Source organism: Streptosporangium sp. NPDC005286, from assembly GCF_040607515.1.
Lineage (GTDB): Bacteria > Actinomycetota > Actinomycetes > Streptosporangiales > Streptosporangiaceae > Streptosporangium.
On the sequence record NZ_JBEXGU010000015.1, the window covers coordinates 1 to 56,930 of the forward strand.

General features: G+C 71.1%; 51 protein-coding genes (1 of these 51 running past the window's edge). 25 read left to right on the top strand and 26 right to left on the bottom strand.

The features are described 5' to 3' along the window. Positions 1–148: 148 nt before the first annotated feature. Entirely contained in the window at positions 149–1,024 is an 876-nt protein-coding gene (locus ABZU75_RS08335) for an ABC transporter permease (RefSeq protein ID WP_350922819.1), read from the top strand. After that, the gene (locus tag ABZU75_RS08340; RefSeq protein ID WP_350922821.1) at positions 1,021–1,830 is read left to right on the top strand and encodes an ABC transporter permease; all 810 of its coding nucleotides are present in this window, start codon (positions 1,021–1,023) and stop codon (positions 1,828–1,830) included. Before ABZU75_RS08335 ends, ABZU75_RS08340 begins: the two co-directional genes overlap by 4 nt. An 11-nt stretch (positions 1,831–1,841) precedes the next feature. Here ABZU75_RS08340 and ppk2 read toward each other — a convergent pair whose 3' ends face one another. Then, positions 1,842–2,789, bottom strand: coding sequence for a polyphosphate kinase 2 (gene ppk2 / locus ABZU75_RS08345; protein ID WP_355550842.1), 948 nt, complete (start codon positions 2,787–2,789; stop codon positions 1,842–1,844). A gap of 334 nt (positions 2,790–3,123) precedes the next feature. Here ppk2 and ABZU75_RS08350 point away from each other — a divergent pair, with 334 nt between their 5' ends. From ABZU75_RS08350 to ABZU75_RS08365, 4 genes are read left to right on the top strand one after another with little or no spacing between them, the layout of a single operon-like run. Then, entirely contained in the window at positions 3,124–4,173 is a 1,050-nt protein-coding gene (locus ABZU75_RS08350; RefSeq protein ID WP_355550844.1) for an amino acid ABC transporter permease, read from the top strand. Continuing rightward, positions 4,170–4,934, top strand: a complete 765-nt coding sequence (locus ABZU75_RS08355) for an amino acid ABC transporter ATP-binding protein (RefSeq protein ID WP_355550846.1) — start codon at positions 4,170–4,172, stop codon at positions 4,932–4,934. The genes ABZU75_RS08350 and ABZU75_RS08355 overlap by 4 nt, the downstream gene beginning before the upstream one ends. A 27-nt stretch (positions 4,935–4,961) precedes the next feature. Then, positions 4,962–5,957: an ABC transporter substrate-binding protein gene (locus tag ABZU75_RS08360; protein ID WP_355550848.1), complete on the top strand. Its 996-nt coding sequence runs from the start codon at positions 4,962–4,964 to the stop codon at positions 5,955–5,957. After that, entirely contained in the window at positions 5,954–6,511 is a 558-nt protein-coding gene (locus ABZU75_RS08365; RefSeq protein WP_355550850.1) for a GNAT family N-acetyltransferase, read from the top strand. Before ABZU75_RS08360 ends, ABZU75_RS08365 begins: the two co-directional genes overlap by 4 nt. Before the next feature lie 65 nt (positions 6,512–6,576). Here the strand turns inward: ABZU75_RS08365 and ABZU75_RS08370 are convergent, their stop codons facing one another. Together ABZU75_RS08370 and ABZU75_RS08375 are read right to left on the bottom strand one after the other, a co-directional pair. Then, positions 6,577–8,349: an ABC transporter ATP-binding protein gene (locus tag ABZU75_RS08370; protein WP_355550852.1), complete on the bottom strand. Its 1,773-nt coding sequence runs from the start codon at positions 8,347–8,349 to the stop codon at positions 6,577–6,579. Further along, the gene (locus tag ABZU75_RS08375) at positions 8,346–10,151 is read right to left on the bottom strand and encodes an ABC transporter ATP-binding protein (RefSeq protein WP_355550967.1); all 1,806 of its coding nucleotides are present in this window, start codon (positions 10,149–10,151) and stop codon (positions 8,346–8,348) included. Before ABZU75_RS08375 ends, ABZU75_RS08370 begins: the two co-directional genes overlap by 4 nt. Before the next feature lie 168 nt (positions 10,152–10,319). Between ABZU75_RS08375 and ABZU75_RS08380 the strand changes: the two genes are divergently transcribed. From ABZU75_RS08380 to ABZU75_RS08395, 4 genes are all read left to right on the top strand, one after another. Beyond that, positions 10,320–10,952, top strand: coding sequence for a TIGR03085 family metal-binding protein (locus ABZU75_RS08380; RefSeq protein WP_355550854.1), 633 nt, complete (start codon positions 10,320–10,322; stop codon positions 10,950–10,952). A 435-nt stretch (positions 10,953–11,387) separates the two neighbouring features. Next, positions 11,388–11,549: a hypothetical protein gene (locus ABZU75_RS08385; protein ID WP_169750203.1), complete on the top strand. Its 162-nt coding sequence runs from the start codon at positions 11,388–11,390 to the stop codon at positions 11,547–11,549. Positions 11,550–11,864: 315 nt separating this feature from the next. After that, positions 11,865–12,443 (top strand): hypothetical protein, encoded by a 579-nt coding sequence (locus ABZU75_RS08390; protein WP_355550857.1) that lies wholly within the window; start codon positions 11,865–11,867, stop codon positions 12,441–12,443. A gap of 111 nt (positions 12,444–12,554) precedes the next feature. Then, positions 12,555–13,961: a glutamine synthetase family protein gene (locus ABZU75_RS08395; protein ID WP_355550859.1), complete on the top strand. Its 1,407-nt coding sequence runs from the start codon at positions 12,555–12,557 to the stop codon at positions 13,959–13,961. A gap of 18 nt (positions 13,962–13,979) precedes the next feature. On the opposite strand, the gene ABZU75_RS08400 is transcribed toward ABZU75_RS08395, so the two are convergent. Continuing rightward, positions 13,980–15,173 (bottom strand): hypothetical protein, encoded by a 1,194-nt coding sequence (locus ABZU75_RS08400; RefSeq protein ID WP_355550861.1) that lies wholly within the window; start codon positions 15,171–15,173, stop codon positions 13,980–13,982. Continuing rightward, a complete protein-coding gene (locus tag ABZU75_RS08405) occupies positions 15,170–15,703 on the bottom strand; it encodes a SigE family RNA polymerase sigma factor (protein ID WP_355550863.1) in 534 nt (177 codons plus the stop codon). The genes ABZU75_RS08400 and ABZU75_RS08405 overlap by 4 nt, the downstream gene beginning before the upstream one ends. A 235-nt stretch (positions 15,704–15,938) precedes the next feature. Between ABZU75_RS08405 and ABZU75_RS08410 the strand changes: the two genes are divergently transcribed. Further along, positions 15,939–16,250 (top strand): hypothetical protein, encoded by a 312-nt coding sequence (locus ABZU75_RS08410; RefSeq protein ID WP_355550865.1) that lies wholly within the window; start codon positions 15,939–15,941, stop codon positions 16,248–16,250. 27 nt (positions 16,251–16,277) lie between these two features. Here the strand turns inward: ABZU75_RS08410 and ABZU75_RS08415 are convergent, their stop codons facing one another. Further along, complete coding sequence (locus tag ABZU75_RS08415; RefSeq protein WP_355550867.1) at positions 16,278–16,904, bottom strand: tyrosine-type recombinase/integrase; 627 nt, start codon at positions 16,902–16,904, stop codon at positions 16,278–16,280. Between the two features lie 121 nt (positions 16,905–17,025). Beyond that, the gene (locus tag ABZU75_RS08420; protein ID WP_355550869.1) at positions 17,026–20,256 is read right to left on the bottom strand and encodes a BTAD domain-containing putative transcriptional regulator; all 3,231 of its coding nucleotides are present in this window, start codon (positions 20,254–20,256) and stop codon (positions 17,026–17,028) included. A 101-nt stretch (positions 20,257–20,357) separates the two neighbouring features. Here ABZU75_RS08420 and ABZU75_RS08425 point away from each other — a divergent pair, with 101 nt between their 5' ends. Genes ABZU75_RS08425 through ABZU75_RS08435 form a run of 3 tightly spaced genes read left to right on the top strand, consistent with a single transcriptional unit; the run spans position 20,358 to position 22,206 of the window. Further along, positions 20,358–20,996: a hemerythrin domain-containing protein gene (locus tag ABZU75_RS08425; RefSeq protein ID WP_355550871.1), complete on the top strand. Its 639-nt coding sequence runs from the start codon at positions 20,358–20,360 to the stop codon at positions 20,994–20,996. Between the two features lie 35 nt (positions 20,997–21,031). Further along, positions 21,032–21,451 (top strand): DUF4267 domain-containing protein, encoded by a 420-nt coding sequence (locus tag ABZU75_RS08430; protein ID WP_355550873.1) that lies wholly within the window; start codon positions 21,032–21,034, stop codon positions 21,449–21,451. A gap of 20 nt (positions 21,452–21,471) precedes the next feature. Further along, a complete protein-coding gene (locus tag ABZU75_RS08435) occupies positions 21,472–22,206 on the top strand; it encodes a hypothetical protein (RefSeq protein ID WP_355550875.1) in 735 nt (244 codons plus the stop codon). A 203-nt stretch (positions 22,207–22,409) separates the two neighbouring features. Here the strand turns inward: ABZU75_RS08435 and ABZU75_RS08440 are convergent, their stop codons facing one another. The 10 genes from ABZU75_RS08440 to hisD form a co-directional block, all read right to left on the bottom strand. Beyond that, positions 22,410–22,631: a 2Fe-2S iron-sulfur cluster-binding protein gene (locus ABZU75_RS08440; protein WP_355550969.1), complete on the bottom strand. Its 222-nt coding sequence runs from the start codon at positions 22,629–22,631 to the stop codon at positions 22,410–22,412. Positions 22,632–22,671: 40 nt separating this feature from the next. Continuing rightward, entirely contained in the window at positions 22,672–22,887 is a 216-nt protein-coding gene (locus ABZU75_RS08445) for a hypothetical protein (RefSeq protein ID WP_355550877.1), read from the bottom strand. Positions 22,888–23,262: 375 nt separating this feature from the next. After that, a complete protein-coding gene (gene hisF, locus ABZU75_RS08450; protein ID WP_350922857.1) occupies positions 23,263–24,033 on the bottom strand; it encodes an imidazole glycerol phosphate synthase subunit HisF in 771 nt (256 codons plus the stop codon). 10 nt (positions 24,034–24,043) lie between these two features. Beyond that, a complete protein-coding gene (gene priA, locus ABZU75_RS08455; RefSeq protein WP_355550879.1) occupies positions 24,044–24,766 on the bottom strand; it encodes a bifunctional 1-(5-phosphoribosyl)-5-((5-phosphoribosylamino)methylideneamino)imidazole-4-carboxamide isomerase/phosphoribosylanthranilate isomerase PriA in 723 nt (240 codons plus the stop codon). A 4-nt stretch (positions 24,767–24,770) separates the two neighbouring features. After that, on the bottom strand, positions 24,771–25,112 hold the full coding sequence (locus ABZU75_RS08460; RefSeq protein WP_355550881.1) for a hypothetical protein: 342 nt from the start codon (positions 25,110–25,112) through the stop codon (positions 24,771–24,773). Positions 25,113–25,130: 18 nt separating this feature from the next. Next, on the bottom strand, positions 25,131–25,766 hold the full coding sequence (gene hisH, locus ABZU75_RS08465) for an imidazole glycerol phosphate synthase subunit HisH (protein ID WP_350922862.1): 636 nt from the start codon (positions 25,764–25,766) through the stop codon (positions 25,131–25,133). Beyond that, on the bottom strand, positions 25,760–25,915 hold the full coding sequence (locus ABZU75_RS08470) for a hypothetical protein (RefSeq protein ID WP_355550884.1): 156 nt from the start codon (positions 25,913–25,915) through the stop codon (positions 25,760–25,762). The genes hisH and ABZU75_RS08470 overlap by 7 nt, the downstream gene beginning before the upstream one ends. 28 nt (positions 25,916–25,943) lie before the next feature. Then, the gene (gene hisB / locus ABZU75_RS08475) at positions 25,944–26,564 is read right to left on the bottom strand and encodes an imidazoleglycerol-phosphate dehydratase HisB (RefSeq protein WP_030919489.1); all 621 of its coding nucleotides are present in this window, start codon (positions 26,562–26,564) and stop codon (positions 25,944–25,946) included. Further along, positions 26,561–27,631 (bottom strand): histidinol-phosphate transaminase, encoded by a 1,071-nt coding sequence (locus ABZU75_RS08480; RefSeq protein ID WP_355550886.1) that lies wholly within the window; start codon positions 27,629–27,631, stop codon positions 26,561–26,563. The genes hisB and ABZU75_RS08480 overlap by 4 nt, the downstream gene beginning before the upstream one ends. A 38-nt stretch (positions 27,632–27,669) precedes the next feature. Beyond that, the gene (gene hisD, locus ABZU75_RS08485) at positions 27,670–28,977 is read right to left on the bottom strand and encodes a histidinol dehydrogenase (RefSeq protein WP_355550888.1); all 1,308 of its coding nucleotides are present in this window, start codon (positions 28,975–28,977) and stop codon (positions 27,670–27,672) included. Between the two features lie 99 nt (positions 28,978–29,076). On the opposite strand from hisD, the gene ybaK reads away from it, so the two are divergent. Together ybaK and ABZU75_RS08495 are read left to right on the top strand one after the other, a co-directional pair. Then, positions 29,077–29,577 carry a Cys-tRNA(Pro) deacylase gene (gene ybaK / locus ABZU75_RS08490; protein WP_030919497.1) on the top strand — a complete coding sequence of 167 codons (501 nt, stop codon included), beginning with the start codon at positions 29,077–29,079 and terminating at the stop codon, positions 29,575–29,577. Between the two features lie 88 nt (positions 29,578–29,665). Then, entirely contained in the window at positions 29,666–31,123 is a 1,458-nt protein-coding gene (locus ABZU75_RS08495) for an amidase (RefSeq protein ID WP_355550891.1), read from the top strand. A 15-nt stretch (positions 31,124–31,138) separates the two neighbouring features. On the opposite strand, the gene ABZU75_RS08500 is transcribed toward ABZU75_RS08495, so the two are convergent. Further along, entirely contained in the window at positions 31,139–31,693 is a 555-nt protein-coding gene (locus ABZU75_RS08500) for a hypothetical protein (protein WP_355550893.1), read from the bottom strand. A 98-nt stretch (positions 31,694–31,791) separates the two neighbouring features. On the opposite strand from ABZU75_RS08500, the gene murA reads away from it, so the two are divergent. Then, positions 31,792–33,108 carry a UDP-N-acetylglucosamine 1-carboxyvinyltransferase gene (murA, locus tag ABZU75_RS08505; protein ID WP_355550895.1) on the top strand — a complete coding sequence of 439 codons (1,317 nt, stop codon included), beginning with the start codon at positions 31,792–31,794 and terminating at the stop codon, positions 33,106–33,108. 70 nt (positions 33,109–33,178) lie between these two features. Beyond that, on the top strand, positions 33,179–35,461 hold the full coding sequence (locus tag ABZU75_RS08510) for a transglycosylase domain-containing protein (protein ID WP_355550897.1): 2,283 nt from the start codon (positions 33,179–33,181) through the stop codon (positions 35,459–35,461). On the opposite strand, the gene ABZU75_RS08515 is transcribed toward ABZU75_RS08510, so the two are convergent. From ABZU75_RS08515 to ABZU75_RS08525, 3 genes are all read right to left on the bottom strand, one after another. Further along, complete coding sequence (locus ABZU75_RS08515; RefSeq protein WP_355550899.1) at positions 35,413–35,850, bottom strand: discoidin domain-containing protein; 438 nt, start codon at positions 35,848–35,850, stop codon at positions 35,413–35,415. The genes ABZU75_RS08510 and ABZU75_RS08515 overlap by 49 nt on opposite strands. Then, positions 35,847–39,368 carry a DNA polymerase III subunit alpha gene (gene dnaE / locus ABZU75_RS08520; protein WP_355550901.1) on the bottom strand — a complete coding sequence of 1,174 codons (3,522 nt, stop codon included), beginning with the start codon at positions 39,366–39,368 and terminating at the stop codon, positions 35,847–35,849. The genes ABZU75_RS08515 and dnaE overlap by 4 nt, the downstream gene beginning before the upstream one ends. Before the next feature lie 97 nt (positions 39,369–39,465). After that, entirely contained in the window at positions 39,466–40,398 is a 933-nt protein-coding gene (locus ABZU75_RS08525) for a chorismate mutase (RefSeq protein ID WP_355550903.1), read from the bottom strand. A gap of 461 nt (positions 40,399–40,859) precedes the next feature. Between ABZU75_RS08525 and ABZU75_RS08530 the strand changes: the two genes are divergently transcribed. The 6 genes from ABZU75_RS08530 to ABZU75_RS08555 are packed head-to-tail and all read left to right on the top strand — an operon-like array spanning position 40,860 to position 48,479. Beyond that, entirely contained in the window at positions 40,860–43,151 is a 2,292-nt protein-coding gene (locus ABZU75_RS08530; protein WP_355550905.1) for a protein kinase, read from the top strand. A 51-nt stretch (positions 43,152–43,202) separates the two neighbouring features. Beyond that, a complete protein-coding gene (locus tag ABZU75_RS08535) occupies positions 43,203–45,080 on the top strand; it encodes a protein kinase (RefSeq protein ID WP_355550907.1) in 1,878 nt (625 codons plus the stop codon). Then, on the top strand, positions 45,077–45,910 hold the full coding sequence (locus tag ABZU75_RS08540; protein ID WP_355550909.1) for an AraC family transcriptional regulator: 834 nt from the start codon (positions 45,077–45,079) through the stop codon (positions 45,908–45,910). Before ABZU75_RS08535 ends, ABZU75_RS08540 begins: the two co-directional genes overlap by 4 nt. Before the next feature lie 23 nt (positions 45,911–45,933). Next, positions 45,934–46,614: an AzlC family ABC transporter permease gene (locus ABZU75_RS08545; protein ID WP_355550911.1), complete on the top strand. Its 681-nt coding sequence runs from the start codon at positions 45,934–45,936 to the stop codon at positions 46,612–46,614. Continuing rightward, positions 46,611–46,922 carry an AzlD domain-containing protein gene (locus ABZU75_RS08550; protein ID WP_350924554.1) on the top strand — a complete coding sequence of 104 codons (312 nt, stop codon included), beginning with the start codon at positions 46,611–46,613 and terminating at the stop codon, positions 46,920–46,922. Before ABZU75_RS08545 ends, ABZU75_RS08550 begins: the two co-directional genes overlap by 4 nt. Before the next feature lie 60 nt (positions 46,923–46,982). After that, positions 46,983–48,479 carry a protein kinase gene (locus tag ABZU75_RS08555; protein WP_355550914.1) on the top strand — a complete coding sequence of 499 codons (1,497 nt, stop codon included), beginning with the start codon at positions 46,983–46,985 and terminating at the stop codon, positions 48,477–48,479. 95 nt (positions 48,480–48,574) lie between these two features. Here ABZU75_RS08555 and ABZU75_RS08560 read toward each other — a convergent pair whose 3' ends face one another. Genes ABZU75_RS08560 through ABZU75_RS08570 form a run of 3 tightly spaced genes read right to left on the bottom strand, consistent with a single transcriptional unit; the run spans position 48,575 to position 50,506 of the window. After that, entirely contained in the window at positions 48,575–49,504 is a 930-nt protein-coding gene (locus ABZU75_RS08560; RefSeq protein ID WP_350924550.1) for an RluA family pseudouridine synthase, read from the bottom strand. Further along, positions 49,497–50,123, bottom strand: a complete 627-nt coding sequence (locus ABZU75_RS08565; RefSeq protein ID WP_355550916.1) for a signal peptidase II — start codon at positions 50,121–50,123, stop codon at positions 49,497–49,499. The genes ABZU75_RS08560 and ABZU75_RS08565 overlap by 8 nt, the downstream gene beginning before the upstream one ends. Continuing rightward, on the bottom strand, positions 50,087–50,506 hold the full coding sequence (locus ABZU75_RS08570; protein ID WP_343980722.1) for a TraR/DksA C4-type zinc finger protein: 420 nt from the start codon (positions 50,504–50,506) through the stop codon (positions 50,087–50,089). Before ABZU75_RS08570 ends, ABZU75_RS08565 begins: the two co-directional genes overlap by 37 nt. A gap of 457 nt (positions 50,507–50,963) precedes the next feature. Here ABZU75_RS08570 and ileS point away from each other — a divergent pair, with 457 nt between their 5' ends. Continuing rightward, positions 50,964–54,122, top strand: a complete 3,159-nt coding sequence (ileS, locus tag ABZU75_RS08575) for an isoleucine--tRNA ligase (protein ID WP_355550919.1) — start codon at positions 50,964–50,966, stop codon at positions 54,120–54,122. Between the two features lie 296 nt (positions 54,123–54,418). Here the strand turns inward: ileS and ABZU75_RS08580 are convergent, their stop codons facing one another. Together ABZU75_RS08580 and ABZU75_RS08585 are read right to left on the bottom strand one after the other, a co-directional pair. After that, positions 54,419–56,230 carry a hypothetical protein gene (locus ABZU75_RS08580; protein WP_355550921.1) on the bottom strand — a complete coding sequence of 604 codons (1,812 nt, stop codon included), beginning with the start codon at positions 56,228–56,230 and terminating at the stop codon, positions 54,419–54,421. A 43-nt stretch (positions 56,231–56,273) separates the two neighbouring features. Next, on the bottom strand, positions 56,274–56,930 hold the 3' portion of the coding sequence (locus tag ABZU75_RS08585) for a DivIVA domain-containing protein (protein ID WP_343980728.1). 201 nt of this gene lie beyond the right edge of the window; only the last 657 of its 858 coding nucleotides appear in the window; its start codon lies beyond the right edge, outside the window; the stop codon is at positions 56,274–56,276.

Below are 56,930 nucleotides of genomic sequence, written 5' to 3' on the forward strand. Positions count from 1 at the left end.
GCGTGCTGGTCATCGGCCTGCTCAAGCGGCCTTTCGCCTACGTCGCGGGAAGCCTGGTCCAGGTGCCCGCCGCACCCGCCCCGCGAGAAGGGCCGGAAGCCCGCCTCGCCCGGGGAGAGAACCGACGTTGACCGGGAAGGAGCCGACGTTGAACATCGCGGCACCGGCGAGACCCACACCGCCCCGCACCCCTCGACGCAGGCTCGCGGCCTTCCTGCACCGGCACGCGGGCGTGCGGCTCTCGCTGCTGCTGTCGGCCCCCGCGCTCTGGCTCGGCCTCGCCTATCTCGGCGCGCTGGCCGCCCTGTTCGTGACGGCCTTCTGGAGCACCGACACCTTCACCGGCGACCTGGTCAGGGTGCCGACCTGGGGGAACTTCCAGGACCTGCTCACCGCCGACGTCTACCGTACGATCGCGCTGCGCTCGGTGGGCGTGGCGGTCGCGGTGACGCTGATCGACCTGCTGATCGCCTTCCCGATGGCGTTCGCGATGGCCAAGCTGGCCTCGCCGCGCGCCCAGCGCTGGCTGGTGATCGCCGTGCTCACCCCGCTCTGGGCCTCCTACCTGGTCAAGGCGTACGCCTGGCGGGTGATGCTCGGCTCCGAGGGCCTTCTCGGCTGGGGGTACGGGCTGACCGCCACCGTCCTCACCCTGTCCTACCTGTGGTTGCCGTACATGATCCTGCCGATTTACGCGGGGCTGGAGCGGCTGCCGGACTCGCTGCTGGACGCCGCCGGAGACCTCGGGGCGCGTGGCTGGCGGACGTTTCGCACCGTGGTGTGGCCGCTCGCCCTCCCCGCCGTGCTCGCGGGCTCGGTCTTCACGTTCTCGCTGTCGCTCGGCGACTACATCACCGTGAAGATCGTGGGCGGCACCTCGCAGCTGATCGGCAACGTCGTCTACGACAACATCGGCGCGGCCAACAACCTCCCCTTCGCCGCCGCGGTCGCCACCGTCCCCGTGATGATCATGCTGGTCTACCTCGCCGCGGTCCGCCGCACCGGCGCCCTGGAGAACCTGTGAACCTGTCCCGTACGGCGCGCACGGCGCTGTGGGCCATGCTGGCCGCCGGGCTCGGCGTCGTCTACGTTCCGCTGCTGATCGTGGTGCTCAACTCCTTCAACACCGACCGGACGTTCGCCTGGCCGCCCAGCGGGTTCACCGTGCGGTGGTGGGAGGCGGCGTGGAACTCCACCGGCGTGCGCGACGCGCTGTGGACCTCGGTCCAGGCGGGGGCGGGCGCCACGGTGATCGCCCTGGTGCTCGGCACGATGGTGGCCTTCGCGATCCAGCGCTACGACTTCTTCGGCAAGAACGCGGTCTCGCTGCTGGTCCTGCTGCCGATCGCGCTGCCCGGCATCGTCACCGGCATCGCGCTCAACAACGCCTTTCGTGCGGTGCTGAGCCCGTTCGGGGTGAGTCTGGGGCTGTTCACCGTGATCGTCGGGCACGCCACCTTCTGTGTGGTGACCGTCTACAACAACGTGCTGGCCAGGCTGCGGCGTACGGGCACCTCCCTGGAGGAGGCCTCGGCCGATCTGGGCGCCGACACCTTCACCACGTTCCGGCTGGTCACCTTCCCGATGATGCGCTCGGCACTGCTCGCGGGCGGGCTGCTGGCCTTCGCCCTGTCCTTCGACGAGATCATCGTGACCACGTTCACCGCCGGGGCCGGGGTCAGGACCCTGCCTCTGTGGATCTTCGAGAACCTGTTCCGCCCCAACCAGGCGCCCGTGGTCAACGTGGTCGCCGCGGCTCTCATCGTCGCCTCGGTCGTCCCGATCTATCTTGCCCAGCGCCTGTCGGGCGGTGACGCGGGAGTCCGCTGAGCGGGGACGGCTCAGCGGGCGCGGTCGTCGTCGAGCACGTCGGCGGCGTGGACGACGATCCTGGGGTCGGGGGTGCCGACGACCTCGTGGTCCTTGTTCTCGTATTCGAAAAGGCTCAGGACGTGGCGCATGGCCTCGACCCTGGCCCGCTTCTTGTCATTGCTCTTGATCACCGTCCACGGGGCCTCCTCGGTGTCGGTGTGGACGAACATGTCCTCCTTGGCGGCGGTGTACTCCTCCCATTTGTCGAGCGACTGCAGGTCCATCGGCGACAGCTTCCACTGCCGTACCGGATCGACCTGGCGGATCACGAACCGGGTGCGCTGCTCGGAACGCGAGACCGAGAACCAGAACTTCACCAGGTGGATGCCGTCGCGGACGAGCATCCGCTCGAACTCGGGCGCCTGTTCCAGGAACTCCAGGTACTCCCCGGGAGTGCAGAAGCCCATCACCCGCTCGACCCCGGCGCGGTTGTACCAGGAACGGTCGAAGAAGACCATCTCTCCGGCGGACGGCAGGTGGTAGACGTAGCGCTGGAAGTACCACTGGGTGTTCTCGCGCTCGCTCGGCTTCTCCAGCGCCACCACGTTCGCCCCACGGGGGTTGAGGTGCTCCATGAACCGCTTGATCGTGCCGCCCTTGCCCGCCGCGTCGCGCCCCTCGAAGAGGACGACCAGGCGTCCCCCGGTGTCCTTGATCCAGTACTGGAGCTTGAGCAGCTCGATCTGGAGCAGCCGCTTGAGCCGGTCGTACTCGGTCCGGTTCATCCGTTCCCCGTAGGGATACTTCTCCCGCCAGGTGTCGACGGGGGTGCCGTCCAGGCGGATCAGAACGGGGTCGTCGTCGTCATCGTCGTCGACCCGCAGGTTGGACAGGTCATCGAGCAGGTCCCCGCGGGCCAGCGCCGAACGGAGGTCCAGAACGGGGAACCGCTCCTCCGCGGGCTCCGCCTCTGCCATCGTTCCCTTCCCCTCGGGCGGACATGGGATCCGCCCTCGTCCTGCCCCCTACCTCGCTTTGAGCAGGCTAATCATCGGCGGGCGGTCCGGTTTGCACCGATCTCGTTCGGCGCCGTATAAAACCTACTAAACAAGTAGGTCTTGACGGGATTATGAGCGTGTGTTGAAGTGATGTCATGCGCCCAGAGCTCCGGCCGACGGTCCGCGGGCACATCGACCCGCGCCCCCTCCGCCTCCCCTCGTGTCACCGCTGACCTTCTGACGATTCGCCGGCGACGCCCCCCTCGCGCCCGTCCCCCTCCTCCTGGACGAACCAGCCAGAAAGGCCTCAACCATGCCCGTCGAATTCTCAGGCACCGACGGCGGTGACACGCACGGAGCCGCCGCGAAGGCGGCGAAGGCACCGCCCCCCGCCCCGGCGGCGGGCGCCCGGGTGCGCACCCACCGCGGGTACGGGGGGAACCGGGTGCTGCTCGCCTCCACCACCGCCCGGACCGCCACCCTCCCGGCGGGCGGAGCACCGGGCGACAGGGGAGACGCGAGAGAGACAGGGACCGGCGAGCCTCCGCCGAAGGTGGTCACCACCCGTCACCCCTGGCGGTGGGTGGCGGCCGCGGGCATCGCGGTGCTGCTGGCCATGGTGGCCAGCGCGCTGATCACCAACCCGGCCTGGGAGTGGGAGGTGGTCGGGGAATACCTGTTCGCCCCCTCCGTGCTGCGGGCCGTCGTCTTCACGCTGGAGCTGACCGCGCTGGGGATCGTCTTCGGCTTCCTGCTCGGCACCGTCCTGGCGCTCATGCGGTTGTCGAGGAACCCGCTGCTCAACTCGGTCGCCTGGGGCTACATCGCCCTGTTCCGGTCGGTCCCGCTGATCCTGCAGCTGCTGTTCTGGTACAACCTGGCCCTGCTGTATCCGAGAATCTCCTTCGGCGTGCCGTTCGGCCCGGCGTTCTTCGACATCGGCACGATGGACCTGATCGGCCCGGTCACCGCCGCCGCGCTCGGCCTCGCGCTGCACCAGGCCGCCTACGCCGCGGAGATCGTCCGGGCGGGGCTGCTCTCGGTGGACCACGGCCAGCGGGAGGCCGCCGCCGCACTGGGCATCCCCAGGACCAGGCAGCTGTTCCGGATCGTCCTGCCGCAGGCCATGCGGTCGATCGTGCCGACCGCGGGTAACGAGATCATCGGCCTGGTCAAGGGCACCTCGGTCGTCTACATCATGGCCCTGCCCGAGCTCTTCTACCAGGTACAGGTCATCTACAACCGCAACGGCCGGGTCATCGCCCTGCTGCTGGTCGCGACCATCTGGTACCTCGTCATGACCTCGGTGATGTCCGTCGCGCAGCACTACATCGAGCGGTACTACGGCAGGGGCCGCGCATGAGCACCGCGATGGTCGAACTGCGGGGCGTGCACAAGAGTTTCGGGTCGCTTGAAGTGCTGCGCGGGGTGGACCTGCGGGTCGACCCCGGCGAGGTCACGGTGATCCTGGGCCCGTCGGGGTCGGGCAAGTCGACGCTACTGCGCACCGTCAACCACCTGGAGAAGGTGGACAGCGGGTCGATCAGCGTCGACGGCGAGCTGGTCGGCTACCGCAGGGTCGGCGACCGGCTGTACGAACTGCCCGAGCGCGAGATCCTCCGGCAGCGAACCAAGATCGGTTTCGTCTTCCAGAACTTCAACCTCTTCCCGCACCTGACCGTGCACCAGAACGTCACCGAGGCGCCCCTTTCGGCCCAGCGCAGGCCGAAGGCGGAGGTGAACGCGCTGGCGACCCGGCTGCTTGAGCGCGTCGGGCTCGCCGACAAGGCCCACTCCTACCCCGGCAGGCTCTCCGGCGGCCAGCAGCAGCGGGTGGCCATCGCCCGCGCCCTGGCCCTGGAGCCCAAGGTCATCCTCTTCGACGAGCCGACGTCCGCGCTGGACCCCGAACTCGTCGGTGAGGTGCTCGACACGGTGAAGGACCTCGCCGGGAGCGGCACCACCATGATCGTCGTCACCCACGAGGTCGGCTTCGCCCGCGAGGTCGCCGACACGGTGGTCTTCATGGACGAGGGCCGGATCGTCGAGCAGGGCCCTCCCGCCGAGGTGCTGGACGCCCCCAGGCACGAGCGAACCCGTCTTTTTCTCAGCAAGGTCCTCTGACCCCGCCCAACCTGAACAAGGATCGACATGTCGTTCATATCGAGGCTCGCCCCCGCCGCCATCGCCCTGCCTCTCCTCCTCGCCGCCGCCTGCGGCACCGCCGAGCCCTCCGCCGGCACCACCGACAGTGCCGCGGTCCCATCCGCCGCCCCGTCCACGGCCGGCGGAGTCAGGATCAACACCTCGCCGGAGCAGAACCGGATCCGCGCCGACAAGGTGGACGCGATCGCCGCCAAGGTCCCCGAGGCGATCCGGTCCAAGGGCGAGCTCATCGTGGGCTTCAACGGCGAGGGCGCGCCGCCCCTGGTGTCCCTGGCCGACGACGACACCACCCTGATCGGGGTGGAGACCGATATCGCCCATCTGATCGCCGACGTGCTGGGCCTGAAGGTGCGGGAGGAGAACACCTCCTGGGAGAACCTGTTCCTGGCCGTCAAGTCCGGCAAGTACCACGCGGTGCTCAACAATGTCACGGTGACCGAGGAGCGCAAGGACATCTACGACTTCGCCACCTACCGGGTGGACCAGCTCGCCTGGCAGGTGGGCGCCTCCAGCCCGATCACCAAGATCGAGAAGCCCGCCGACATCGCCGGGCTGAACGTGTCGGTCGGATCGGGCACCAACCAGGAGAAGATCCTGCTGGAGTGGGACGCGCAGAACCAGAAGGCCGGGCTCAAGGCCGCGCAGATCCAGTACTACCAGAAGTACGGCGACGTCCTGCTCGCCCTGAAATCCGGCCGCATCCAGGCCTACCTGGGCCCGAACCCGCCCATCGCCTACCAGGTCGCCGTCGGCGGCGACAGCAGGATCGTCGGGACGCTCTCGGGCGGCGGGTCGGTCGAGGGCCTGATCGCGGTCATGACCCTGAAGGGCAACGGCCTGGTCCAGCCGGTCAACGAGGCGATCAACACGCTGATCGAGAACGGCAGGTATCTTGAGGTGCTCAAGCGCTGGGGCCTGGAGAACGAGGCGCTGCCCAAGTCGCTGATCAACCCGCCCGGCCTGCCGAGGCAGCCCAAGTGACGGTCGACTCCACCAGGCCCGCCCCCGGAGCCGAGAACATCCTCCGGACGACACCCCTGCCACGACGGACCGGCACAACCGTCGAGGTGCACCACGTGGCCGTCCGCGACCCGCGGGTCAGGCCGCTCCTTGAGGACCTGCACGCCGAGTACAACAGCCGGTACGGCCCCAACGAGGAGATCAACCGCTACCCCGACGAGCGGTTCGCCCCTGAGCAGGGGGGTGCGTTCCTCATTCTCGCCGAGGACGGACAGACCGTCGCCGGGGGCGCGTTCTTCCGCCGCGACGAGGAGACCGCCGAGCTCAAGCGGATCTGGACCCACCCGGACCACCGGCGGCGCGGCCTGGGCGTCGCCGTCGTCCGGGAGCTGGAGCGGGAGGCCGCACGGCAGGGCTACCGCAGGATCTACCTGACCACCGGTCCCCGCCAGCCCGAGGCCGCCGGGCTGTATCTCGCGACCGGATACACCCCGCTCTACGACCAGGACGCCGATCCCGAGACGATCGGCCCCCACCCCTTCGAGAAGACCATCCGGGAAGCGCGGACCGGCTGACCGTGCCACCGCCCGCCGGGGAGCGCCGGAGAGGACGTCTGCCGGACACCGACCGCCCCGACTTCCTAGGAACGGGCCGACGAGACCCAGGAGGCGTACAGGTCGGCGTAGACGCCCGGCTGCCGTACCAGCTCGGCGTGCGGGCCGCGCTGCACGATCCGGCCCCGGTCGAAGACGAACACCTCGTCGGCCGCCTCGGCGGTGGAGAGCCGGTGGGCGATGGAGACGGCGGTGCGGCCCCGGGTGACCCCCTCCAGGGCGCGGGCCAGCCGTACCTCCGTCGCCGGGTCCACCGCGGAGGTGGCCTCGTCCAGCAGCAGCAGGTCGGGATCCGCCAGGTAGGCGCGGGCGAGCGCGACGAGCTGGCGCTCGCCGGCCGACAGCGACTCGCCGCGCTGGCCCACCCTGGTCGACAGGTCGGCGGGCAGCCCCTCCAGCCAGTCGGCGAGCCCCAGCTCGGTCATGGCCAGCCGGATCTCCTCCTCGGTCGCCGAGGGGCGGCCGAAGGCGATGTTCTCGGCCAGGGTGCCGTCGAACAGGAACCCGTCCTGCGGGACCATGACGATGCGCCGGCGCAGCGAGGAGAACCTGACGGTCCGCAGGTCGTGGCCGTCCACCGTGATCCGTCCCGAGACGGGGTCCATCAGGCGGGTGAGCAGCTTGGCGAAGGTGGTCTTGCCGGAACCGGTCTCCCCCACCACGGCGATCCGCGAGCGGGGCGGGATGTCCGCCGAGACCTCGTGCAGCACCGGCACCCCGCCGGGATAGGCGAACCCGACGTTCTCGAAGGAGACCGAGATGGGGCCGCGCGGCAGCTCGACGCCCTCCGGGCCGGGGTCGGCGACGTCGGGCGGGGTGTCGAGCACGCCGAGGATGCGCCGCCATCCTGCGACGGCGTTCTGCGCCTCGTTGAGCACCTCGGTGGCGATCTGCATCGGCGAGACGAAGAGCGTGATGAGGAACAGGAAGGCGACCAGGCTCCCCACGCTGATCTCGCCGGCCAGGCCGAGCCGCACCCCGACCAGCACCACGGCGGCCAGGGCCACCGAGGCGACGATCTCGGTCAGCGGGAACACCGTCGCGACGATCCGCTGGGTGCGGGCCTGCGCCGCCTTGTTGGCGTCGATCGCGACGTCGAGCCTTTCCGCCGTACGGGCCTCGGAGCCGTGGGCCCTGATCACCGCGGCGCCCACCACCGACTCGCTGACCGCCGAGAGCATGTCGCCGGTGCGCTCGCGGACCCGGGTGTAGGCGCCGGAGAGCCACCGCTGGAAGCGCGGCAGCACGACCATGAGCGGCAGGAAGCAGGCCCACACCACCAGGGTGAGCTGCCAGGAGTAGACGAACATCAGCACGGTGGCGACCAGGAGCTGCCCCGGGGTGATGATGATCATCAGCCCGCCCCACTGCATGAACGTGCTGATCTGGTCGACATCGCCGGTGACCCGGGAGACGAGGGCGCCGCGCCGCTCGGAGTTCTGGGTGAGCACCGACAGGTCGTGCACGTGCCGGAATCCGCGCACCCTGAGCGCGGCCAGGGAGGACTCGGTGGCCCGGTAGAGGCGGACGTTCATCAGGTATCCACACAGCGCGGTGAGCGCCACGGCGGCGGCGCACAGCAGCACCGCGGTGCGCACGTAGGCCAGGTCGGGGGTCGCTCCGCCGAGCCCGGTGTCGATGGTCTGCTGGACCGCGATCGGTACGATGATCTTGCCGACCGTGGCGACCACGGCCAGCACGAGCGTTCCGGCCAGCCCCTTGCGGAACTCCGGCGTGAGTGACAGCCCGTGTCTGACGGTGGCCACCCCGGAACGCTCGACCCCCTGAAGCGAGCTCAAGCGCTGACCTCTTCCTCTTGCTCGGCGTCGAGCGCCTCGCGCTCGGCTTCCTGACGTTCGTAGGCGGTGACCAGATTGCGGTAGCCCGCGCAGCGGGCGAGCAGCTCCGCGTGGCCGCCCCGGTCGACGACCCGGCCGTGCTCCAGGTAGACGACCTCGTCGGCCAGGGCGATGGTGGCCATCCGGTAGGCGATGACGACCACCGTGGAGGCCTGGGCCGCGTCCCTCAGCCCGTACAGGATCCTGGCCTCGACCTGCGGGTCGACGCTGGAGGTGGCGTCGTCCAGGACGAGCAGCCGGGGGCGGCGCACCAGCGCGCGGGCCAGCGCGATCCGCTGGCGCTGGCCACCGGAGAGGCTGGTGCCGCGCTCGCCGACCTTGGTGTCCAGCCCCGAGGGAAGGGCGCTGACGAACCCCTCGGCCTGGGCCAGGCGCAGCGCCGCCCAGACGTCCTCGTCGCCGACCGGCAGGCCGAGGGTGACGTTGCCCCGTACGGTGTCGTCGAACAGGAACGTCTGCTGCGGCACCAACGCCACCGCGTCGCTGACCCCGCCCCTGGTGACCTCGCGCAGGTCCGTGCCGTCCAGCAGGACGGTGCCCCGCGCCGGATCGACCAGGCGGACGAAGGTCTGGGCGAGCGTGGACTTGCCGGACCCGGTGGGGCCGACCAGGGCGACGGTGCGGCCGGGGGCGACCTCCAGGCTCACGTCGTGCAGGACGGGGAAGTCATCGTCACCGTCACCGTCACCGCCGCCGTAGGCGTAACCGAGGTCGCGGACCTCCAGCCTGGCGGGGTCGGCGCCGGTCAGCTCGACGGCGCCGTGCTCCATGGAGCCGGTCGCGTCGAGCACCGCCCTGATCCGCCCGTAGCCGACGACGGCCCGGGGCAGCTCGGCGAGCACCCAGCCCAGCGCGCGGATCGGGAAGGCCAGCAGGGTGAACAGGTAGGCGACCTGGACGAGCACGCCGGAGCCGATCGCGCCGCTCTCCAGCCGCATCACGCCGATCAGCAGCACGGCGAGCACGCCCAGGGTGGGCAGCGCCTCAAGCACCGGGTCGAACAGGCCGCGGACCCGGCCGACGGCGATGTTGGCGTCGCGCAGCTCATGGGCCTTGGCCAGGAACCTGGCGGTCTCCTCGTCCTCGCGGCCGAGGGTCTTGACGACCAGGGCGCCGTCGAAGCTCTCGTGGGCGATCTCGCTGACCTCGGCGCGCAGCTGCTGAGCGCGGGTGGCCAGCGGGTTGAGCCTTCGCTGGTAGACCAGGTTGAGCACGGCGATCGCGGGAAAGACCAGGAAACCGACGAGGGCGAGGATCGGGTCGGTGATCACCATTGCGACGGCCGCGGTGACCAGCATCACCACGACGCCGACCGCCATCGGCAGCGGCGCGAGCGGCGCCCAGGCGGCCTCGACGTCGGAGCCGGCGTTCGACAGCAGCTGCCCGGTCGGGTGCCTGTGGTGCCAGGCCAGCGGGAGCCTCAGATACTGCCGGGTGACGTCCCGGCGGGAGCGGGCCTGCATCCGGTACTGCATGACACCGGCGAAATACCGCCGTCCCGCCACGCCCAGCGCCTTGAGTAGGGAGACCCCAAGGATGAGGAGCGCGCCGAAGGCCAGCGCGCCGGTCGTGATCCGCCCGTTCTCGAAGGCGGGCAGCACGACATGGTCGGTCGCCCAGCCGAGCGCCCACGCCGCGGCGACGGTCATCAGGCCGTACAGGGCGCTGGACAACACCGCGGCAGCGAAGATCGGCTTTTCAGCCCGGATCGCCACCCCGAGGACACCGAGCCCCTGTCGCATGACTGCGGTGGTCACCTTGCTCGCCACGCGGGAGGTGTCCTTTCGACGGGAAACATTGCTACCTAAGTCCCTATCAACCTGGATCATGCGGTTATTCCCGAACCACCTCCGACAAGATCGCACCCACACCTCTGGTTGCTCACACAACGACCTTGTTAGGATCATCAAATGAATCACGCCCGTGCCGAACGCGCCGCGCTCAGCGACCTGTTCGCCCAGCTCGGCCCGGATGCCCCTACGCTCTGCGAGGGCTGGACCGCCTTCGACCTCGCCGCCCACCTCGTCCTGCGCGAGCGCCGCGCCGACGCGCTCGGAGGCATCCTCCTCAAGCCGCTGGCCGGATACACCGACCGGGTGCAGGAGTCGTTGAAGACCAGAAAGGGCTACCCGGGCCTCGTCGAGCTCGTGCGCTCGGGGCCGTCCGGGCTCTACCGCCTTCCCGGCCTCGACCAGACCGTCAACACGGCGGAGTTCTTCATCCACCACGAGGACGTGCGGCGCGCACAGCGGGTCTGGGAGCCGCGCGAGCTGCCCGCCGACCTTGAGGAGAGGTTCTGGAAACAGATCCGCGCCGGCATCCGGGTGTTCCTCCGCCGCTCCCCCGTCCGGGTGGTCCTGCACCGCATCGGCGGAGGCGTCGCCATCGGCGGTTCCAAGGACGCCACGCAGCAGGTCGAGGTGACGGGCCGGGCCGGGGAACTGCTGCTGTTCTGCTTCGGCCGCCAGGCCCACGCCAAGGTCGACCTGAGCGGCGACGACGAGGCGGTGGCCAGGCTGATGGACGCCCCCCTGGGCGTCTGAGCGGCCCCATCCCGGCGGCTGTGCGCCCGACCGGCTCGCTCACGGCCCGTGCGAGATCGTGACCGAGCCGGGACACGTACACGCCAGGCGTCGCGCGATCGGCCCGCGGTCTCACCCGGGGCCCGGGGCGACCGGATGCCACCAGACACCAAGCCCCCTTGGTTTTTTCGGCAGGGGTCACCGCACACCGGTATTCGCGATCCCACCGCCTCCCCCTAGCCCTAGCGGTATACCTGGCTGTGAGGATTGGACAGGAGCGCCCCGGCCACCGCACGATGGCTGGTGTGACCTATGCCAAACTCACGACCAGACCATGGTTCGCCCCCGTGGGATGGGTATGATCATCAAAATCCGGGAGCCACCCGGGCCGCAGATGCCAAAGATCGATAAAATTCGGGTATATACGGCTGGGATTGGAACTGCCAGGAGGCCCCCATGCAGGTCAAGAAGGTCCTCACCTACCTCGGGGTAGCGTTCGTGGTCTTCTATCTGTTCACCAAGCCCGCCGAGGCGGCGGGCGCGGTCAACGGAGTCTTCGACGGGATCGTTAGGGGAGCAGACCAGTTGGCTCTGTTCGTGACACGAGTACTTAGCTGACCGACCGGCGGGAAGCACCCGCCCCGAACCATGTCATCCGCGCTCCTGACCGATCCACGGGGGAGCGCCACACTCCCCCGACACCAGACCGCCGCACCGTCTGCTTCGCCGATCCCGAGAGCGCATCACAAGGATCGCCGTAGGCCGCCACCCCCTGCCCGTGAGCCCCCGACGAAACCCCACCCGCCGCCCAGAGCCGCGCGGCGAACGCCCTGACCCGATCATGGATGACCACGGGAAACATCACGGCACTCCCTTGATGATCTTTCCGGCACCTTGAGGGGAAGGTCCGTTTTTCGTACGGGGGGATCGTTCATGCGGGGCACTCGGGGTTTCTCCCTGGTCGGGTCGCTCATCGCCGGAGCCGTCACGTTCGGCCTACCGGTGACCTCACAGGTCGCCTTCGCGACCCCTGCATCCGTCCAGACACCGTCCCCCGCCCCGTCACCGGCCTCCACCCCGGCGTCCGGCTTCAAGGGCCCGGCAACGGTGGGGACGGCGGCCGGTGACGGGACCGAACGGCCCGTCGGGCGGGGCGCCGTTCCCTCGCCGCCCTCCGCCCACCCGTTCCTCGGCCACTTCGGCGCCCCCGTCGACCGGCCGCTGAAGGGCAGGATCACCCTGGCCAACCCGACCGGCGCGACGCTCGGTTTCAGGGTGGCCGACCCCACCCTGCTGCCCACCGGGATCACGCTCGACGCCGACGGCCTGCTCGGCGGCGCCTCCCGGGTGCCCGGCATCTGGACGGTCCCGGTCGAGGCGTGCACTCCCTCCGGCGCCTGCGCCACCGGCGCGGTGACGATCACCATCACCTGCCGCTGCGCCCGCCCGCTCCCCTCAGCCCCGGTCTCTTTCCCTCCGGCTGCCCCCGCGACGCCGAACACCCTGCGGTAGCAGGGTTCCACCACATAACAACAGGTCAAAGACCGCTGGAACCCCCCGAACCGATCCGAGGGAAACACCAAGGTGCTTCCACTCTCCCCGGAGACGTGTTACGCAGAAAGCGTGGGAGATCATCACGACGCCGGCGGAGCCGACACGCTCGACTCCGCGACACGACGCGTCATCGAACGTGTCACCGAACGCGTCAACACCGACGGCATCAAACTGATCCGCTTCCTGTACGCCGACCACGGCGGCGTGATCAGGGGTAAGGCCACCTCCCACTCCCTGCTGGCCGAACGGCTCCGTACCGGCATCGGGCACACCGTCGCGATGATGGCGATGAACATGCTCGACGAACTCCAGGACGTCAAGGGGCTCGGCCCGGTCGGCGAGGTCCGTCTCGTCCCCGACCCGACCACCTTCGTCCAGTTGCCCTACGCCCCCGGCTCGGCCGCCATGCTGTCGGATCTGCGCCAGGTCGACGGCTCCCCCTGGCCCGCCTGCCCGCGCACCTTCCTGCGCGAGGCCGTGGCCGCCCTGGCCGACGAGGGCCGTGTCCTCGTCGCCGCCTTCGAACCCGAGTTCACCCTCGGCCGCCGCGAACCCGACCCCGAGGGCGGCCTGGACCGCCTGGTCCCCGCCGACGACAGCCTCTGCTACTCGACGACCGGCTTCAACCAGGCCCACGACTACGCGACGACTTTGGTCCACGCCCTGGAGAGCCAGGGCCTGCGGGTCGAGCACTACCACCCGGAACTGGGCCACGGCCAGCAGGAGCTGTCGATCCGCCACGCCTCCGCCCTGCACGCCGCCGACAACCACCTGATCTACCGCGAGACCGTCAGGGGCGTCGCCACCCGCATGTCGATGTGGGCCTCCCTCGCCCCCAAACCCCTTGCCGACCAGGCGGGCAACGGCACCCACCTGCACCTGTCCCTCTGGGACCCCGCCCTGCGCACCAACATCTTCGCCGACCCCTCCGACCGGTACGGCCTGTCGGTCACGGCCTACCACTTCATCGGCGGCCTGATCGCCCACCTGCCCGCGCTCACCGCGCTGACCTGCGGCTCGGTGAACAGCTTCCGGCGTCTCACCCCGAGGGCATGGTCGAGCGCGTACGCCTGCTACGGAATGGACAACCGCGAGGCCGCGGTGCGCATCTGCTCCCCCACCGGCCGGGACGCCGCGGCGTCCACCAACCTGGAGCTGAAACCCTCCGACTCCTCGGCCAACCCCTACCTGTCGCTCGGCGCCGTCATCCACGCCGGCCTGGACGGCATCCGCCGCCGGCTCGACCCCGGTGCCCCCGTCGGCGTCGACCCCGCCACCCTCCCCGCCGGCCAGGTCCCCCGCCTTCCGGCCTCCCTGGACGAGGCCCTGGACGCCCTGGAGGCCGACGAACTCCTCATGCACGCCCTCGGCCCGCTGCGCGCCTCCGCCTACCTCGCCGTCAAACGCTCCGAGGCCCGCTCCTTCGCGGCCCACAACACCGCCTACGAGCTGTTCCACCACTTCCGGGTCTTCTAATCGAAGGCCCGGATGCCGTCAGAGCGTCCCCTCGTGACCCGGCAGGACCAGGCCGAAGAAGTCCTGCGCCGTGTAGCCGCCGATTCGCCGCGCCTTGCCGGTTCCGACGTTCAGCGCGTAGGCGGTGACGGTCACATAGGGCGGATCGGTCGTCGTGGCCGGGGCGTCATCCGCCGCGGGAAGCCGTTTGCCCATGCACACCGGGTTGGGAATGGCGATGACGGTGATCTCCCTGGGGTTCAGCCAGGCGCGCAGGGAGACGTTGTGGGTCTTCGTGGGCAGGCCGCTCACCGTGACCTTCCGGCGCACCTTGCCGGTCCTCGCGTCCAGGTGTGCGAGGGCACCCGTCAGGCACGGCTTGGAGCTACTGGTCATACGGTTCTCCAGTCCGACGACCGTTTCGCCGTCGGGAGCCAGCGCGCCGAACTTGTAGGCCCGCGGGAGGGTGACCGCGGCCTGGTTTCCGGCCGTGGACGTCGTCCACAGGTGGGACATCATCTGCAGGCGGGACTTGGGCGAATACTCCGCCAGCATCACGGTGTCGCCGTCCTTGGAGATGCCGATGGGATTCCCCCCGTTCGGCAGCGGCCGGGTCATCCGCTCGCGCATGTCGATCAGCATGGCCGGGTCCTTCAGGGGAGGACGCTTGGTGAACGCCAGGAAGCGGCCGTCGTCGGACATCAGGAGGTGGGAGACGGAGCCGAGCCACGCTGTGGGGATCTTGACGGGAGCCGCCAGTTCGTCGCCGCTGTCCAGCTCACGGACCTTGAAGGTGCTCTCCTTGACGGCGTAGTAGGCGATCCTGCGCCCGTCCTGGCTGATCGCCAGCGGGCTGCTGAAGCCGGTCAGCGCGTCGGGAACGTGGTAGGTCCTTCCCGCGCGGGTGACCACCCGCCAGGCGCCGTCCCTGCAGTCCGGAGGGGCCGCGCCTTCGGACGGGTTGCAGAAGGTCTTGTACGCGTGGCTCAGCGGGCCCACTCCCCGGTCCGGCAGATCGGCGACTCCGCCGGTCCCGGAGGAGTCCTGCCGTTCCGTGGGCAGCAGCCGCACCCCGGCCGTCGCGCCGAGCACGATGACGGTGACCGTGACGGCCGCGACGAGTGCGGTGACGGTCCGGCGCCTGCGTTCGTGGATTCTGATCGTCCGCTCGGCCAGATCCACCCTTGGGGAGTCTTCGGCGATGTCGTCGAGCACCTGCCGCAGCCAGGTCATCGGTGTGCCTCCTGAGTATCGGCCTGATCTTCCAGTTCGGAGAATTTGGGGGCCAGTTCCGGCGCCAGGACTCGTAAGCGGTTCAGTGCCTGATGGGCCTGGCTCTTGACCGTGCCGACCGAACAGCCCATCAGCTCGGCGGTCTCACGTTCGGTGCGGTCCTCGTAGAAACGCAGGACGATCACCGCGCGCTGTTTCGGGGGCAGCCGCAGGAGCGCCTGGCGCACGACGATCCGGATGACTGTGGAGTCCTCGCTCGAATAGGCCACCTCGGGCGGGTCGGCCCGCGGAAGCTCGCGCCCGGTCCGGCGCCGCAGCCATGAGATGTACTGGTTCACCAGCGCTTTCCGCGCGTACGCCTCCGGCCTGTCAAGGCTCAGCACCTTCGACCAGCGCCTGATGATCTTGATCAGGACACTCTGCAGCAGGTCCTCGGCAAGATGCGCGTCTCCGGTGAGCAGGTACGCCGTGCGCATCAACGACTGCTGGTGAGCGTCCACGAATTCACGGAAGCTGTCATTGCGATCCAATATTTCTCCTCCCGACTGGTACAAACGCCGACGAGGAGCAAGAAGGTTGGGTGGCAGACCCGAATTAAACGACTTGCGCGAACGTGCGCCGCAGGAGCCGGGAAACGCCGACGAACCACTACAGGGCCTTGGCCGCGCTCTCGATCGGCCTCGCTGTAGTCCCGGGGAAATTTCCAACGGATTTGCCTGACCTGCGGCGATACACAGGGCCTGGACGGCAGTCGCGAGGGGGATCATGGGCGATGACGAGCCGAGGTTCGGCTACGGCCAAGGACGGCGGCCGCTGTGGAGCGAGCGCGATCGCGATGCCGAACGAGCCCGGGACGCCCTGCGTGCTGTCGGGCTGACGGAGTTCAGCGACAGCCGGGCCGGGTTCGTGGTGGAGGGCGGGAGCGCGGAGCGGCCCTTCCTGGTGGCTTTCGCCGGGTCTGCGAGCGGGGCCGGGGAGCAGGTGGCCGCGTATGCGGCGGCGCTGAGGGCGGTCGGGATGCGGGTCGAGCCCGACTCCGATGACGAGCAGGTTCTGCGGGTGTGGCCGGCATGCTGAGCGGTCGGCCGCCCTGGTGCGGTGCGGTCAGCGAGGGCGGCGCCGCCGGGTCGGGTCGGCGTCGGCGGTGATGCGGGCGGAGGTCTCCTCGCCCAGGCGCACGTAGCGGCCGAGGCCGGCCAGGTGCTGGTGGCGGCTCTTGGCCTGGAGCTCGGGCGCGGCGCGTCCGGCTTGCGCGAGATGCTGGAGCGCCGAATGACGCAGCTGATGCAAGGTCCACCCCCGGCGGTGTGGGTCGAGCTCGGCCGAGGCGGTCTTGAACAGGTATTCGGCGCGTGGGTAGGACAGGCGGCCCCGCCCGGTGACGGGACAGACGTCGCCGGATGCCGGCGCACGGCGGCCGGAGGAAGGAGCGCGCCGATCGGCCAGGAACACCGGCCCGCAGGTGCGGCCGGCCAGCAGGCGGGGCAGCAGCCGGGCCGTCGTGGTGGCCCAGTGCACGTATTCGATGGCTCCGCCCTTGGACACGACCCGGGCGCGGCGGAACTCCAGGTCGAGGTCCTCGACGTTGAGGGTGAGGATCTCCTCGGCGCGGGCGGCCGTGTCGTACAGGAGCCGCCACAGCAGGCGTTCCCGCAGGGCGTGCGCGGGGTCGGCGGGCCGGGGAAGGACACGACGGACACGGACGTCCTCCGGGCAGGCGATGTGACACATGATGTAGCCGAGTCGCCGTCGTGGCGGCAGACGCCGAGCTGGGCGGACACAGCCCGATAGCAGCCAGCGTGACAGATAATGCAAGTTCTGTGTCACGAATGTGCGGCGCCGTGGGCAGAGACTAGGTGGTCGTTCGCAACCGGGCCTCGGCGGCCCAGTGGGGTGCGTTCCAGTGGTCGGCGATGGTGACGGCCTGGGTGAAGTGGGCGGCGGCCTCGTCGGTGCGGCCGAGGAAGACGGCCAGTTCACCGAGGGTGTGGGCGACCGGGCGCAGCGCCAACGACAGGCTCGCGGCGCCCGCCGGGGGGCCGTTGCGATGCGGAAGCAGCGTCGCGTAGATCTCCTCGGCGGCGTCGCGGTCGTTCAAGGCGACGATGGCCATCGCGCGCAACGTTGTGAGGAAGGTGAAGAAGAAGTCGGGGCGGATCGGGCTGGGTGACGCGCGGACCTCGCGGGCTTCGGTGTCCAGGCCGTTGGCGTGGAGGGCGAGCGCGAGCAGGTCGGAGACCATGGGGCCAAGCACGGCGTGGAGGGCGCGAACGTCGCCCAGGTGCGCACCGAGCGTGCCCTCGTTCAGCCAGATCGTGGCCAGGGCGAGTTGCAGAAAGCCCATGTGCACCGATCCGATGCGCCGCATGCCCTCGTCGGCCTTGATGTAGAGGAACTCGGCGTCGGCGAATCGGCCTTCGATGAGCGCCAGGCTCGCCAGCGTGATCTCGGCGACGGCGATCGCCTCACGCATTCGGTAGGTACGCGCGAGTTCCAGGGCCTCGGTGATCACCTGGTGCATGGTCACCGGGTCATTGGCGGCGGCGACGACGCCGGCATGATTGAGCAGCCCAGTGACGCGGTAGACCGGCAGGTCGTGCTCGGTGCCGATCTCCACGAGCTCCCGGCAGAGCTCGGCGTCGCCGTGGACTTCGGCCAGGATCCCGAGTGCCGCGGCCCGCAACCGGGGTCCGGTGGCGAGGTCGAGTGCCTCCTGCGCTGCCTCTACAACCGTCGGGTCGTCCTCGCCGACCAGTTCGTGCGCGTACGCCGTCAGGAGCCGGGACCGCACCGAAGGGGCCAGGTCGCGCTTCAGCAGGCGGCTCAGGCGGTCGACGATGGGCCGGTCCACCGTGCCGTACGTACGGGCTTGCCAGGGGGTCGGCTCTGTCCACGCGGTGAATGCGGCGATCATCAGGTCGTCGCGGCCCAGGGACTCCGCGTACTCCACGGCTTCACGTCGTGTTTCGCGGGCGGCTGCGACGGCTCCCGCCCGGATCTGCGCGCGCAGCAGCCTGCCGAGCAATTCGACGCGTTCGTCCGGTCCGGTCGAGTTGGTGACGGCATCGGTGAGGAGGGCGGCCGCCACGTCGTGGGCGTAGCGGGCCTCGGCAAGCTCGGCGGCCTGGACGCAGTAGCCGACGGCCTTCGGTGAGCCGGCGCGCGCGTAGTGGTGGGCCAGCGCCGCGATGTCGTCGGTGCCTTCAAGAGCGGCGGCGATCCGGGCGTGCATCCGGGTAGCACGCAATCTGCTGACGTCGGCGATGAGCGTGTCCCTGACGAGGGCGTGGACGAAGCGGATGAGGCCTGGGCCGGGCTCGTCGAGGAGCCCGGCGATGACGCCCGCGTCCAGCGCGTCCATCACCCCGTCCTCGTCGGTGTCGGCGGCCTTTACCAGGACGTCCACTGAGCTTTCCCGGCCTGCGACCGCGGCCAGCCGGAGGACGGACACGCCTGCCTCTGGCAGGCGTGCGAGCCGTCGGCGCAGGACGTCCCGTACGCCTTCGGGGACCTCGGAGAGGGCGACCAGCGCGCCTTCGCCGTTCAGCAGCCGGGCGCTTTCGCGCACGTAGAACGGGTTGCCGCCGGTGCGCTCGGCGATCCCGGCGATGGTCTCCTCGTCGGCCTCGCATTCGGCCCGTACGAGCTCCGCGACGGCCTCGTCGTTCAGCCCCGGCAGCGCCAGGCGGAGGGGCGTGGCGCGCGCGAGGGAGGCCAGCGTTTCTGTGAGGTGCCCGCTCTCGTCCGCGCGGTACGCGGCGACGACCAGGATCGGGGCCCGCATGCCGAGGCCGCCGCCGAGCAGTTCCAGCGTGGCGGCGTCCGCCCAGTGCAGGTCGTCCAGCACGACGGCGACCGGGCGTTCCGTGGCGACCGCCGCGAGCCACTTCCACACGGCTTGGCGCAGCCGGAACCGTCCGGCGGTGGCGTCGTCGTCCGCCGGTCCGGTGTCGGTGAGCAGCGGCGCGAGGTCTCCCGCGAACTCGCCCGGGGACGTGGTCGCGGCGGCGGCTCTCAGCGCCTCGGTCCAGGCCCACGCGGGCGGCGCGCTGTCGACCTCGGGGCAGCGGCCGACGGCGACCAGCCACCCGTCACGTTCGAGCCGCCTGCCGAGGTGTTCCAGCAGCGTCGACTTGCCGAGCCCGGCCTCGCCGGTGACAAGGGCGATGCGGGCGCCGTCGGTGACGGCCTCGGTGGCGGCCGTGACCAGTGCCGACAGCTGTGCCTCGCGTCCGACGAACGGCGCCTCGACGATCGGAGCCGCCCCCGGGAGAGGGGCCACCTGCGGCAGCGGGGCGGTCAGCGGGGGCGGGGGCACGGTCGCGCGTAGGACGTCTGTGCGCTGGGTGAGGATCGCCTCCTCCAACGCCGTCAGGTCCGGGCCGGGGTCGAGCCCGAGCTCCTCGGCGAGGATGCCGCGGGCGCGGCGAAGCGTCGCCAGCGCGTCGGCTTGGCGGCCGCTGCTCCACAGTGCCAGGGCGTGCAGCCGCCAGCCTTCCTCGCGGAGGGGCTCGTCGCGGGTGAGCCGCTCGGCCTCGGGAACCACCGCGGCGGGGTCGCCGCTGCGCAGACCCGCCGCGACGTGCAGCTCGGTGGCGACCAAGCGTAGCTCGTTCAGCCGGGCCGTCTCGGCGGCGGCCCACGGCTCGTCGGCGACCTCGGCGAACGCCGGTCCCTGCCACAGCCCCAGCGCCTCGGCGAGCCGAGCCTGCGCGGCGCGTATGTCGGTGTCCGTACGCGCTTGGCCCAGCAGGCCCTCGAACCGCCACGCGTCCACCGCCTCCGGTGGCAGCCGCAGCGCATAACCCGGCGCCGCGCTCACCAGCAGCCGGGCCGGCGTGCGCGGCGGACGTCCAGGCTCCAGCAACCGACGCAGGTTGGACACATACGCCTGCAGGGACATCAGCGCCCGCGCGGGCGGCTCCCCGCGCCACAGATCCTCGATCATCCGGTCGACCGGCACGACCTGCCCACGCGCCGCCACCAGCAACGCCAGCACGCCCCGCTGCCGCGGCCCGCCGAGGTGAACGGCCGCACCGTCTACCTCCGCTGCGAACGCGCCCAGCACCCGGATGAAGACCATGATCTGCACATCGTATGTGGACGTTCCAAATTGACTCCAAGCCCCCTCCAAATAGCCGGGAGCAGCCTGAACACGTCGCAACCGATGAAGGGCGGGAACAGATGAGCGTCAACACCCAGGATATGGAGATCGTCCACCGCGTGCTCCGCCGTGAGTCACGGCTGCTGGTGGAGCTCGTCGCGGCCGTCGCCCCGGGTGACACCGCTCGCGCCAAGGTGATCGCCGACCACTTCCGCGTCTACCGCATGGGCCTGCACAACCATCACGAGGGCGAGGACGACCTGCTGTGGCCGCCGCTGCTTTCCCGGGTGGACCTAGAAGCCGACATCGTCCTGCGCATGCAGGCCCAGCACGAACGCATCACGGCCACCCTGAGCAGGCTGGACGCCACGGTCCCCGCCTGGGAGGCCACCGCGGGCGCCGACGTACGCGACACCCTCGTGGCCGCCCTCTCCGAGCACCGCGCGGTCCTGCTGGAACACCTCGACGATGAGGAGGCCACCCTCCTCCCGCTCGCGGCCAAGCACATCACACAACAGGAGTGGGCCTCCCTGGGCGACCACCTGGTGAACAACACTCCCAAACTCACCCTGCTCACGCTCTTCGGCGCCGTCCTGGAAGACGCGAAGCCGGCCGAGCGCGCCATCGTCCTCAGCGGCCTGCCCACCCCGGTCCGCGTCATCTGGCACGTCATCGGCCGCCCCCGCTACGCCCGCCACATCCGCCGTGTCCGCGGCTGAACCCTGCCCAGTCTGAACATCAAAGGAGAACAACCATGTCGCAGAAGAAGCTCAACACCGTCCTGGCCACCGCCGTCGTCCTGTTCACCCTCTACCTCGGGTTGTCCTTCGTCCTGCCCCTCGAGGCGTCCTTCCCGGGCCTGCCGAACTGGCCCTCTGGCGACAGCGGCTTCCCTATCGTGAAGGGCAGCCGCGAAATCGCGATGGGCCTGGCCATGGGCGCCCTGCTGGTGAGGGGCCACCGCCGTGCCCTGGGCTGGGTCCTGCTGATGGTGGCCGTCGCCCCGTTCGGCGACATGGTCAACGTCCTGGCCCACCACGGCTCCATGGCCGCCGCGTTCGGCATCCACGGCCTGACCTCGGCACTGATCGCGGCCACCGGCCTGCTGATCCTCCGCGAGACCAGCAAGGCCCGCAAGGCCACCGCCCCAGCACCCACCGCGCAGCCCGCCTGACGTCTGCACGCCCCGAAGGGGTGCACGGTATTCCTTTCCTGTACGGCGGGCGGGTGATCTGGCCGGAGCACCGGACCAGGGAGGTGTACGACGCGTTTCTGGAGATCACCGCCGCGGCGCCGCGTGAGCTCAGTGTCTGGATCAACCGGCTCCAGCCACCCGGCGCGTCGCCGATGGTGACGCTGGATCTGGCCTACCTGGGTGAGGCGGCTCAGGGGGAGGACCTGCTGGCGCGCGTCGACAAGATCGAGGGCGCGATCTCCGACAGCCGCGGCGTCGTCCCGGTTGCCGACCTGGGGGGCATCGCCGCTGAGCCCGCCGATCCGGCCCCATCCATCGCTCGTGCGGAGTTGCTCACCGGCCTGGACGCGGACGCGGACGCGGTGGAGCTCCTGCTGGCCAAGCCGGTCGAACCGCTCATCAACGTGCAGATCAGGCATCTGGGCGGGGCGCTCGCCGAGCCGGGCGGCGGGGCCGGTGCGAGCGGCGCGGTGGCTGAGCCGTACCTGCTCGGCCTGGTGGGTCTCGGCCTGCCGCACGCGGCCGATGCGACGCGCGCCAAGCAGGCCGAGGTCGTGGCCGACCTGAAGGCCTACATCAGCGGCCGCAAGCCGTACACCGTGCTGTCCCCCGGTGAAACGGCGGCGATGTCCTTCTCCGGCAGCGCGCTCGCGCGGCTGCGGAAGATCAAGCGGGCCCGTGACCCGCACAACGTGTTCCGCGCCAGCTACCCGGTGCACGGGATCGGAAGGTGAACCCCAGGAATGTGAACTCGGTGTTGTCATGCTCCCGACACCGGTTCGCATCATGGACGCCTTTTCCCTCGTCGCTCACCACGACAGTCTTCAGCTAACGCAGCAGAGGGTGGTTTAGTGCCTCCCCGCGCAGGGCGACACTGGAGGGCCGAGAATCCTCCATCTCTTACGCAGCACCGCATCAAGAAGCTCTCTCCTACACTTCAAGCCCCTCTCTGCGTTCGTGACGCACAATCCGTTGGAAATTTCCCCGGGACTACAGCGAGGCCGATCGCGCGCCGGATGGGTTCGTACCCGGTGCACCGGCACAGGTTGGACCTGAGGAGTTCCCGCAGCCGCTCCGGATCCTCGACGATCGCGGGGTCGGACTCCAGCGCGGCGACGGCGAGCATGAGGAACCCCGGCGTGCAGAAACCGCACTGCAGCGCGTGCTCAGCGGAGAACGCCCGCTGGAGCGGATGCGGCTCACCGTCGCGGCCCGGTGGCCCGCACCGGCTCGCCGAGGTCCAGCGCGACCGCGTCGCCCGTACGGGAGCTCAGCGTGCCGCCGGACCAGACCACCTCCCCGACCGGCAGCCGCCACAGCCGCGCGGCCCGCTCCCGCGCCAGGTCGATCAGCGCGGTGGCCGCGCGGTGCAGGACCGAGCCTCCCACCTGTGCCGAGCGGCTGAAGAAGCCCAACCCTGAGCTCCTTCCCGCAGCAGCGCTTCAGCTACGGCGCCCGCCCCTCAACCCACCCCAGACGAAGGCTTCAGCATCAGGACGCCCCCTGAGCGGCCGGAAACGAAGCGACTACAGCCCGCACCCCGTACGAACAGCACCAGGTGCGCGGAGGTGGGCCGGTGTTCCGGGCGGCGTATAAGAAAGCGCAACCCCAAACGCCCGAGCAGGCCGGAGGCCTGAAGAACCAGACCCCGCCACGACGGCCGCCCGGAACACCGGCCCACCGCAGCGCGAACCACGCTGACCGGCAAGACGAAACAGACCCGGCCACTCGCCGAACGCCGAACGACGAACGACGAACGACGAACGACGAACGACGAACGACGAACGACGTCAGCGAACGGGATACCCCGCCCCCCGCAAAGCGTCCTTCACATCACCGATCTTGAGCTGCCCGAAGTGGAACACCGACGCCGCCAGCACGGCGTCCGCCCCAGCCTCCACCGCCGGAGGGAAATCGGCGACAGAACCCGCACCACCACTGGCGATCACCGGAACCGACACCACGGCCCGTACCGCCCGGATCATCTCCAGGTCGTAACCGTCCCGGGTCCCGTCACCGTCCATCGAGTTGAGCAGGATCTCCCCCGCCCCCAGTTCGGCACCCCGCCGAGCCCACTCCACCGCGTCGATCCCGGTCCCCCGGCGACCGCCGTGCGTGGTCACCTCGAAACCGGACGGCGTCGGCGGCCCGTCGACGACCCGGCGGGCGTCCACCGAGAGCACGATGCACTGCGCCCCGTACCGCTGCGCGGCCTCGGTCAGAAGCTCGGGCCTGGCGATCGCCGCGGTGTTCAGCCCCACCTTGTCCGCGCCCGCCCGCAGCAGCCTGTCGACATCCTCGACCGAACGCACTCCCCCGCCCACGGTCAGCGGGATGAACACCTGCTCGGCCGTCCGGCTGACCACGTCGTACATCGTCGACCGGTCGGAACTGGAGGCCGTGATGTCGAGGAACGTCAGCTCGTCGGCCCCCTCCGCGTCATAGCGGCGGGCCAGCTCGACCGGGTCTCCGGCATCGCGCAGGTTCTCGAAGTTGACGCCCTTGACCACCCGCCCGGCGTCCACGTCCAGGCAGGGAATCACTCGTACTGCGACACTCATCGACGACTCCTCACGAACGGACGGCGGCGAGGGCGTCTTCGAGGGTGAAGGCCTGCGCGTACAGCGCCTTGCCCACGATGGCCCCCTCGACGCCGATCGGGACCAGCGAGGCCAGCGCGCGCAGGTCCTCCAGGGACGAGACCCCGCCGCTGGCGACCACCGGCTTGTCAGTACGGGAGCAGACCTCGCGGAGCAGGTCCAGGTTGGGACCGCGCAGCGTGCCGTCCTTCGTGACGTCGGTGACGACGTAACGGGAGCAGCCGTCCTTCTCCAGCCGGGCCAGCACCTCCCACAGGTCGCCGCCCTCCTGGGTCCAGCCCCGGGCGGCCAGGGTGGTCCCCCGGACGTCGAGGCCGATCGCGACCCGGTCACCGTACTCAGAGATGATCTTGGAGCACCAGACGGGGTTCTCCAGCGCCGCGGTACCGATGTTCACCCGGCGGCAGCCGGTGGCCAGCGCGAGCTCCAGGGAGACATCATCACGAATGCCCCCGGACAGCTCCACCTTCACATCCAGCGCGCCGACCACCGTGGCGAGCAACTCGCGGTTGCTGCCCCGGCCGAAGGCCGCGTCGAGGTCGACCAGGTGGATCCACTCGGCACCGGCCTCCTGCCAGGCGAGCGCCGCGGACAGGGGGTCGCCGTACGACGTCTCGGTGCCGGCCGCGCCCTGGACCAGGCGGACCGCCTGACCGTCGGCGACGTCCACGGCGGGGAGCAGCTCAAGCGACATCTGTTCAAGACCTCCGGTCGAAGACAAGGGTGAGAAAAAGCGGAACGAACAGCAAGGAAAGCACGAGCACGCCGAACCGCGCCGCCCACGAGGACCACAGCAGCCAGACGATCACCTGCACGATCAGGAACAGCACCGCCGCGACGCCGTTCTGCGCCCGGCGGCGGCGGGCCATGATGCCACCCTGGGAGACGATCCGGACGGGCCTGCCCGGCAGCAACGCGGTCACCTTGCCGATGCGCTCGCGCCGCCGCGCCAGCCGCGCCTCCCGCGCTGCGCGCAGCGCGGCCAAGCGCGCCTGCTCGGCCTCCCGCTCGGCCCTGCGCCTGGCCCGTTCCTTACTCATCAAAGGCCCATCAAAAACTCACCCGACGGTCCCGAGCCAGTTGGTGAGCAACTGGGCTCCGGCGTCGCCCGACTTCTCCGGATGGAACTGGGTGGCCATCAGCGGGCCGTTCTCCACCGCCGCGACGAACGGCACCCCGTGCTCGGCCCAGGTGAGCAGCGGGTCGGCGAACCCGGGCCCCGCCTGGAGCTTCCAGGTCCGCACGCCGTACGAGTGCACGAAGTAGAAGCGGGTATCCGCGTCGAGCCCGGCGAACAACACGGTCTCGGCGGGCGCCTTGACCGTGTTCCAGCCCATGTGCGGCAGGACCGGCGCCTCCAGGGACTCCACCGTGCCCGGCCACTCCCCGCAGCCCTCGGTCGTGACGCCGTGCTCGACGCCCGCCTCGAAGAGGATCTGCATGCCGACGCAGATGCCCAGCACCGGCCGCCCGGCCGACAGGCGCCGCGCGATGATCCGCTCACCCCGCACCGCGCGCAGCCCGGCCATGCACGCGGCGAACGCCCCCACGCCGGGGACGACGAGCCCGTCGGCCTCCATCGCCGCCTCGTAGTCGGCGGTCACCGTGACCTCCGCGCCGACCCGGGCCAGCGCACGCTCCGCCGAACGGAGGTTGCCCGAGCCGTAGTCGAGAACGGTTACCTTCTTCACCACCAGAGCACCGCCGCCGTGGTCGCCAGGGCCGCGAGGGCGGCGAGCAGCACCGCGCCCTTCTTCAGACCCTGTTTGAGGAATGAGACGATCCCGCCCACGAAGAAGAGCGCGACGAACACCATCGCGATGGCCGACCAGTTGTCGCTCACCGTCTCCGCCCCCTCCGGCCGGGAGAAATCACAGCACGCCCTTCGTACTCGGCACCCCGGTGGCACGCGGGTCACGCTCGGATGCCGCCCGCAGCGCCCTGGCCAGGGCCTTGAACTGCGCCTCCACGATGTGGTGGGCGTTGCGGCCGTAGGGGACGCGCACGTGCAGGCAGATGGCGGCCTGGGCGACGAACGACTCCAGGATGTGCCTGGTCATCGTCGTGTCGTACTCCGGGCCGATCATCGGAGCCATGCCCTCGGGCTCGCTGTGCACCAGGTAGGGCCGCCCCGACAGGTCGACCGTGACCTCCGCCAGCGACTCGTCCAGCGGGCAGGAGGCGTTGCCGAACCTCCGCAGGCCCGACTTGTCGCCCAGAGCCTCACGGAACGCGGCGCCCAGCGCGAGCGAGGTGTCCTCGATCGTGTGATGAGCGTCGATGTGCAGGTCACCCTCGGTCTTCACGACCAGGTCGAACAGCCCGTGCTTGCCGAGCTGGTTCAGCATGTGGTCGAAGAACCCGACACCGGTGGACACCTCGACGTTCCCGGTGCCGTCGAGGTCGACCTCGACCAGCACCGAGGTCTCCTTGGTGACGCGCTCGACGCGACCGCGACGCGGTGCGGCCTCGCCGCCGGCAGTGATGCTCACAGGATCTCCTCCAGGGCGGCGCGGAACGCCGCCATCTCCTCTGTCGTTCCGATGGACACTCTCAGCCACCCGGGCGGTCCCACCTCGCGGATCAGCACCCCGCGGTCCAGCAGGCCCTGCCACACCGCGCGCCGATCCGGAAACAGCCCGAACAACACGAAGTTGGCGTCCGAGTCGGCGACCTTCAGCCCCCGGGCGCGCAACCAGTCCACGATGGCGTCGCGCTCGGCCCGCAACTCGTCGACGGCGCCGAGCAGCTCGGCGCGGTGGGCGAGCGCGACGCGCGCCGCCGTCTGGGTGAGCGTGGACAGGTGGTACGGCAGGCGGACCAGCAGCAACGCCTCGACCACCGCCGGATGGGCGGCCAGGTAACCGAGCCGGGTGCCGGCCATGGCGAACGCCTTGGACATCGTCCGCGTGACGATCAGCCGGGGATTGTCCGGCAGCAGGGTCAGCGCCGACGGGGTGCCGGTCCGGGCGAACTCGAAGTAGGCCTCGTCCACCACCACCATGCCCGGCGCCGCCTCGACGATCCGGGCGATCACCTCCGGGTCCAAAGCGGTGCCGGTCGGGTTGTTGGGCGAGGTCAGGAAGACGACGTCGGGCCGGTGCTCCTCGATCGCGGCGACCGCCTTGCCCGGGTCGATCCCGAAGTCGTCCTCACGGGCCCCGGAGATCCACTCGGTCGAGGCCCCGGTGGTGATGATCGGGTGCATCGAGTAGGACGGCTCGAAACCCATCGCGGCGCGGCCGTGGCCGCCGAAGGCCTGCAGGACCTGCTGGAGCACCTCGTTGGAGCCGTTGGCGGCCCAGACCTGCTCCACGGCGAGGCCGTGACCGAGGTACCCGGCCAGCTCCCGGCGCAGGTCGAGCGCGTCGCGGTCGGGATAGCGGTTGAGGTCGGCGGTGACGCCCCGTACGGCCTCCGCCAGCTCGGCGACCAGCGAGTCCGAGGGCCCGTAGGGGTTCTCGTTGGTGTTGAGCCTGACCGGGACGTCGATCTGGGGGGCACCGTACGGCGTGCGCCCCCGGAGATCGTCTCGGATCGGCAGGTCTTCGAGCTTCACGACGGGATCTCCACCTCGAACCGGAAAGGGAAGGGCACTCACGAGGGCACCTCCCAGGCGAACCGCGCCCTGATCGCCGCACCGTGCGCCGGCAGGTCCTCGGTGTCGGCCAGCACGCACACGTGGGCGGCGGCACCGGCCAGGGCCTCGCGGCTGTAGTCGACGACGTGCACGCCGCGCAGGAACGTCTGCACCGACAGCCCCGACGAGTGGCAGGCGCAGCCGCCGGTGGGCAGCACGTGGTTGGAACCGGCCATGTAGTCGCCCAGCGAGACCGGCGCGTACGCCCCGACGAAGATCGCCCCGGCGTTGCGGACCCGGGCGGCCAGCGCGGACGCCTCCGCGGCGTGGATCTCCAGGTGCTCGGCGGCGTAGGCGTCGACGACGCGCAGCCCCGCCTCCATGTCGTCGACCAGCAGGATGCCGGACTGGCGCCCGGAGAGCGCCTCGGTGATCCGCTCGGTGTGCTTGGTGGCGGCGACCTGCCGGGGCAGCTCCCGCTCGACGGCCTCGGCCAGCTCCTCCGAGTCGGTGACGAGCACGGCGGCGGCGATCGTGTCGTGCTCGGCCTGGCTGATCAGGTCGGCGGCGACGTGCACCGGGTTGGCCGTGGAGTCGGCGAGGATCGCGATCTCGGTCGGACCCGCCTCGGAGTCGATGCCGATACGGCCCTTGAGCAGGCGCTTGGCCGCGGCGACCCAGATGTTGCCAGGGCCGGTGACCATGGTGACCGGCGGGCACTCCTCGGTGCCGTAGGCGAACATCGCCACCGCCTGGGCGCCGCCGACCGCGTAGACCTCGTCCACGCCGAGCAGCGCGCACGCCGCCAGGATGGCCGGGTGCGGCAGGCCGTCGAATTCGCGCTGCGCGGGCGAGGAGACCGCCAGGGAGGCCACCCCCGCCTCCTGGGCGGGGACGACGTTCATGACCACGCTGGAGGGGTAGACCGCCCGGCCACCGGGGACGTACAGCCCCACGCGGTCGACGGGCACCCAGCGCTCGGTGACGGTGCCGCCCGGCACGACCTGGGTGGTGACGTCGGTGCGCCGCTGGTCACGGTGGACGAGGCGGGCGCGGCGGATCGACTCCTCCAGGGCCGCCCTGACCTTCGGGTCGAGCCTCTCCAGCGCCTCGGAGATCGCCTCGGCCGACACCCGGGTGGACTCCAGTTCGACGCCGTCGAACCTGGCGGTCAGCTCCCGCACCGCGGCGACCCCACGATGATGCACGTCGTCGCAGATGGGCCGCACCTTCTCCAGGGCGGCCTCGACGTCGAGGTCGGCGCGGGGCAGCACATCGCGAAGGTCCTCGGGAAGAGGTCCTCGCAGATCGGTACGCGAAATCACCCGTTCAGTCTACGGAGGTCCGCCACCCGGTATCGTCGCGTCCATTATCCGGACAGCGCCTTTACTATGTAGATTTTAACCAGCCGCTACGCTTTCCCCGTGAGCAAGAGCAAGAGCAAGGGCGGCCAGGGAACCCCCGCGACCGTGGCCCTGACCCAGGCGGGAGCCGACTTCACCCTGCACCCCTACGAGCACGATGCGAACGCGCAGGCCTACGGCGAGGAGGCGGCCGACGCCCTCGGCGTGCCGTACGGGCAGATCTTCAAGACCCTGGTGGCCGAGGTGGAGGGCGGGCTGGCCGTCGCGGTGGTGCCGGTGGCGGGCAAACTCGATCTCAAGGCGTTCGCGGCGGCGCTGAGGAGCAAGCGGGCCGCGATGGCCGACGCGGCCAAGGTGGAACGGGTGACCGGCTACGTGGTCGGCGGCATCAGCCCGCTGGGACAGCGCAAGCGCCTGCCGACCGTGGTCGACGCCTCCGCGCTGGACTTTCCGACGATCTACTTCTCCGCCGGTCGGCGCGGGCTGCAGATCGAGACCTCCCCCTCGGAGCTGGTACGCCTCACCGGGGCCGTCACCGCGCCCATCGGCAAGAGCGGCTAGCGGAGGGATTCCGGCCCGAGAAGAGCCGGCGAAACCCCGGCCCGCCGCACAAGGTGGGCCGGAGGTCCCCGGGCCGTCCTGTCGAAGGTTGCCGAGGCGGCACACGACGGCGTTCGGCCAGACTCGTCTGCGACAGGCCGTACCGATCGGGGGACAGATGCACTACCTGACCGCTACCGAGATGCTCGAACTGCTGCACACCAGGCAGGTCAGCGCGGTCGAGCTGCTCGAGGCGCACCTGCGGCGGATCGAGGAGGTCAACCCGGAGGTCAACGCGATCGTCACGCTGACCGCCGAGCGCGCCAGGCGGGAGGCGGAGGAGGCCGACCGGGACCTGGCCCGCGGCCACTGGCGGGGACCGCTGCACGGGCTGCCGGTCGCGCACAAGGACCTGGCCGACACCGCGGGGATCCGCACCACGTACGGCTCGCCGCTCTTCGCCGACCACGTCCCCGACACCGACGCGCCGATCGTGCGGCGGATGCGCGAGGCCGGGGCGATCACGGTCGGCAAGACCAACACCCCGGAGTTCGGCACCGGCTCGCACACCGTGAACGAGATCTTCGGCGTCACCCGCAACCCCTACGACCTGACCAGGTCGGCCGGGGGCAGCAGCGGCGGGGCCGCCGCCGCGCTGGCCACCGGCATGGTGGCGCTGGCCGACGGCTCCGACATGGGCGGCTCGCTGCGCAACCCCGCCTCCTTCTGCAACGTGGCGGGGCTGCGGCCCACCCCCGGGCGGGTGCCGGCGCCGTCGGCCGTCGCGGCCTGGTTCACCCTCGGCGTGCCGGGGCCGATGGCCCGTACCGCCGGGGACCTGGCGCTGCTGATGAGCGCGGTCGCCGGGTTCGACACCTCATCCCCCCTGTCGATCGCCGAGAGCGGCACCGTCTTCGCCGGGCCGCTGGAGCTGGAGGCGACCGGGCTGCGCGTGGCCTGGAGCCCGGACCTGGGCGGGCTGCCCGTCGACGCGGAGACCGCCAAGGTCACCGCGGCCGCCCCGGCCGCGCTCGCGGAGCTGGGCGCGCGGGTGGAGCGGGTGGAGCTGGACCTGTCGGACGCCGAGGACGCCTTCCGGATCTACCGGGCGTGGTACTACGCGCTCTGCTACGGCGACCTGCCCCAGGAGCGCCTGGGGGCGAACGTGCGCTGGAACGTCGAGCGGGGCCGCGAGGTGACCGGGGCCGACCTAGCCCGCGCCGAGCGGCTGCGCAGCGGGCTCTACCGGCGGATGGAGTCCTTCTTCGGCACCTACGACTTCCTGATCGCCCCGGTCAGCCAGGTGCCGCCGTTCCCGGTGGACGCCCCGTACGTCTCGGAGATCAACGGGCAGGCGCTGCCCGACTACCTGGCGTGGATGCGCTCGGCCTACTGGATCAGCGTGCTGCACGCCCCGGCGGCGTCGGTGCCGTGCGGGTTCACCTCGGACGGGCTGCCGGTGGGCGTGCAGATCATCGGGCGCCCCTTCGCCGACATGGCGGTGCTCCGGCTGGCCCACGCCTTCGAGCGCGCCACCGGGTACGGCGCGCGCAGGCCGCCCCGCTGACCGCGACCGCCGCACCTACCGGCCGTCGATGTCATGCGACGGCAACGGCCCGTAGGGGTCGTCCCCGCCGAACGGATGGCGCAGCGGCGAGTCGCGGTAGCCCGCGATGCCCTCCAGGACGAAGAAGGCGCCGGCGGCCAGGGTCGGCCACGCGTACAGCACGCCCCTGGCGGTCAGCGCCAGCGGCCCCGGGACCAGCGAGCTTCCCGCGGAGCTCCCCGAGGCGGCGACGCTCACCGCGCCGAGGTTGGCCGCCTCGCCGACCAGCAGCGCGAGGTGCGCGCCGAGCAGGCCGCCCGCGGCCAGGCCCACCACCACCGGCAGCGGGCGCCCCCCGCGCGACACGCCGTAGCCGATGACCCCGCAGACCAGCCCGAGCACCCCCGTGATGACGGCGAACCAGCCGTCGGCGGCGATCAGCGCCTGCGTGGAGGGATCGGCCAGCAGCGGCCCCTTGCCCGTCACGACGTACGGGGGTCGCGGCGCGGCCAGCGACCACAGGATCCCGGCGACGACTCCGGCCAGGGCGAGCACCAGCACGGTGATCACGAAGTCACGCACAGCGCGCACCACAGCCCCCTCACCCTCTGTGCAGATGTGCCCGATGTTACCCATCCGCCCGCCCGGCGCCACCCGGGGTTCCCGCCGAGTCCCGTTACGCTTACGGGGTGAACGAAGAGGCATGGTTGATCGAACCCTCCGGGCCGCTCCGCGGTGACGTCGAGGTCCGCGGTTCCAAGAACGGCGTCTCCAAGCACATGGTCGCCGCGATGCTGGGCACCGGTGAGAGCACGATCCAGAACGCCCCGGACGTGGGCGAGGTGGGGATCACCGCGCAGATGCTGAGGGCGCTCGGCATCGACGTGGAGATCAGCTCCGGGGAGATCACCGTCTCTCCCGGGGAGCAGATCAACCCGCACGTCCCGGCGGCGTTCACCGGCCTCAACCGGATCCCGATCCTGATGCTGGGCCCGCTGCTGCACCTGGCGGGCGAGGCGTTCGTGCCGCTGGTCGGCGGCGACCCGATCGGCCGCCGGCCCGTCGACTTCCACGTCGAGGCGCTGCGCGCGATGGGCGCCGAGGTCGAGGTGAGCGACACCGGCGTGTACGCCAAGGCCAAACGGCTGCGCGGCACCCGGCTCGAACTGCCCTACCCCAGCGTCGGCGCCACCGAGACGATCCTGATGTCCGCGGTGCTGGCCGAGGGCAAGACCGTGCTGAAGGGCGCGGCGATGGAGCCCGAGGTGGTGGAGCTCGCCCTGTTCCTGCAGCGCATGGGCGCGCGCATAGAGCTGAGCCCGGACCGGCGCATCGTGATCGAGGGGGTGGAGCACCTGCACGGCGCCTCCACCTGGCTCAACGGCGACCGCATCGAGGCGTTCTCCTACCTGGCGGCCGGTCTGATCACCGGCGGCCAGGTACGGGTGCACGGCTGCCCGCAGGACCGGCTGGTCACCGCGATCACCACCCTGGCCAGGATGGGCGCCGAGGTCGACATCACCGACGACTACCTGTCGGCGTCGGCGCCGCACGGATTGCGGGCCGCGGCGGTGCAGACCGACACGCACCCGGGGTTCATGACCGACTGGCAGACGCCCCTGATGGTGCTGTTCACCCAGGCCCAGGGTATGTCGGTGCTGCACGAGACCGTGTTCGAGAACCGCCTGGTCTACGTGCCCGCGCTGCAGAAGATGGGCTGCGAGATCGAGGTGTTCGACGTCTGCCTGGGCGGCCCGGCCTGCCGCTACCACGACACCAACGCCAAGCACTCGGCGGTCGTGCGCGGCGTGTCCAGGCTGAGCGGCGCCGACGTGACGCTGCCCGACATCCGGGCCGGGTTCTCCGCCGTGCTGGCCGCGGCCGCCGCGGAGGGCGTCTCCACGCTGCGCGGGGTGCATCACATCGAGCGGGGCTACCACCGGCCGTTCGAGCAGTTCGCCTCTCTCGGGCTGAAGATCAGTCGAGAAAAGGTGCAGGACGGGTAAGGATTGGCAACCGGGTGTTTATGGGTGATCATCCGGTTGCACGTTACCTTGTGTGACATCGCACCCAGAGGTGAGACGCGGACCCGGCGCGTGCCTGCGCGTCCTTGCGGCCTGCGGGGTGCTCGGCGGGCTGCTGGCCGCCCTGGCCGCGCTGCCGCTGGTCGGCACGGTGGGGGTCACCGTCAACAACGTCACGAGAACCCTGACGGACCTGCCGCCGAGCCCTCGGGAGAACCCGCTCGCCCAGCGCACCGTGCTCCTGGACCGGAACGGCAAGCGGTTCGCCCAGTTCTACACGGAGAACCGGACCGTCGTACGGCTCGACCAGGTCGCCCCCGTCATGCGTGAGGCGATCGTGGCGATCGAGGACTCGCGCTTCTACGAGCACGCGGGCCTGGACATCAAGGGCACCCTGCGCGCCCTGGTGACCAACACCAGGGCGGGCGGGGTGCGCCAGGGCGGCTCCTCGCTCACCCAGCAGCTGGTGAAGAACATCCTGGTCGAGAACTCCGAGACCGAGACCGAGCGCGCCCAGGCCCGCGCGCCCAGCATCCAGCGCAAGATCACCGAGCTGCGGTACGCGCTGGCGATGGAGAAGAAGTACACCAAGGCCGAGATCCTGGAGCGCTACCTCAACATCGCCTACTTCGGCGCGGGGGCCTTCGGGGTGGAGGCCGCCGCCCAGCGGTTCTTCTCGGTCGCGGCCTCCCGGCTGACCCTGGCGCAGGCGGCGACACTGGCCGGCGCGGTCCGCACCCCGTACATCACGGACCCGTCGCTGGACGCGGCGCGCAGGAAGAAACTGCGAGAGCGCAGGGACATCGTCCTGGAGCGGATGGCCCAGCTGTCGTACGTCCCCCGGCCCCGGGCGGAGGCCGCCATGAGACGGCCGCTGAACCTCCGGCTGCAGCCGCAGCCCGGCGGCTGCGACGGGAGCGTCTATCCCTACTTCTGCCTGTACGTGCACAGGGAGCTGCTGACCAACCCGGTCTTCGGCCACACCCGCGCGGAGCGGGAGCGCCGCCTGGCCAGGGGCGGTCTGGTGCTCCGCACCACCCTGGCGCCGAGGGCCCAGCGGGCCGCGGAACGCGCCATCGCCGCGCGCGTCGGCAGCAAGGACACCGAGGTCGCCGCCGAGGCCATGATCCAGCCTGGCACCGGGCGGATCCGGGCCATGGCGGCGAGCAAGAAGTACGGCCTCAACACCGGCGGCAAGAACAACGGCCCCCGCACCACCTACAACCTGGTCGCCGACACCGCGCACGGAGGCGGCCAGGGATTCCAGGCGGGATCGACGTTCAAGGTGTTCACCCTGGCGACCGCGCTCAGCCAGGGCTGGCGGTTCGACCAGGGTTTCATGACACCCGGCAGCTTCGTGCCCGACAGCGGTTTCAAGAACTGCCTGGGCCGCAAGGTCAACGACCCCGGCGCGGAGATCTTCAACGCGAGCGGCGAGGGCAACGGCGGCCCGCAGAGCCTGTCCACCGGTACCTGGAAGTCGGTGAACATCTTCTACATGATGCTGGAGCAGCGGGTGGGCCTGTGCCCGGTCGTCAGGACCGCCAAGGCGGTGGGCATCGCCCGCGCCGACGGCGCCCCACTGCGGGAGGTGCCGACCTTCACCCTGGGGGTGAACGAGATGGACCCGGTGACCGTGGCGGCGGCGTTCGCCGCGTTCGGGGCGCGGGGCCGCTACTGCCGCCCGCTGGCCATCGTCGAGATCGTCGAGCGGAACGGCAGGCACTTCCGCGTCCCGCCCAGCTGCGCGCAGGCGATCGAGCGCGACGTGGCCGACGCGGTCAACTACCTGCTGTCCGGGGTGTTCACCAAGGGCACCATGACCGGCCAGAGCATCGGCCGCCCGGCGGCGGGCAAGACCGGCACCAACAACGGCTACACGTCGGCCTGGTTCGCCGGCTACACCCCCGACCTGGCCGCGGCGGTCAGCGTGGGCGACATCCGCGGCTCCTACCGCTACCCGCTGCGCGACGTCGAGATCGGCGGCGAGTACTACGGAGCGGTCCAGGGGGCCTCCCTACCGGGGCCGATCTGGGTGTCGTCCATGTCCGCCGCCCTGCGGGACGTCTCGCCGCGTTCCTTCCACCACCCGGACATGGGCCGTTTCGGCGGCGGGTTCACCCCGGGCCTGAAGGAGGCCGAGGAGGCCGAGAAGGCCAAGCGCCGTGACGGCGAGCGTCGCGGCGAGGAGGCCCACGCGGACGGGCCCCGCCGGGCTCGCGGCTTCCCCCGGAACCGCGGTTTCCCCCGGGCCCGCGGTTTCCACCGGGCCGCGGGTCCGGGAGTTCACGATGGCGGAAGAGGAGGCGGCCTGCCGCCCGGCAACGCGTGGTAGAACAGGCCCAGGTCGTCCTGGCCGCCGTCACCGCTGCTCGTGGAGTAGACGGTGGTCCAGTTCGCGGCGTCGTCGGAGACCTGGATCGTGTACGCCTTGCCGTAGGCGGCCTCCCAGAACAGCTTGACCCGGGAGATCGAGGAGATCACCCCCAGATCGACGCGGATCCACTGGGGATCGCTGCCCTCCAGGGAGGCCCAGCGAGTCGAGGTGAGGTTGCCGTCGACCGCCTTGCCCGAGCTGTAGGAGGAGCCCTCCTTGGACGAGGAGGAGGCGGGGCCTGCCCTGCGACAGCAGGGTCTCGGCGGCTTCGGCGCGGCCGGTGGCGACCAGGACCCCGGCCAGGAGGACGGTGACCGCCGAGAGGGTGAGAAGGAGGCGGTTCTCACGCCCCCAGGCAGGCGGGGCCGAGCAACTGCTTCAAATCGCCCATCAGGGCCGGTGAAGGCGACACCCGCAGGCGGTCGTCGAGGCGCATGATGGTGGTCTTGGGGCCGTTGTGCACCTGCAGGTGCACCTCGGTGGTGCCCGGATGGGCGGTCAGCACCTCCTTGAGGCGGCCGACCACCGGCGGGGTGCAGCGGGTCAGGGCGAGGCTGACCGCCAGGGGACCACCGGCCTCACGGGTCAGGTCCGGAGCCGTCACCTCCATGGCGATGATCTTTCCGACGTCCTCGCGCTTGTCCAGGCGGCCCTTGACGAAGACGATGGCGTCCTCGGCGAGCACGGTCGCGCAGAGCTGGTAGGCCGAGGGGAAGATCATCACCTCGATGGCACCCTCCAGGTCCTCCAACTGGGTCAGCACCCAGGTGTCGCCCTTCTTGGTGACCTTGCGCTGCAGGCCGCTCAGGATGCCGCCGACGGTGACGACCTGGCCGTCGGGACGGTGCTCGTCCTGGAGCGAGGCGATCGAGCAGTCGGCGCCGGAGGCAAGGATGTGCTCCACGCCGAAGAGCGGGTGGTCGGAGACGTACAGGCCGAGCATCTCCCGCTCGAACTGCAGCAGCGTGTTCTTGTCCCACTCGCCCACCGGGATCTGCACGTCGAAGGTCTGGTCCTCGGCGCCCTCGACCGCACCGAACAGGGAGTCCTGCCCCTGGGCCTCGTTCTTCTTGATGCCGATGATGCTGTCGACCGCCTGCTCGTGGACCATCACCAGGCCCTTGCGCACGTGCCCGAACGAGTCGAAGGCGCCGGCCTTGATCAGCGACTCGATGACCCGCTTGTTGCAGACGACCATGGGGACCTTACGCAGGAAGTCCTTGAAGTCGGCGAAGCGGCTCTTCTCCTTGCGCGCGGCGATGATCCCGTCGACCACGTTGCCGCCGACGTTGCGGATGGCCGACAGGCCGAACCGGACGTCGGTGCCGCGCGGCGTGAAGTCGAAGTCGGAGTCGTTGACGTCCGGCGGCAGCACCTTGATGCCCATCCGGCGGCACTCGTTGAGATAGAGGGCCGACTTGTCCTTGTCGTCCTTGACCGAGGTCAGCAGCCCGGCCATGTACTCGGCCGGGTAGTTGGCCTTGAGGTAGGCGGTCCAGTAGGAGACCAGGCCGTAGGCGGCGCTGTGCGCCTTGTTGAAGGCGTAGTCGGAGAAGGGCAGCAGGATGTCCCAGAGCGTCTTGATCGCGGCCGCGGAGTAGCCGTTGTCCTTCATGCCCTGCTCGAACGACTCGAACTGCTTGTCCAGCTCCGACTTCTTCTTCTTGCCCATCGCGCGGCGCAGCAGGTCGGCCTTGCCGAGCGAGAACCCGGCGACCTTCTGCGCGATGGCCATGACCTGCTCCTGATAGACGATCAGGCCGTACGTGGTGCCGAGGATCTCCTGCAGCGACTCCTCGAACTCCGGGTGGATCGGGACGATCTCCTGCTGGCCGTTCTTGCGCAGCGCGTAGTTGGTGTGGGAGTTGGCGCCCATCGGGCCGGGCCGGTACAGCGCGCCGACGGCGGAGATGTCCTCGAAGTTGTCGGGTTTCATCAGCCTCAGCAGCGACCGCATGCCGCCGCCGTCCAGCTGGAACACCCCCAGGGTGTCACCCCTGCCGAGCAGTTCGTAGGTCTTGCGATCGTCCAGCGGCAGCTTGAGCAGGTCGATCTGCTCGCCGGTGTTGGCCTCGATCATCTTCAGGCAGTCGTCGATGATCGTGAGGTTGCGCAGGCCCAGGAAGTCCATCTTCAGCAGGCCGAGCGTCTCGCAGGTCGGGTAGTCGAACTGCGTGATGATCACACCGTCGGAGTCGCGGCGCATGATCGGGATGTAGTCGGTCAGCACCTCCGCCGACATGATGACCCCGGCGGCGTGCACGCCGGTCTGCCGGATCAGGCCCTCCAGGCCCCTGCCGAGGTCCATCGCCGACTTGACGTCGACGTCCTCCTCGTACAGCCTGCGCAGCTCGCCGGCCTCGTTGTAGCGCGGATGATCTTTGTCGAAGATGCCGGAGAGCGGGATGTCCTTGCCCATCACCGCGGGCGGGAACGCCTTGGAGACCTTGTCGCCCAGCGCGTACGGGTGGCCCAGGACGCGGGCCGCGTCCTTGATGGCAGCCTTCGCCTTGATGGTGCCGAAGGTGGCGATCATGGCGACCTTGTCGGCCCCGTACTTCTCCGTCACGTACCGGATCACGTCGCCGCGCCTGCGCTCGTCGAAGTCGATGTCGACGTCGGGCATGGAGACGCGGTCGGGGTTGAGGAACCGCTCGAAGATCAGCCCGTGCGGCAGCGGGTCGAGGTCGGTGATGCCCAGCGCGTACGCGGCCAGCGAGCCGGCGGCCGAGCCGCGGCCGGGGCCGACCCGGATGCCGTTGTTCTTGGCCCACATGATGAAGTCGGCGACCACGAGGAAGTAGGAGGGGAACCCCATCTGCAGGATGACGCCCATCTCGAACTCGATCTGCGCGCGGTGCTCGGCGTCGACGCCCTCGGGGAAGCGCCGCTCCATGCCCCGCCAGATCTCCTTGCGGAACCAGCTCTCCTCACTCTCCCCCTCGGGCAGGGGGAAGGTCGGCATCAGGTTCTTGAAACCGAACATGCCGCTCGGGTCGACCTTCTCGGCGACCAGCAGGGTGTTGCGGCAGCCCTCGGCCCACAGGTCCGAGGAGTCGACCGCGCGCATCTCGTCGGCGTTCTTGATGTAGTAGCCGCTGCCGTCGAAGCGGAAGCGGTCGGGGTCGGACAGCTGCTTGCCGGTCTGGATGCACAGCAGCGCGTCGTGGGAGGTCGCGTCCGACTCGTAGGTGTAGTGGGAGTCGTTGGTCACCAGCGGCGGGATGCCCAGCTCGCGCGAGATGCGGGTCAGGCCGTCCCGGACCCTGCGCTCGATGTCGAGCCCATGATCCATGACCTCCAGGTAGTAGTTCTCCTTGCCGAACAGCTCCTGGAACCTGGCCGCCGCCGCGACCGCCTCGTCGTACTGCCCCAGGCGCAGGCGGGTCTGCACCTCACCCGACGGGCAGCCGGTGGTGGCCATCAGCCCCTCGGCGTGCTCGGCGAGGATCTCCGCGTCCATCCGCGCCCACTTACGGACGAAGCCCTCGGTGTAGGCGCGCGAGGAGAGCTTCATCAGGTTGCTCAGACCCTTGGCGTTCTTCGCCCAGATGGTCATGTGGGTGTAGTAGCCACCCGCCGAGACGTCGTCGCGCTTCTGGTGCGGCTCGCCCCACAGCACCGGCTTCTTCTGGTGCCGGGAGGCCGGGGCGACGTAGGCCTCGATGCCGATGATCGGCTTGATCCCCGCCCCGGTCGCCTGCTTGTAGAAGTCGTAGGCCCCGTGCATGTTGCCGTGGTCGGTGATCGCGATGGCGGGCATGCCCAGGTCGCCGACCTGCTTGAACATTTGCTTCAAACGGGCGGCTCCATCCAACATGGAGTACTCCGTGTGAACGTGCAGATGCACAAACGAGTCTGACATGCGGCCCCGTCCTCCCCTAGTCGCACCGTCGGCGGGGAAAGCGTATCCAAATCCGAGTTCCCAAAGTGACCCGTGTGCTCCGGGTCGTCTCTCCCTCTCAGTCTCGCTCGGCGGGCGCCGAGCGGCGTTCCTCGGCGAGGTGCAGGCCCGCCTCGATGACGGCGTTCATGATGGGGGCGAGCCGGGCCTCGCCCAGGACGGGGGCGCGGCGGGCCATCTCGGCGACCACCTGGCGCTCGCGGGCGGCGTCGCGACCGGCGAAGCCTCCGACGGGCTTGAGGCGCTGGATGGTTCCGGCGAGCTCGGCACGGCGTTCCAGCAGGACGGCGAGGGCGGCGTCGACGCGGTCGATGGCGTCGCGGGCGGCGGGCACCGAGTCGGGGACCTCCCTGCGGGTGACGGCACCGACGATCCTGGTGGCCTCCAGCGCGGCCAGCGCGTCCTGCTCGGTGGCGCCGGGGTCCAGCAGGAGGCCGTCGGCGCCGGCGGCGATCGCGGCGGCGGCCAGCGCGGGGTCCGCGCCGAGGTCGGCCAGGACGGGGCGGCCCGACCTCGTCCGCGCGGCGCGCATCAGGGCGAGGTCGAAGGTGGCGCCGCCCGGGTGGGCGCGGCCGCTCTCGCAGAGCATGATCTGGTCGTTGCCCTCCGCCACGCAGTGGCCGGCGACCGCCAGCCACTCCTCCAGCGTCGCGGAGGAGGCCCGCTGGACGAGCACCGGCAGGCCGAGCCTGGCCGTGGCGCGTACCAGCTCCAAATCTCGCATCCAGGCCGCGCCGACCACCACGCCGTCCGCACTCTCGGCGATCACCGGCAGGTCTCCCGCCGAGGACGGCTCCACCAGGAGCGGCCCCGCCCCCTCGGCGCGGGCCGCCACCACGGACTCGGCGGCGGGGATCCCACCGTGCCGGTCCCGCAGGCTGATCCAGCGGGCGTCCGCACCGGAGCCGCCTATCACCACGGCCGGTCCGGCCCCCACCGTGAGCGCACCCAGCCCTACCGCTGCGCGTTCCAGAGGTGCGGTGGTCGACATGAGGCTCCCCCATGCTCGGCCGGCGCGCGTCCCGCGGGCCGGCGGCCGTTCGGAAAGAGGTGTTCGAAATGAAAAAGGCAGAGACCTCGCGTCTCCGCCCGGTGCGGCTCCGGCTGGTCGCCAGGCCCTGTCCCTCGGATCTCCTGCCCGTCTCCTGCCCACCGCGTTGCCGTCGGTCACCGCGGCTCACTGCTCCGCCTTGCGAGGGGCCGCCCGACCGACCCTCGCCACGGTAAGATCCGCGGGACAGAGGCTAGATCACACTGTCACGACCGGCTCTCCGGAGCCGGGCCGGTAAACGCGAAACAACAGGTCATGGGGCCAATCTTAGGTCATCTGCTGGACACCCGTCACGTACTGGACAGCGCATCTCAGGATATGGACTTTTCCCCGGCGAGTGAGTCGATCACTTTACTGGGCTATGAGAGTATTCGGGGGTTCCGAAGGAGGTAAGCCGGTTGATGGCCGAAGCACAGCCCGAGGGGCGCCGTATCGCCTCCCGTTACCACCTGCTCGAAGCCATCGGCCGGGGTGGCATGGGCATCGTGTGGCGGGCCCATGACGAGCTTCTGGACCGCGAGGTCGCGATCAAGGAGGTCCGCTACGCCGACATGCTCGGCGAGGACAACCAGGAGGACTTCAACCGGCGCACCAAGCGCGAGGCACGTGCCGCCGGGCGCCTGACCCACCCGAACGTGGTGGTCGTCCACGACGTCGTCGAGGAGGACGGGCGTCCCTGGATCGTCATGCAGCTGGTGGAGTCGCGCTCCCTCGGCAAGGTACTGAGGCAGGACGGGCCGCTGCCGCCGCAGCGGGTGGCGGAGATCGGCCTGCAGGTGCTGGAGGCACTGCGCGCCGCCCACGCCCAGGGAGTGCTGCACCGCGACGTCAAACCGGAGAACGTGCTGCTGGCCGACGACGGCCGGGTGGTGCTGACCGACTTCGGCATCGCGACGCTCGAAGCCGAGACCGCGCTGACCATGACCGGCATCGCGGGCACCCCCGCGTTCATCCCTCCCGAACGCATCAAGGGCGGCAGCGCGCAGCGCGAGTCGGACCTGTGGTCGCTCGGCGCGACCCTGTACGCCGCCGTCGAGGGCAAGCCCCCGCACGACCGGGGCGGTGCGCTGCCGACCATGCACGCCGTCCTGAACGACGAGCCCGAGCCCCCGGTCCACGCCGGGCCGCTGGCCCCGATCCTGGAGGGGCTGCTCCGCAAGGACCCGGCGCTGCGCATGCCCTACAAGGAGGCGGAGCGGCTGCTGCGCAGGGTGGCCGAGGGGGCGGGCAACCGTGACCGGCCCGCCAGGACCGCCGTCATGCCCGCCGTGAGCCCGGCGGCCGACACCGATCCCGGAGCCCGCTTCCAGGTCGGCGCCCTCCCCCAGACCGGCGCGAAGCTGGACTCCGTACCCGCCGAGTCCGGGGACGAGGTGGCGCCCGCGCGGGGCGAGGAGCCGCCGAAGACCGCCGCGGAGCCGCCCGCCGGAGACGTACGGCAGGAGCCGGGCGCCGGAGCGAAGGCGAAGACCGCGGAGGCGGCGCCGGGGGCGAAGCCCGGTGCCAAGGCCGCCCCCCGCGCCGGGAGCGGTCCCGCTCCGGAGGCCGCGGACGACTCCGAGGCGAACCGGCCCACCAGCAGGGCACCCTCCGGCGCCAGGGCCGCCGGAGCGGCGGCCGCGGCCGGCGCGGCTGCGGCGGCGAGGTCCGCCGCCGCGGGCTCCGGCATCGCTTCCGAGCCGGCACCGGCCCCGGAGGCGAAGCCCGCCGCCGCGTCTCGTGCCACGCCCCCGCCCGCCGTGGCCGAGGAGAGACCCGCCGCGAGCCGCGAGGGCGCCCCTCCCGCCGCGGCCGAGCAGGGATTCGCGCGCCGGAGGCCCGTCCCCGTCTCGCGGCCCAACCCCTTCCCGCCGGTGGGCCGCGAGCCCTCGCCCAGAGCAGAGCCCGCGAGCGAGCCCGCACCCGCCGCCGGGCCCGCACCCGCCCAGTGGCGAGAGCCCTCGGCCCCCTCCTACGCCGGCCATGACCACGAGGCGGCCACGCTGACCTCGCAGAAGCGCGGCGGCTCCCAGCTGAAGCGGGGGCTGCTGGTGCTGCTGCCCGCGCTGCTGGTCGTCGGCGGGGTCGCCGGCTGGCTCGGCATGCGCAGCCGCGAGAACGAGGAGGCCACGCGGGCCGGCTCGGGGAAGCCGGGCACCTCAAGCGCGCCGAGCGTCCCGAGCGGCGATGCCAAGGCGACCCCGCAGGGCTCACCCGAGCCGGCGTCCTCTCCCCCGCCCAGCCCGAGCCCCACCAAGACCGAGAAGAAGTCCGCCCTGCCCTCCGGCTGGCGGATGCACAAGGATGCCAACGGCTTCTCGATCGGCCTGCCCAAGGGGTGGAGCGTGGACAAACGGCCCGGCCAGCAGGTGTGGTTCCGCGGCCCCGACCGGACCAGCTTCGTCTTCGTCGAGTACGTCGACCGGGCGGGCCCCGACCCCAAGCGGGACTGGGAGAACCAGGAGGGGTACAGCCGCGGCAACTTCCCCGGCTACAAGCGGATCAAGATCGAGAAGGTCGACTACATGGTGAAGGCCGCCGACTGGGAGTTCACCTGGCAGATGAGTTCGGGCAAGGCCCGGGTGCTCAACCGGGGGTTCGTCACCAAGGGCGGCCGGGGGTACGCCATCTACTGGCACACCCTGGCCAAGGACTGGAAGAAGAACCTGCACTACTTCGAGGGGTTCGCCGCGACCTTCTCCTCGAAAAAGTAGGGCGGATCCCTACCGGCTACGATTCGTGGGGCTCGGAGGGAGGCGGGGGAGATGGCGGAGCGAAAGGTGGCGGGCCGCTACCAGTTGCTCGAACACCTCGGCGAGGGCGGCATGGGCATCGTCTGGCGAGCCCATGACGAGCTCCTCGACCGGGTCGTGGCAGTCAAGGAGGTCCGTCACCGGGGGGTCGACGAGGCCGCCCGCGCCGACCTGAACCGGCGCACGATCCGCGAGGCCAGGACCGCCGGACGCCTCGACCACCCATCCGTGATCATCGTGCACGACGTGGTCGAGGAGGAGGGGCGTCCCTGGATCGTCATGCAGCTGGTCAGGTCCCGGTCGCTGGGGGAGGTCGTCCGCGCCCACGGCCCCCTCCCGCCCGAGCGGGTGGCCTCGGTGGGACTGCACGTGCTGGGCGCGCTGCGGGCCGCACACGCCGCGGGGGTGCTGCACCGCGACGTCAAACCGGAGAACGTGCTGCTGGCCGACGACGGCCGGGTGGTGCTGACCGACTTCGGCATCGCCTCCATGACGCAGGAGACCGGCATCACCCGCACCGGCGGGATGGTCGGCACACCCGCGTTCCTGCCCCCCGAGCGGCTGCACGGGCTGCCCGCCACCCCCGAGTCGGACCTGTGGTCGCTCGGGGCGACGCTGTACGCGGCGGTCGAAGGCCGGCCCCCGTTCGAGCGGCCCACGGCCGCCGCCACCATGATGGCCGTCCTGCACGGCGAGCCGAGCCCCATGACCCACCCGGGCCCCCTGGCGATGGCGATCCTCGGCCTGATGGCCAGGGACCCGGCCGCCCGGATGGTGCCCGACCAGGCCGAGGCCCTGCTCAACCGCGCCTCCTCTGGTCCCGCGTCCTCCCGGGGCCCCTCGGGACCTGCCGCGGGACCCCTCTCGGGATGGGAGCCGTATCCCGGACAGCAGCCGCACGGCTCCCCCGGAGCTCACCCCAACCCGCCGCACACCGGCCCGTCATACGCCGACCCGTCACACGCCGACCCCCGGTACGCGGGACAGCCGCACCCGGACACGGCGCGGAGCGGTTGGCAGCCGGGTTACCGAAACCCTCCGGGTGCCCTCGAGCAGCCCCCGTACCCACCCGCGCACACGCACCCCGAGCACCCCCCGTACCCGGCCGGACACACACATCCCGAGCACACACACCCCGACCAGGGGGCGTACGGCTACGAGCAGCCGCATCCGGGCTCCTGGCCGGTGCGGGAACAGCCCACCGGCACCGGAGGCGAGCCCGCGCGGCGGACCGGAGCGGGACGGCTGGCGCTCCTGGCCGGAATCCCCGTGCTCGTGATGGCGGTCGGGGTCGGCGGGTGGCTGGTCGTGCGGGCCCAGAACACCACGGCCGACACCGGTCCCGGCCTGCCGACGGCCACGGCCCCGATCACCGGCGGCACCCCGCCCGAGACGCCCCGGGCTGCCACCCCGACGGTGACCCCGACGGTGACCCCGCGGCCGAGCCGGACGATCCCCGCGGGCTGGCGGCTGCACCGCGACCCGATGGGCTTCTCCGTCGCGGTGCCCAGGGGATGGCAGGTCAAGCGGTTCTCCGGCCGCGACCGGGTGGAGTTCCGCGCCCCCGGGTCGAGTGCTCTGCTGTGGATCGAGTCGACGGACGACCCGGAGAAGGACCCGCTCAGGCACTGGCAGAAGGTGGAGCGGGCCGGCAAGGCCGACAATGTCTGGCCGGGCTACCAGCGGATCGGCATCACCTCGCTGAGATACCGGGGGGTGCCCGCCGCCGACTGGGAGTTCACCTACCTCAAGGACGGGGTCCGCACGCACGTCCTGGACCGGGGCTTCCGCACCCTCGCCGACCAGCCGTACGCGATCTACTGGGAGAGCCCGGAGTCGGAGTGGGACCGCTCCCTCTTCGACACGTTCACCAGGACCTTCCGCTCATGAGCGAGCCGGAGAGGGCGCGCTTCTGGCGCAGCCCGGGACTGCCCGGGGTGGACCTGCTCAAGGCCAGATACGTGACCCACCGCTTCGCCCCGCACGCGCACGAAGGCTACGCGATCGCGCTGGTCCTTTCCGGAGTGGAGGAGTTCGGCTACCGGGGCGCCCGCCACCGCGCGGGCGCGGGCAGCCTGAGCACGCTCAACCCCCAGGAGGCGCACGACGGCCACGCGGGCGTCCCCGAGGGATGGAGCTACCGGGTCCTCTACCCGTCCGTCGAGTTCGTCTCCGGGATCGCCGCCGAGGTGATGACCGGGCGCGGCACTCCCTGCTTCCCCGAGACCGTCACCTATCACCAGCCCACCGTCGAGCTGCTGCGGGCCGCGCACCAGGCCGCGGAGCACGGCGACGACCTCGCCTCCTCGACGCTGGCCCGCACCGCCTTCGCCGCCCTGCTCCGGCGGCACGCCACCCGCCCTCTTCTGGAGGCGCGCTCCTGCGACCAGGACCCGGCGGTGCGACGCGCCCGGGAGATCCTGCACGAGCGGCTCGTCGACCCGCCCACGATCGAGGACCTGGCGCGGGCCGTCGACGCCAGGCCGTTCGCGCTGATCCGGGCCTTCAAGGCGGCCACCGGGCTGCCCCCGCACGCCTACCTGAACACGTTGCGGATCATGCGTGCCCGGCGGCTGCTCCAGGCGGGTACACCTCCCGCGCAGGTCGCCGGGGATGTGGGGTTCACCGACCAGGCCCACCTGAGCAGGCACTTCAAACGGATGGTGGGCGTTCCCCCCGCCGCGTACCAGCGTGCAGGAACGTACAAGACCGGAAGTTAAAACCAGACATAAGCTCCCTTTCCATGGATACAACCACTCGCTCCTCCGCGACAAGGGACGGACTGGGCGTGGGGATCGCCGTCGGGCTGTCCGGGGTCGCCTTCGGCGCCGCGGCGGTCACCGCGGGGCTGAGCGTCACGCAGGCGAGCGTGCTGAGCCTGTTCGCCTTCACCGGTGCCTCGCAGTTCGCCCTCGTCGGAGTCGTCGCGGGCGGCGGCAACCTGGTCGCGGGCACGGCCGGCGCGATGCTGCTGGGCGCCCGCAACAGCCTGTACGGCCTGCGCATGGCCGGCGTGCTCGACATCCGGGGCTGGCGCAGGCCGCTGACGGCCCAGGGCGTGATCGACGAGACGACCGCGGTCGCCCTGGCCCAGCCGGACGAGGAGTCGTCCAGGACGGCGTTCCTGGTCACCTTCGTCACCCTCTACCTGACCTGGAACGCCACCACCCTCCTCGGCGCACTGGGCACCTCCTGGGTGGCCGACCCCGCGGTGTTCGGCCTGGACGCGGTCGGTCCCGCGACGTTCCTGGCCATCCTGTGGCCCCGGCTCACCGGGAGCGGCCCCGAGGCCCGTGCGCTGCGGCTGATCGCGGGCGGCGGCGCGGTGATCGCGCTGGCCGCGACCCCGTTCACCCCGCCGGGTGTGCCCGTACTGCTCGCCTCCGTGGCCGTGCTCGCGGTGATCCTGAGGAGGCCCAGGTGACCCTCTGGTGGGCGATCGTCGCCACCTGCGCGGCCTGCTACGCGCTGAAGCTCGCCGGGCTGTCGGCACCGCGCCGGATCCTCGACCACCCCGGGGTGCAGCGCTTCGCGACGCTGGTCCCGGTGGCCCTGCTGGCGGCGCTGATCGCGGTGCAGACCTTCGGGCACGGGCAGGCGCTGCATCTGGACTGGCCGCGCACCGCGGGGATGGGCGCGGCCGTGGTGGCGCTGCTGCTGCGCGCCCCGTTCCTGGTGGTCCTCGCGGTGGCGGCCGTCGTCACCGCCGCGCTGCGCCACCTGCTGAACTGAGAAGGTGACCTGCGTAGCTAATCCTGAATGTCGGGATTAATCCTGGGTAGGCGTCGGCGCATGACCGATTCTCAGGGGATCATCGGAGCCCGCTACCGCCTGCTCGAACGTATCGGCCGAGGAGGCATGGGGACGGTCTGGCGAGCACAGGACGAGGTGCTGGGCCGCGATGTGGCGGTCAAAGAGGTCATCCCCTCCCCCGATCTCACCGGTCCCGAGCGCGAGGTCTTCACCATGCGGACGCTCAGGGAGGCCCGGGCCGCCGGGCGGATCGGGCATCCGGGGGTCGCCACGGTGTACGACGTGATCGAGGAGCACGGGCGCCCCTGGATCGTCATGCAACTGGTCGACTCCCGCACGCTCGGAGCGGTGATCAGGGAGGACGGGCCGCTGCCGCCGGCGCGGGTGGCGCGGATCGGGCTGGAGGTGCTGGGCGCGCTGCTCGCCGCCCATCACGCGGGCGTCCTGCACCGGGACGTGAAGCCGGACAACGTCCTGCTCTCCAAGGACGGGCGGGCCGTGCTCACCGACTTCGGCATCGCCGTCCTGGAGGGCGACTCGTCGATCACCAGGACCGGCTCGCTCATCGGTACCCCGGCGTTCATCGCGCCTGAGCGGGCGAGCGGCGGCTCCGCCGAGTTCGCCTCCGACCTGTGGTCGCTCGGCGTGACGCTGCACATGGCGGTCGAGGGACGCTCCCCCTTCGAGCGCGCCCACCCGCTGGCGACGCTCAGCGCCGTCATGCACCAGGAACCCCCGCCGCTGCGGTTCGCCGGACCGCTCGCTCCCGTGATCTTCGGTCTGCTCCGCAAGGATCCCGCGCGACGCATGTCGGCCCAGGAGGTGCAGGTCCACCTGACCTCGCTGGTGAACGGGACCACCCCGCAGCCGACCATGCCGATCGAACTGCCCCCGGCGGTCCCCGTGCCGGTGGGCGCGCCCACCGCCCCTGCCGGAGCCGGGCGACCGGTGCCCGAGCCCGGCCCGGTGGCCGCCCCGGGGAGGCAACGGCGCCCGGCGATCGCGGCGATGGTCGCGATGGCGCTCGCCGTCGCCCTGACCTCGGCTGGGATGGCCTGGGTCGCCGCCAACTCCTTCGACCAGACCCCCGCGAGGCCGCCGGCCCCGGCGAGTGTGCCCTCCGGGGAGGGTACGCCGACCGCCGAGCCCGAGCGGGCGAAGGCCCCCGCGCGAAACGCCCCCGCCAGGAACGACGGCGCCGGAGACGGCGGTGCTCCCACCCGCCCGGCCCCCGAGAGGTCGGGGGGCGGCGACCCCGCCCCTCGGGACAGACCGTCGGACGAGCCGACGGGTGAGCCTTCGGGGAAACCGTCAGGCAAGCCGTCGCAGGACGGTTCCGAGCAGCCCGAGGAGCCCTCCTCGGGCGACCGGGGAGAGGACGACCAGGGAGGACGGGACGACGGGGGCGAGGGGGCCGAGGAGGGCTCGGGCCAGGGCGACGCGCCGGGCCGGGGGCAGCAGGGCGACTCCCCCGACCAGATCGCCCCCGAGGCCGGGGCGGTCGCCCTCGGCGCGAGCGCCCGGGGCAGGGCCTGAGAAACCACCGGAAACGGTGAACCCGGCAACGGCCGGACGCGCCGGCGGGGCCACCGGCGCGAAGGCACGCCCGCCGCGGGGACCGGCGGGCCGCGCTAGGACTCGGCGGCGACGACCTTCAGGGCGTGGGCCAGGTCGTCGGGGTAGGCGGTGGTGAAGGAGACCCACTCGCCGGTGGTGGGATGCTCGAAGGCCAGGGAGACCGCGTGCAGCCACTGCCGGCTCACTCCCAGCCGCGCGGCCAGGGTCGGGTCGGCCCCGTACAGCATGTCGCCGACGCACGGGTGGCGCAGCGCCGACATGTGGACCCGGATCTGGTGGGTCCGGCCCGTCTCCAGCTTGATGTCCAGCAGCGAAGCCGCGCGGAACGCCTCGATCGTGTCGTAGTGGGTGACCGACTCCTTGCCTCCCGCCACGACCGCCCAGCGGCCGTCCCCGACGGGGTGGCGGTCGATCGGCGCGTCCACGGTGCCGCGGTGCGGGTCGGGGTGGCCCTGGACCAGCGCGTGGTAGCGCTTGTCGACGGTGCGCTCCTTGAAGGCCCGCTTCAGGTGGGAGTAGGCGTGCTCGCTCTTGGCGACGACCATCGCGCCGGTGGTGTTGGCGTCCAGCCGGTGCACGATGCCCTGGCGCTCGGCCGCGCCGCTGGTGGCCACCCGGTGGCCGGCGCCGAGCAGGCCCCCGATCACGGTGGGTCCGGTCCAGCCTGTGGTCGGATGGGCGGCCACGCCGACGGGCTTGTTGACGACGACGATGTCGTCGTCCTCGTACACGATGTGCATGCCGGGCACGGGTTCCGCCACCGGCATCGGCGCGGTGGGCGGCGGCGGGAGGGTGACCTCCAGCCAGGCGCCCCCGTGGAGCCGGTCGGACTTGGCCGCGGTCGAGCCGTCCACCAGCACGTCACCGGCGACGATCAGCTCGGCCGCCCGGGTGCGGGAGAGGCCGAACAGGCGTGACAGGGCGGCGTCGAGACGCTCGCCCTCCAGCCCGTCGGGGACGGGGAGACTCCGCCGGTCAGCCATTGCCGTTCTCCTTCGCTTCCTTCTCGGCTCCCGTGTCGCGCGTGCCGTCGATCTGGTAGCCCCGCCAGGCGAGGAAGACCGCCAGGATGCCGCCGCAGACGATCGCCGAGTCGGCGATGTTCCAGACCGGGAAGTGGCCGGGGAAGGTCTCCACGAAGTCGACCACGTGTCCCTGCAGCGGTGCGGGCCTGCCGGAGCCGAAGCCCGAGGGCCAGCGGAAGATCCGGTCGGTGAGGTTGCCGAGCGCCCCGCCGAGCAGCAGGCTCAGCGTGATCGCCCAGGGCAGGCTGCGCAGGTTGCGCGCGGTACGCAGGATCGCCACCACGACGGCGGCCGCGACACAGGTGAAGACGATCGTCATCCCGGTGCCGAGGCCGAAGGCGGCCCCGGAATTGAAGATCACCCGGAACTGGAGCACGCCGGGGATGACCACGATGGGTTCCCTGCCCTCCAGGGTCTTCAGTACGAGGGTTTTCGTGGCGAGGTCGAGGGCGTAGACGATGGGGACGATCACCGCGAGCACGGCGATCCGCCGCGCCGCGAGCGGGGCGGCGGGGGCCGCCCCGTTCTCGGTGTCGCCGGTCAGCGGCGCTCCTCCCGCTGCTTGCAGGCCACGCACAGCGTCGCCCTCGGAAACGCCTGAAGGCGCTCCTTTCCGATCGGCTGATGGCACGATTCGCACACTCCGTAGGTCCCCGCGTCGATCCGGGCGATCGCTCGCTCGTTCTGCGCGACCAGGTCGCGCGAGTTCAGGGTAAGGGCGATTTCGCGCTCACGTTCATACGTCCGCGCTCCGGCGTCGGCCTGGTCGTCGCCCGCACCGTCGGTAACGTCGCTTGACGCGATCTCGATCTCGGCCTTGGCGATCTCCTTGGTGAGCTCGCGGCTCTCCGCGACCAGTCGCCCGCGGACCTCCGCGAGTTCCTCGGCCGACCAGGTGACGACGGCACCGTCGGATGACGGCGCTGCCGCGCTGTTGTCTGCGCGCACGGTCGCGGCCATGGCGACCTCCTTGCTAGATCGAACCGTATCCAATGTGGTAAACGGTGCGGGCAGCTTAGGTCCCTCATAACAGAACGACAAACGACCCGCCGCAATGTTTGCCAATCCAGTAACATCCGGTCGCTTCCCCCTGATTCCCCCAGCCGCCTCTGATATGGGGAAGCTTCCGGCAGGCGGGTGCGTTATCGTGTGAGCCTGCACGGCGTTGATGGGGACAGCAACCTCCGCACCCCCTCGCACGAGCGACCCGGGGACGGTGCGAGCCCGGGGCGAGGCGCTGAGGGAAGATCACCCCGGAGCCGCCGGAAGAACGGCCGTGACGGCCCAGTAGACCCGGCAGCAGACCAAAGGAAGAGGGCCTTCTCGCACGCGAAGGCCAAGGAGGGTGGTACCGCGGGGCCCAACAGCCTCGTCCCTCCACGCCACAGCCGATTCCAGCGTGGAGGTCCAGCCCATCATGTCCGCCTATTTCCGCTCTCTTCCTGCGCAGGTCGATCTTCCCGCGCTTGAGCACGAGGTGCTCGACCGCTGGCGGGACGGCAAGATCTTCGAGCGCTCGGTCGAGCAGAACACCGGCGGCCCCACCTGGGTCTTCTATGAGGGCCCGCCCACCGCCAACGGCATGCCGGGCGTCCACCACGTCGAGGCCCGCGTCTTCAAGGACGTCTTCCCCCGCTACAAGTCGATGCGGGGCTACAGCGTGCCCCGCAAGGCGGGCTGGGACTGCCACGGGCTACCCGTCGAGGTCGCCGTCGAGAAATCCCTCGGTCTCTCCGGCAAGAAGGACATCGAGGCGTACGGCGTCGCCGAGTTCAACGCCAAGTGCCGCGAGTCGGTGCTGCGGCATGTGGACGCCTTCGAGGAGATGACCGAGCGGATGGGGTACTGGATCGACCTGTCCCAGGCCTACCGCACGATGGACCCGGCCTACGTGGAGTCCGTCTGGTGGTCACTCAAGGTCATCTTCGACAAGGACCTGCTCTCCCGCGACTTCCGCATCACCCCGTACTGTCCCCGCTGCGGCACCGGCCTGTCCGACCACGAACTGGGCCAGCCCGGCGGCTACGAGACCGTCACCAGCCCGTCGGTCTACGTCCGCATGCCCGCCACCTCGGGACCGCTGGCCGACCTCGGCGCCTCGCTGCTGATCTGGACCACCACGCCCTGGACGCTGGTCTCCAACACCGCCGTGGCCCTGCACCCCGACGTGACCTACGTCGCGGCGCGCCCCGCGGGGTCCGACGAGATCCTGGTGGTGGCCGAGCCGCTGGTCGTCTCCGCGCTGGGCGAGGGGGCCGAGGTCCTGGCCTCCTTCCAGGGCGCCGACCTGGAGCACACCACCTACTCGCGCCCCTTCGACCTGGTCGACATCCCCGGCGCGCACTACGTGGTGCTCGGCTACTACGTCACCACCGAGGACGGTACCGGCCTGGTTCACCAGGCACCCGCCTTCGGCGCCGACGACATGACGACCTGCAAGCGGTACGGGCTGCCCGTGGTCAACCCGATCGGCCCCGACGGCCGGTTCCTCGACAGCGTGCCCCAGGTCGGGGGCCAGTTCTTCAAGGACGCCGACGAGGGGCTCACCGCCGACCTGCGGGCGCGCGGCCTGCTCTACCGGGGCAGCCACTTCGAGCACAGCTACCCGCACTGCTGGCGCTGCCACACCGCGCTGCTCTACTACGCCCTGCCCGCCTGGTACATCCGCACCACCGCGATCAAGGACCGGCTCCTCGCCGAGAACGAGAAGACCAACTGGTACCCCGAGACGATCAAGTGGGGCCGCTTCGGCGAGTGGCTGCGCAACAACGTCGACTGGTCGCTGTCGCGCTCGCGTTACTGGGGCACCCCGCTGCCGCTGTGGATCTGCACCGCCGACGAGTCGCACGTCACGTGCGTCGGCTCGCTGGAGGAGCTGAGCCGGCTGTCCGGCCGGGACGTCTCCGCGCTCGACCCGCACCGCCCCTACGTGGACGACGTCACACTGCCCTGCCCCACCTGCGGGGCCGAGGCCCGGCGGGTGCCCGACGTGATCGACGCCTGGTACGACTCGGGCTCGATGCCGTTCGCCCAGTGGGGGGCGCCGTACCGCAACGAGGAGATGCTCGAGAAGGCCTATCCGGCGCAGTTCATCTGCGAGGCCACCGACCAGACCCGCGGCTGGTTCTACTCGCTGATGGCGGTCGGCACGCTCGTCTTCGACCGGTCCTCGTACGAGAACGTGCTCTGCCTCGGCCTGATCCTGGCCGAGGACGGCCGCAAGATGAGCAAGCACCTGGGCAACGTGCTCCAGCCGATGCCGCTGATGGACCAGCACGGCGCCGACGCGCTGCGCTGGTACATGGCCTGCTCCGGCTCACCGTGGGCGGCCCGCAGGGTCGGGCACGGCGCCCTTGAGGAGATCGTCCGCAAGGTCCTGCTCACCTACTGGAACACCACCTCCTTCTTCACCCTGTACGCCAACGCCGAGTCCTGGTCGCCCTCCAGGCTCGCCGAGGCTCCCGCGTACGCCGAGCGCCCGTTGATCGACCGCTGGGCCCTCGCCGAGCTGCACCGGACGGTGGCCGAGGTCACCGCGTCGATGGACGTCTTCGACACCGCCCGCGTCGGGCGGCGGCTCTCGGAGTTCCTCGACGACCTGTCCAACTGGTATGTGCGACGCTCCCGCCGCCGCTTCTGGGCCGGTGACACCGCGGCGTTCGCCACGCTCTACGAGTGCCTGGAGACCGTCACCCGGCTGATGGCACCGGTGGTGCCGTTCACCACCGACTACGTCTGGGACGTGCTCCGCGACACCGACGCCCCCGTCTCGGTCCACCTGGCCGGCTGGCCCGAGGTCAACGGCGAGCTGCTGGATGAGGAGCTGTCGGAGCGGATGGCCCTGGTCCGCCGCCTGGTGGAGCTGGGCCGCTCGGCCCGCGCCTCCAGCGGGATGAAGACCCGCCAGCCGCTCGGCCGTGCCCTGGTCGGCGCCCCCGGCTGGGCCACGCTCCCGCCCGAGCTGCGCGAACTGATCGCCGACGAGCTCAACGTCAAGGGCCTGGAGGACCTGTCCGGGATCGGGGCGGACCTGGTCTCCTTCACGGTCAAGCCCAACTTCCGGGCGCTGGGCAAGCGGTTCGGCTCGCAGACCAAGCTGGTCGCCGCGGCCGTCACCGCTGCCGAGCCCGCGGAGCTCGCCCGCGCGCTCCGCACCGGCTCGCCGGTCTTGGTCGACGCGGGAGAGCTGGGAGCGGTGGAGATCGGCGTCGACGACGTGATCGTCACCGAGCAGCCCAGGTCCGGCTGGGCGGTGGAGGCCGCCTCCGGCGAGACCGTCGCCCTCGACCTGACCATCACCGACGAGCTGCGCCGCTCTGGCCTGATCCGCGACGTCATCCGCCTGCTCCAGGACACCCGCAAGTCCACCGGCCTGTCGATCTCCGACCGGATCGACGTGTGGTGGTCCACCGGTGACGCCGACCTGGCCGAGGCCCTGCGGACCCAGGGCCGTGCGGTGGCCGACGAGGTCCTCGCCGTCTCCCTCACCGAGGGCGGCGCCGACGGCCTTCCCACCCACAGCGACGCCGAGCTGGGCCTGACCTTCCAGCTCCGCCGCGCGACGGCCACGGCCTGACGGCGGAGCGTTCCGGCGTCACGGGACGGCCGGGCTCCCGGAGAGCCCGGCCGTTCCGGTTCACACCGAGAGCGACCGGCCCGGCGCCTTAGGTGGTGCTCGGCGTCCGTCACTGACCGGAAGAAACCGTCACTGCACGGAAGGGGCGGCCGGCCCGGCGCCTCAGGTGACGCTCCGCGTCCGCCGCGGCCCGGAGAGGAGCGTCACCGCACGGCAGCGGCGGTCCGCGGGCACCGCGACACGCCCGCCTCCTCGTGGTGAACGGTGAGCGAGGCGGGCGGTGGCCACGCCAGGTGTCAGCTCTGGCCCCGGTGGTCGTTCAGGCAGATCGAGCAGTTGATCAGGCCGGCTCCCTCGGCCTCGACCAGGGAGATGACCTCGGTGCCGCTGTCGCCCGCGCCCTTGATCAGAGGGCAGGCGGGGTCATGAAAGCGACGGGTGCCGATGATGACCATGACGGTCCCGTCGCCCGCCTTCTGCTCCTCGGCCCCGGGGTCGCCCTCGGCGTCACGGTCCTTGGCGTCACGGTCCTTGGGAGAGGGACCGGCCACGGGCTCCGCCGAGGTGGAGTCGGCCGCTACCTGCCCGGCGCGCCCGGGTGCGGTCTCGGCCGGCTCCACCGGCTCAGCTGTCGTGCCATCGGCGGTGGCCCGGCGCCCGGAATCCGATGCCTCTCGGGGTCCCGGCTCCTCGGGCCTCTCAGGCTCCGCGGAGCCTGAGTCGGCGGCTCCGGGCTTGCCCGAGGGGGACGGCTCCGACGGGGCGGAGTCTCGCCCGGCGGTCTCGGCCCCTGGGCGGGGCCCGGACGCCGAAGGCCCGGCTTCGGCCTTGGCCTGTGCCCCGGCCTTGGCGGCCCCGGACGCGCCGCTCTCGGACGCGGCCGACTCGGACGCCGTGGCCTCGGGCGCAGCGGGCTCAGGCTCGACGTTCCCGGGGCCGGTGCGCTCGGCCTCGCCGGTTTCCGGCTTGGCGCTCTCAGGCGCCTCTCCCCGGCTCGCGGAGGCGCCGCCCACGGCCGGTCCGGGCCTGGCGGGCTCCGCCGCCTCGGGCTCGGGCCTGGCCGGAGCCACCGGGGTCTCCGGCTTGGACGCCTGGGCGACCATGTCACGGCTGAACCAGCTGGTGGCCTCGGACTCGGCGTGCGGGATCTCGGGGACCTTCGGCAGCCGGATCGGCACCGAGGGGGTCGGGGACTCCGCCGCGCGGAGCGGAGGACTCACCGGCTCCTGGGGCCGTACCTGCGGCTCGGAGGACTGAATGTAGGGCCGGGCGACCGGGACGACGGGCTCCTGCGGGGAGCGCGGGGGCTCCTGCCGGGACACGGCGCTCTCCCGCCTGGCGGCGGGGCTCTCCGGCCTTGGCGGGGACTCGGGCCGTGCTCCGGGGGCCTGCTGCCCTCCGGCGGGGGCCGCGGGCCGCGCGGGACGGTACGGGGCGGTGAACCTGGCGGTGGCCTCGTGCGGGCCGGGCTCAGTGGCGCTGCCTGCGGGGCCGGACTCCGGGGAGGCGCTCAGGGGCTCGGCGGGCTCCCGCACCCCGGGCGGGGTCTGGTGCGGCCTGCTTCCGGCGGCGGGTTCCGGCAGGCAGGTGGTACAGGGCGTGAAGCCCTCCTCACGAGCCTCCTCGTGGGTGAGCTCCTCATGATCCCTGCCGGCCAGCTGGCGGCACCCCGCGACGTGATAGCGCTTGCGGCCGGGGATGACCAGCACGATCGCCCCGGCGTCCAGGGCGCCCCGCCTCGCGACGGTGGCGGTGGCCGACCCGGCCACCGGGCCTCGTCGCGGCTGGGTCGGGGCCACGGGCGTCTGCTGCCGCATCCCGTGCTGCGCCATCATGTGCGGTGGCACGGGAGGCTGGTTCGGCACACCGTGCGGCACGGGGACGGACCCGGCCGGCATCGGTCCCTTCTCGGGAAGGGGCGGAGCGGCCCCGGCCTGCCCGCCGGGGAACAGCTCGTGGCGCCGCAACAACGCCCCGATCACCAGGAAGACGGCGGACAGCACGCTGACCGCGATCGACCACATGACCAGAAACGGTTTGGCCAGCACGATCCCCACGATGAGCAGGACGATGGCCGTGAGTACCAAACCGGCGCTGATAAGGATCACAGAAAGACTCCCGGATGCGGGTCAAAGGGGGTGACCCGACACCTTAGCGGCGGTCGTTGTGAGGACCGTCAACGCCCTGGAAGGCGCCCGAATGCTGCGACGGGTCGCCGCCGAACGGGTTGGGCGCGCCCTGGAGCGTCGGCTGACCACCCGGGGCCACCGCGTGGGACATGGCCGGAGGCCCGCTCACGATCGGGAACCCGCCGCTGCCCTCGGCAGCCACGTTGAGCTCGGCCAGCTGGTTCTCCAGATACAGTTTCAGGCGGCTACGGTACTCGCGCTCGAAGCTGCGGAGCTCCTCGACCTTGCGCTCGAGCTCGTCACGGGTCTGCACCAGCGAGCCCATGGCCTGGCGGTGCCGCTCCTGCGCGTCGCGCTCCAGCGTCTCGGCTCGGGCACGTGCGTCACCGATGACCTGCTCGGCCTGGCGACGTGCCTTGCCGAGGATGTCGTCGGCCTCGCGGCGCGCCCGGGTCACCGTCTCGTCCGCCTCCCGGCGGGCGTCGGCGATGGCCTGGTCCGCGGTCTGCTGCGCGAGGGCGAGCACGCGGGCCGCGGTGTCCATGTTGTCCTCGGCCGGAGGCATTCCCATTCCGACGGGAACGGGCTGCTGATGCTGCACCGGCTCGGGAGCGCGCATCGGCTCCGGCTGCTGCATCATCATCTCGGGCTTGGGCTCGGCGATGGGGGCGGGCGCCAT

Bases quoted from the DNA above. Each gene is read 5' to 3' on its own strand.
- ppk2 (WP_355550842.1), bottom strand. From the start codon at position 2,789: ATGGCAGAGGCGGAGCCCGCGGAGGAGCGGTTCCCCGTTCTGGACCTC.
- ABZU75_RS08350 (WP_355550844.1), top strand. From the start codon at position 3,124: ATGCCCGTCGAATTCTCAGGCACCGACGGCGGTGACACGCACGGAGCC.
- ABZU75_RS08355 (WP_355550846.1), top strand. From the start codon at position 4,170: ATGAGCACCGCGATGGTCGAACTGCGGGGCGTGCACAAGAGTTTCGGG.
- ABZU75_RS08360 (WP_355550848.1), top strand. From the start codon at position 4,962: ATGTCGTTCATATCGAGGCTCGCCCCCGCCGCCATCGCCCTGCCTCTC.
- ABZU75_RS08375 (WP_355550967.1), bottom strand. From the start codon at position 10,151: ATGCGACAGGGGCTCGGTGTCCTCGGGGTGGCGATCCGGGCTGAAAAG.
- ABZU75_RS08380 (WP_355550854.1), top strand. From the start codon at position 10,320: ATGAATCACGCCCGTGCCGAACGCGCCGCGCTCAGCGACCTGTTCGCC.
- ABZU75_RS08385 (WP_169750203.1), top strand. From the start codon at position 11,388: ATGCAGGTCAAGAAGGTCCTCACCTACCTCGGGGTAGCGTTCGTGGTC.
- ABZU75_RS08390 (WP_355550857.1), top strand. From the start codon at position 11,865: ATGCGGGGCACTCGGGGTTTCTCCCTGGTCGGGTCGCTCATCGCCGGA.
- ABZU75_RS08400 (WP_355550861.1), bottom strand. From the start codon at position 15,173: ATGACCTGGCTGCGGCAGGTGCTCGACGACATCGCCGAAGACTCCCCA.
- ABZU75_RS08410 (WP_355550865.1), top strand. From the start codon at position 15,939: ATGGGCGATGACGAGCCGAGGTTCGGCTACGGCCAAGGACGGCGGCCG.
- ABZU75_RS08415 (WP_355550867.1), bottom strand. From the start codon at position 16,904: ATGTGTCACATCGCCTGCCCGGAGGACGTCCGTGTCCGTCGTGTCCTT.
- ABZU75_RS08420 (WP_355550869.1), bottom strand. From the start codon at position 20,256: ATGGTCTTCATCCGGGTGCTGGGCGCGTTCGCAGCGGAGGTAGACGGT.
- ABZU75_RS08425 (WP_355550871.1), top strand. From the start codon at position 20,358: ATGAGCGTCAACACCCAGGATATGGAGATCGTCCACCGCGTGCTCCGC.
- ABZU75_RS08430 (WP_355550873.1), top strand. From the start codon at position 21,032: ATGTCGCAGAAGAAGCTCAACACCGTCCTGGCCACCGCCGTCGTCCTG.
- hisF (WP_350922857.1), bottom strand. From the start codon at position 24,033: ATGAGTGTCGCAGTACGAGTGATTCCCTGCCTGGACGTGGACGCCGGG.
- priA (WP_355550879.1), bottom strand. From the start codon at position 24,766: ATGTCGCTTGAGCTGCTCCCCGCCGTGGACGTCGCCGACGGTCAGGCG.
- ABZU75_RS08460 (WP_355550881.1), bottom strand. From the start codon at position 25,112: ATGAGTAAGGAACGGGCCAGGCGCAGGGCCGAGCGGGAGGCCGAGCAG.
- dnaE (WP_355550901.1), bottom strand. From the start codon at position 39,368: ATGTCAGACTCGTTTGTGCATCTGCACGTTCACACGGAGTACTCCATG.
- ABZU75_RS08525 (WP_355550903.1), bottom strand. From the start codon at position 40,398: ATGTCGACCACCGCACCTCTGGAACGCGCAGCGGTAGGGCTGGGTGCG.
- ABZU75_RS08530 (WP_355550905.1), top strand. From the start codon at position 40,860: ATGGCCGAAGCACAGCCCGAGGGGCGCCGTATCGCCTCCCGTTACCAC.
- ABZU75_RS08535 (WP_355550907.1), top strand. From the start codon at position 43,203: ATGGCGGAGCGAAAGGTGGCGGGCCGCTACCAGTTGCTCGAACACCTC.
- ABZU75_RS08540 (WP_355550909.1), top strand. From the start codon at position 45,077: ATGAGCGAGCCGGAGAGGGCGCGCTTCTGGCGCAGCCCGGGACTGCCC.
- ABZU75_RS08545 (WP_355550911.1), top strand. From the start codon at position 45,934: ATGGATACAACCACTCGCTCCTCCGCGACAAGGGACGGACTGGGCGTG.
- ABZU75_RS08555 (WP_355550914.1), top strand. From the start codon at position 46,983: ATGACCGATTCTCAGGGGATCATCGGAGCCCGCTACCGCCTGCTCGAA.
- ABZU75_RS08560 (WP_350924550.1), bottom strand. From the start codon at position 49,504: ATGGCTGACCGGCGGAGTCTCCCCGTCCCCGACGGGCTGGAGGGCGAG.
- ABZU75_RS08570 (WP_343980722.1), bottom strand. From the start codon at position 50,506: ATGGCCGCGACCGTGCGCGCAGACAACAGCGCGGCAGCGCCGTCATCC.
- ileS (WP_355550919.1), top strand. From the start codon at position 50,964: ATGTCCGCCTATTTCCGCTCTCTTCCTGCGCAGGTCGATCTTCCCGCG.